The organism is Paludifilum halophilum, assembly GCF_002245355.1.
GTDB classification, from domain to species: domain Bacteria; phylum Bacillota; class Bacilli; order Thermoactinomycetales; family DSM-45169; genus Paludifilum; species Paludifilum halophilum.
Genome location: NZ_NOWF01000001.1, coordinates 518558 through 576228 on the forward strand (window position 1 = coordinate 518558; position 57671 = coordinate 576228).

General features: G+C 53.6%; 48 protein-coding genes, 2 pseudogenes and 1 riboswitch (2 of these 51 running past the window's edge). Of the genes and pseudogenes, 10 read left to right on the forward strand and 40 right to left on the reverse strand.

Annotation, left to right across the window (positions count from 1 at the left end):
* From proB to CHM34_RS02470, 8 genes are all read right to left on the reverse strand, one after another.
* Window positions 1-1078: the 5' portion of a glutamate 5-kinase gene (gene proB / locus CHM34_RS02435; RefSeq protein WP_094262964.1), read on the reverse strand. Its footprint begins 44 nt before the window's first position; the window shows 1078 of its 1122 coding nt (coding positions 1-1078); it begins with the start codon at window positions 1076-1078; its stop codon lies off the left edge, out of view.
* Window positions 1079-1405: 327 nt separating this feature from the next.
* Window positions 1406-2575: a mannitol-1-phosphate 5-dehydrogenase gene (locus CHM34_RS02440; protein ID WP_094262965.1), complete on the reverse strand. Its 1170-nt coding sequence runs from the start codon at window positions 2573-2575 to the stop codon at window positions 1406-1408.
* A complete protein-coding gene (locus CHM34_RS02445) occupies window positions 2575-3012 on the reverse strand; it encodes a PTS mannitol transporter subunit IIA (protein ID WP_094262966.1) in 438 nt (145 codons plus the stop codon). The genes CHM34_RS02440 and CHM34_RS02445 overlap by 1 nt, the downstream gene beginning before the upstream one ends.
* Window positions 3013-3015: 3 nt before the next feature.
* Window positions 3016-5100 carry a BglG family transcription antiterminator gene (locus CHM34_RS02450; RefSeq protein ID WP_094262967.1) on the reverse strand — a complete coding sequence of 695 codons (2085 nt, stop codon included), beginning with the start codon at window positions 5098-5100 and terminating at the stop codon, window positions 3016-3018.
* A gap of 14 nt (window positions 5101-5114) precedes the next feature.
* A complete protein-coding gene (locus CHM34_RS02455) occupies window positions 5115-6530 on the reverse strand; it encodes a PTS mannitol transporter subunit IIBC (RefSeq protein ID WP_094263094.1) in 1416 nt (471 codons plus the stop codon).
* 287 nt (window positions 6531-6817) lie between these two features.
* Window positions 6818-7654 carry a lipoate--protein ligase family protein gene (locus CHM34_RS02460; protein WP_439116304.1) on the reverse strand — a complete coding sequence of 279 codons (837 nt, stop codon included), beginning with the start codon at window positions 7652-7654 and terminating at the stop codon, window positions 6818-6820.
* 96 nt (window positions 7655-7750) lie between these two features.
* Window positions 7751-8701: an NAD-dependent epimerase/dehydratase family protein gene (locus CHM34_RS02465; RefSeq protein WP_169713547.1), complete on the reverse strand. Its 951-nt coding sequence runs from the start codon at window positions 8699-8701 to the stop codon at window positions 7751-7753.
* A 145-nt stretch (window positions 8702-8846) separates the two neighbouring features.
* On the reverse strand, window positions 8847-10610 hold the full coding sequence (locus tag CHM34_RS02470; protein ID WP_240511822.1) for a glycoside hydrolase family 3 protein: 1764 nt from the start codon (window positions 10608-10610) through the stop codon (window positions 8847-8849).
* A 216-nt stretch (window positions 10611-10826) separates the two neighbouring features.
* On the opposite strand from CHM34_RS02470, the gene CHM34_RS02475 reads away from it, so the two are divergent.
* Both CHM34_RS02475 and CHM34_RS02480 read left to right on the forward strand, forming a co-directional pair.
* Window positions 10827-12020 (forward strand): amino acid deaminase/aldolase, encoded by a 1194-nt coding sequence (locus CHM34_RS02475; protein ID WP_240511823.1) that lies wholly within the window; start codon window positions 10827-10829, stop codon window positions 12018-12020.
* Window positions 12008-13317 (forward strand): annotated as a pseudogene (locus CHM34_RS02480) (D-arabinono-1,4-lactone oxidase). The gene CHM34_RS02475 and the pseudogene CHM34_RS02480 overlap by 13 nt, the downstream one beginning before the upstream one ends.
* Window positions 13318-13390: 73 nt before the next feature.
* On the opposite strand, the gene CHM34_RS02485 reads toward CHM34_RS02480, so the two are convergent.
* From CHM34_RS02485 to CHM34_RS02495, 3 genes are all read right to left on the reverse strand, one after another.
* Window positions 13391-13768 carry a DUF779 domain-containing protein gene (locus tag CHM34_RS02485; RefSeq protein ID WP_206093733.1) on the reverse strand — a complete coding sequence of 126 codons (378 nt, stop codon included), beginning with the start codon at window positions 13766-13768 and terminating at the stop codon, window positions 13391-13393.
* A gap of 28 nt (window positions 13769-13796) precedes the next feature.
* Window positions 13797-15329 (reverse strand): aldehyde dehydrogenase family protein, encoded by a 1533-nt coding sequence (locus CHM34_RS02490; protein WP_094262970.1) that lies wholly within the window; start codon window positions 15327-15329, stop codon window positions 13797-13799.
* A 196-nt stretch (window positions 15330-15525) separates the two neighbouring features.
* A complete protein-coding gene (locus CHM34_RS02495; RefSeq protein WP_094262971.1) occupies window positions 15526-15879 on the reverse strand; it encodes a DUF4870 domain-containing protein in 354 nt (117 codons plus the stop codon).
* A gap of 310 nt (window positions 15880-16189) precedes the next feature.
* On the opposite strand from CHM34_RS02495, the gene CHM34_RS02500 reads away from it, so the two are divergent.
* On the forward strand, window positions 16190-17092 hold the full coding sequence (locus CHM34_RS02500; protein ID WP_094262972.1) for a sporulation protein: 903 nt from the start codon (window positions 16190-16192) through the stop codon (window positions 17090-17092).
* A 70-nt stretch (window positions 17093-17162) separates the two neighbouring features.
* On the opposite strand, the gene CHM34_RS02505 is transcribed toward CHM34_RS02500, so the two are convergent.
* The 5 genes from CHM34_RS02505 to gcvT form a co-directional block, all read right to left on the reverse strand.
* Window positions 17163-18383, reverse strand: coding sequence for a CynX/NimT family MFS transporter (locus CHM34_RS02505; protein ID WP_094262973.1), 1221 nt, complete (start codon window positions 18381-18383; stop codon window positions 17163-17165).
* A gap of 183 nt (window positions 18384-18566) precedes the next feature.
* Complete coding sequence (locus CHM34_RS02510; protein WP_094262974.1) at window positions 18567-19865, reverse strand: PA0049 family protein; 1299 nt, start codon at window positions 19863-19865, stop codon at window positions 18567-18569.
* Between the two features lie 184 nt (window positions 19866-20049).
* On the reverse strand, window positions 20050-21507 hold the full coding sequence (gene gcvPB, locus CHM34_RS02515) for an aminomethyl-transferring glycine dehydrogenase subunit GcvPB (protein ID WP_094262975.1): 1458 nt from the start codon (window positions 21505-21507) through the stop codon (window positions 20050-20052).
* On the reverse strand, window positions 21504-22850 hold the full coding sequence (gcvPA, locus tag CHM34_RS02520; RefSeq protein WP_094262976.1) for an aminomethyl-transferring glycine dehydrogenase subunit GcvPA: 1347 nt from the start codon (window positions 22848-22850) through the stop codon (window positions 21504-21506). Before gcvPA ends, gcvPB begins: the two co-directional genes overlap by 4 nt.
* A 36-nt stretch (window positions 22851-22886) precedes the next feature.
* Window positions 22887-23984, reverse strand: coding sequence for a glycine cleavage system aminomethyltransferase GcvT (gcvT, locus tag CHM34_RS02525; RefSeq protein ID WP_094262977.1), 1098 nt, complete (start codon window positions 23982-23984; stop codon window positions 22887-22889).
* A 130-nt stretch (window positions 23985-24114) separates the two neighbouring features.
* Window positions 24115-24203: riboswitch (glycine riboswitch) on the reverse strand.
* Window positions 24204-24374: 171 nt separating this feature from the next.
* On the opposite strand from gcvT, the gene CHM34_RS02530 reads away from it, so the two are divergent.
* Together CHM34_RS02530 and CHM34_RS02535 are read left to right on the forward strand one after the other, a co-directional pair.
* Complete coding sequence (locus CHM34_RS02530) at window positions 24375-26096, forward strand: DEAD/DEAH box helicase (RefSeq protein WP_094262978.1); 1722 nt, start codon at window positions 24375-24377, stop codon at window positions 26094-26096.
* On the forward strand, window positions 26077-26925 hold the full coding sequence (locus tag CHM34_RS02535; RefSeq protein WP_169713548.1) for a YqhG family protein: 849 nt from the start codon (window positions 26077-26079) through the stop codon (window positions 26923-26925). Before CHM34_RS02530 ends, CHM34_RS02535 begins: the two co-directional genes overlap by 20 nt.
* Before the next feature lie 417 nt (window positions 26926-27342).
* On the opposite strand, the gene CHM34_RS02540 is transcribed toward CHM34_RS02535, so the two are convergent.
* From CHM34_RS02540 to betB, 3 genes are all read right to left on the reverse strand, one after another.
* Window positions 27343-28131: an N-acetylmuramoyl-L-alanine amidase gene (locus CHM34_RS02540; protein ID WP_094263098.1), complete on the reverse strand. Its 789-nt coding sequence runs from the start codon at window positions 28129-28131 to the stop codon at window positions 27343-27345.
* A 179-nt stretch (window positions 28132-28310) separates the two neighbouring features.
* Entirely contained in the window at window positions 28311-29510 is a 1200-nt protein-coding gene (gene gbsB, locus CHM34_RS02545; RefSeq protein WP_094263099.1) for a choline dehydrogenase, read from the reverse strand.
* A 23-nt stretch (window positions 29511-29533) separates the two neighbouring features.
* Window positions 29534-30988, reverse strand: a complete 1455-nt coding sequence (betB, locus tag CHM34_RS02550) for a betaine-aldehyde dehydrogenase (RefSeq protein ID WP_094263100.1) — start codon at window positions 30986-30988, stop codon at window positions 29534-29536.
* 273 nt (window positions 30989-31261) lie between these two features.
* On the opposite strand from betB, the gene cudC reads away from it, so the two are divergent.
* On the forward strand, window positions 31262-31819 hold the full coding sequence (gene cudC, locus CHM34_RS02555) for a choline uptake/conversion transcriptional regulator CudC (RefSeq protein ID WP_240511824.1): 558 nt from the start codon (window positions 31262-31264) through the stop codon (window positions 31817-31819).
* Window positions 31820-31904: 85 nt separating this feature from the next.
* Window positions 31905-33488: a high affinity choline transporter 1 gene (locus tag CHM34_RS02560; protein ID WP_439116305.1), complete on the forward strand. Its 1584-nt coding sequence runs from the start codon at window positions 31905-31907 to the stop codon at window positions 33486-33488.
* A gap of 84 nt (window positions 33489-33572) precedes the next feature.
* Here the strand turns inward: CHM34_RS02560 and CHM34_RS02565 are convergent, their stop codons facing one another.
* The gene (locus CHM34_RS02565; protein WP_094262980.1) at window positions 33573-34322 is read right to left on the reverse strand and encodes an amino acid ABC transporter ATP-binding protein; all 750 of its coding nucleotides are present in this window, start codon (window positions 34320-34322) and stop codon (window positions 33573-33575) included.
* A gap of 14 nt (window positions 34323-34336) precedes the next feature.
* Window positions 34337-35017, reverse strand: coding sequence for an amino acid ABC transporter permease (locus CHM34_RS02570; RefSeq protein ID WP_094262981.1), 681 nt, complete (start codon window positions 35015-35017; stop codon window positions 34337-34339).
* Between the two features lie 172 nt (window positions 35018-35189).
* Here CHM34_RS02570 and CHM34_RS02575 point away from each other — a divergent pair, with 172 nt between their 5' ends.
* Complete coding sequence (locus CHM34_RS02575) at window positions 35190-35492, forward strand: hypothetical protein (protein WP_094262982.1); 303 nt, start codon at window positions 35190-35192, stop codon at window positions 35490-35492.
* A 51-nt stretch (window positions 35493-35543) separates the two neighbouring features.
* Here the strand turns inward: CHM34_RS02575 and CHM34_RS02580 are convergent, their stop codons facing one another.
* From CHM34_RS02580 to CHM34_RS02620, 9 genes are all read right to left on the reverse strand, one after another.
* Window positions 35544-36338, reverse strand: a complete 795-nt coding sequence (locus CHM34_RS02580; RefSeq protein WP_439116299.1) for a transporter substrate-binding domain-containing protein — start codon at window positions 36336-36338, stop codon at window positions 35544-35546.
* A gap of 146 nt (window positions 36339-36484) precedes the next feature.
* Window positions 36485-37267, reverse strand: a complete 783-nt coding sequence (locus CHM34_RS02585) for a carbon-nitrogen family hydrolase (protein ID WP_094262984.1) — start codon at window positions 37265-37267, stop codon at window positions 36485-36487.
* Between the two features lie 59 nt (window positions 37268-37326).
* The gene (locus CHM34_RS02590) at window positions 37327-37689 is read right to left on the reverse strand and encodes a hypothetical protein (RefSeq protein WP_094262985.1); all 363 of its coding nucleotides are present in this window, start codon (window positions 37687-37689) and stop codon (window positions 37327-37329) included.
* Between the two features lie 386 nt (window positions 37690-38075).
* Window positions 38076-38549, reverse strand: coding sequence for a hypothetical protein (locus CHM34_RS02595; RefSeq protein ID WP_094262986.1), 474 nt, complete (start codon window positions 38547-38549; stop codon window positions 38076-38078).
* 68 nt (window positions 38550-38617) lie between these two features.
* A complete protein-coding gene (locus tag CHM34_RS02600; RefSeq protein ID WP_094262987.1) occupies window positions 38618-39922 on the reverse strand; it encodes an anti-phage deoxyguanosine triphosphatase in 1305 nt (434 codons plus the stop codon).
* Window positions 39923-40098: 176 nt separating this feature from the next.
* Window positions 40099-41370 carry a glycoside hydrolase family 18 protein gene (locus CHM34_RS02605; protein ID WP_094263103.1) on the reverse strand — a complete coding sequence of 424 codons (1272 nt, stop codon included), beginning with the start codon at window positions 41368-41370 and terminating at the stop codon, window positions 40099-40101.
* Window positions 41371-41685: 315 nt separating this feature from the next.
* Window positions 41686-43194 (reverse strand): family 10 glycosylhydrolase, encoded by a 1509-nt coding sequence (locus CHM34_RS02610; RefSeq protein ID WP_094262988.1) that lies wholly within the window; start codon window positions 43192-43194, stop codon window positions 41686-41688.
* Between the two features lie 20 nt (window positions 43195-43214).
* The gene (dacB, locus tag CHM34_RS02615) at window positions 43215-46091 is read right to left on the reverse strand and encodes a D-alanyl-D-alanine carboxypeptidase/D-alanyl-D-alanine endopeptidase (RefSeq protein ID WP_094262989.1); all 2877 of its coding nucleotides are present in this window, start codon (window positions 46089-46091) and stop codon (window positions 43215-43217) included.
* Between the two features lie 149 nt (window positions 46092-46240).
* Window positions 46241-47152: a hypothetical protein gene (locus CHM34_RS02620; RefSeq protein ID WP_094262990.1), complete on the reverse strand. Its 912-nt coding sequence runs from the start codon at window positions 47150-47152 to the stop codon at window positions 46241-46243.
* A 267-nt stretch (window positions 47153-47419) separates the two neighbouring features.
* Here CHM34_RS02620 and crcB point away from each other — a divergent pair, with 267 nt between their 5' ends.
* Together crcB and CHM34_RS02630 are read left to right on the forward strand one after the other, a co-directional pair.
* Complete coding sequence (gene crcB / locus CHM34_RS02625) at window positions 47420-47809, forward strand: fluoride efflux transporter CrcB (protein WP_094262991.1); 390 nt, start codon at window positions 47420-47422, stop codon at window positions 47807-47809.
* Between the two features lie 7 nt (window positions 47810-47816).
* The gene (locus tag CHM34_RS02630) at window positions 47817-48176 is read left to right on the forward strand and encodes a fluoride efflux transporter FluC (RefSeq protein ID WP_094262992.1); all 360 of its coding nucleotides are present in this window, start codon (window positions 47817-47819) and stop codon (window positions 48174-48176) included.
* A gap of 312 nt (window positions 48177-48488) precedes the next feature.
* Here CHM34_RS02630 and CHM34_RS02635 read toward each other — a convergent pair whose 3' ends face one another.
* The 10 genes and pseudogenes from CHM34_RS02635 to secD form a co-directional block, all read right to left on the reverse strand.
* Window positions 48489-48908: a DoxX family protein gene (locus CHM34_RS02635; protein ID WP_094262993.1), complete on the reverse strand. Its 420-nt coding sequence runs from the start codon at window positions 48906-48908 to the stop codon at window positions 48489-48491.
* Between the two features lie 147 nt (window positions 48909-49055).
* Complete coding sequence (locus CHM34_RS02640) at window positions 49056-49241, reverse strand: hypothetical protein (protein WP_206093734.1); 186 nt, start codon at window positions 49239-49241, stop codon at window positions 49056-49058.
* 150 nt (window positions 49242-49391) lie between these two features.
* Entirely contained in the window at window positions 49392-50042 is a 651-nt protein-coding gene (locus CHM34_RS02645) for a flavin reductase family protein (RefSeq protein ID WP_240511826.1), read from the reverse strand.
* 179 nt (window positions 50043-50221) lie between these two features.
* Window positions 50222-51385: a homogentisate 1,2-dioxygenase gene (locus CHM34_RS02650; protein WP_094262995.1), complete on the reverse strand. Its 1164-nt coding sequence runs from the start codon at window positions 51383-51385 to the stop codon at window positions 50222-50224.
* A gap of 148 nt (window positions 51386-51533) precedes the next feature.
* Window positions 51534-52043, reverse strand: a complete 510-nt coding sequence (mobB, locus tag CHM34_RS02655) for a molybdopterin-guanine dinucleotide biosynthesis protein B (RefSeq protein ID WP_094262996.1) — start codon at window positions 52041-52043, stop codon at window positions 51534-51536.
* A gap of 109 nt (window positions 52044-52152) precedes the next feature.
* On the reverse strand, window positions 52153-52317 hold the full coding sequence (locus tag CHM34_RS19170; protein ID WP_169713549.1) for a hypothetical protein: 165 nt from the start codon (window positions 52315-52317) through the stop codon (window positions 52153-52155).
* Between the two features lie 235 nt (window positions 52318-52552).
* Window positions 52553-53068: an adenine phosphoribosyltransferase gene (locus CHM34_RS02665; RefSeq protein WP_094262998.1), complete on the reverse strand. Its 516-nt coding sequence runs from the start codon at window positions 53066-53068 to the stop codon at window positions 52553-52555.
* Entirely contained in the window at window positions 53041-55419 is a 2379-nt protein-coding gene (gene recJ, locus CHM34_RS02670; RefSeq protein WP_094262999.1) for a single-stranded-DNA-specific exonuclease RecJ, read from the reverse strand. Before recJ ends, CHM34_RS02665 begins: the two co-directional genes overlap by 28 nt.
* A gap of 74 nt (window positions 55420-55493) precedes the next feature.
* On the reverse strand, window positions 55494-56420 hold the full coding sequence (locus CHM34_RS02675) for a cation diffusion facilitator family transporter (protein WP_094263000.1): 927 nt from the start codon (window positions 56418-56420) through the stop codon (window positions 55494-55496).
* 75 nt (window positions 56421-56495) lie between these two features.
* A pseudogene (gene secD / locus CHM34_RS02680) lies at window positions 56496-57671 on the reverse strand (protein translocase subunit SecD); it runs 970 nt beyond the window's last position.

Consider the following 57671-nt stretch of genomic DNA (forward strand, 5'->3'; position numbering starts at 1 on the left):
GGATCACTTCCTCCGGAGATCCGGGCTGAACCGCCTGTACCTCTGATGATTTCCACCCTTTTACCCGATCCAGAAAATCGGCGGAATACCGAACGACCCCCCTGCCGATGGACCGCCCCAGAGAATCCGTCACACTGACGATTTCCCCTTCCTCAAACCGGCCTTTCACCTTCACCACTCCACAGGGCAATAGACTCCCTCCTTTCCGAAGCAGTGCACAAACCGCTCCCTCGTCCACCTCCACTTGGCCCCCGGGGGCGGAGTGGACCGTGATCCACTGCACTTTTCGACTGACGTGCCCGGAGCTTCTGTCGATATAGGTCCCGCTTCCTTTCCCTTCAATGGAACCTCGCATCCAATCCGACTTCCTTTTCGGGGTGCCGATATAGACCTGAACCCCCGTTTCCGCCGCCCGCTTGGCGGCCAACAGTTTCGAGCGCATCCCCCCGCTGCCAAGAGGATGTTTGCTATCGTTCAAATCGGCGATCAATCGGTCTTCCACCCGGGTGAGATGGGGAATAGAGCGGGCGGAAGGATTCCGGCGGGGGTCCTCGTTAAACAAGCCGTCCGTATTCGTCACCAAGAGCAGCCAGTCGGCTTGCAACAGCCCTGCCACCAGGGCGGCCAGGGTATCGTTGTCCCCCCAGCGGATCTCCTCCACGGAGACCGAATCATTCTCGTTGATGACAGGGACCCCTCCCTTATCCAGCAGGAAATTGAGGGTGTTCAACGCGTTTAGATACCGTCTCCGATGGTCAAAATCGCTCCTGGTGAGCAACACTTGGGCACAGATTTCGCCGGCAGCCGCAAACTGCTCCCGATAGTACTGCACTAAAGCCCCCTGGCCTGCCGCCGCAGCCGCCTGTTTCCCGGCCAGCGTCCGGGGGCGCTCGGACAGCCCCAATTCGTGAAACCCGGCGGCGATCGCTCCTGACGATACCAGCACGACACGGGCCCCTCTGCGCTTAAGTTCAATGAGGGACCGAACGTGGTGCCGCAACCATCCTTGATCCAATCGCCCCCGACCATCCGTCAACGAAGAGGTTCCGATTTTCACGACGATGGTTTGTCGATCCACGCTTCTCTCCTCCTGTCTGCCTACAATAAAAAACCCTCCTCCGCCTTCAAGGACGAAAGAGGGTTTCTTCCGCGGTACCACCTTTGTTGACACACTTGTGCCCGCCTCATCGCAGCCGATCGCTGCTTTCCTTCCGATAACGGGAAGTCCGTTCCGGTTTTCGCCGGCCGCCTCGGGAGATGGGTTCAGACGTACATCCCGGCAAAACCTCTCAGCCTTCGGGTTTTGCTCTCTGCCCGGTAAGTAACGCCTTACTGGTCTCCGTCATCGCGTTTGACGCAATCTCACTGTTGGTTCGTATAATTATGCAACGATCCTTCTAATCTGTCAACCCTTTAACCGGGCGACCATCTCCAACAGTTTGGCGTGTTGGTCGAGTACCAGCTCGACCAGCGGATGGTCGGAAGACAGTTGCGAGTAGGATCGCAACGCTCCCGATAAACCATCTTTCCGGATCGTTGCCTGCATCGCCGCCGTTTCTGGGTCTTCCCTCCAGTCATAGAGAAGGGCCGCCGCAACGGCGGAAGCCAGATGAACGGGTTGGACACCGCGGGATACCAGTTGGCGTGCAGGTCCTACCAGACGCTCTTCCGGACCCAGCTTCCGGATCGGAGTGCGGGCCACCCGGGTTACCCGGTCCGTGATATGGGGATTTTCAAACCGCCGGATCATCTTCCGTGTGTAACGACGGTGCTCCTCGGTTTCAAATCCGTGCTTTTCCGTCAACAGGCGTCCCGTTTCCTCCAGCACATACTCAACCTTGTTTCGGATCCAACCGTTTCCCATCGATTCCAGAACCGTTTTCATCCCGAGAGCATAACCGAAGTAGGCGGCGGCTGCATGGCCGGTGTTGACGGTATACAGCTTTCGCTCGATAAAAGCGTCCAGCTGATCAGTATAAAGGATTTCCTGTACGGGAGGAAGCTCTCCTTTGACAGCGGGCCGGTTCACCACCCACTCGAAGTACGGCTCCACTTCCACCCGCAAGGAAACCGCCGCTTTCTGATCCGGCACAATCCGGTCCACAGCAGCATCGGGAAAACCGATCCACTCCCGCAGGTGACGCTGTTCCCCACTGTCGCAATGGCTTTCCACATACTCCTTCAGCGCGGAGGAAGCGCCGATCATGTTCTCGCAGGCGATGACATTGAGGGGGGTTGTCCCTTCCAAAGCCCGTTTCTTCAGCCCTTGGGACAACAGGGGAGTGATCGCCTTCAAGACGTCAGGGCCCACCGCCGTCGTTACCAGATCCGCTCGGGAGACCGCTTCGACCACCCGGTCCGGTTGGGTGCGGCTGTTAAGGGCTGTCACATCCCCAACTTCCACCGTCTCCGGCTGTTCCTCCAGGGAGACAACCTCGTAGGATTGCCAGGTGCGGATCCGCTCCACCAGGGTATCGTCGATATCGACGAAACAAACCCGGTACCCGGCTCGGCTCAACAGGGCACCGATAAAGCCCCTTCCGATGTTCCCCGCTCCAAAATGTACAGCCAGCATCATTCCACCCCGTCAAAACAAGCCATCAGCTGGTCTTTGGTGTTTGCGGTAACCATCTTTTGCACCTTTTCTTCTTCCGCACAGATCAACGCGATTTTAGATAGAATGTCGAGATGTTCGCCATCCTTTCCGGCGATTGCGATGACCATCCTGGCTGTTTGACCGTCTCCGAAGTCGACTCCCTCAGGAACCTGGATGACGGAGATGCCGGAAGTTTTGACGTACCGCTTCCCTTCCTCCGTCCCATGGGGGATCGCCACCTGATTGCCGATATACGTGGTTAATGTGCTTTCACGTTCCAACATTGCATCGATATACTCTTTCTCGATATAGCCGTTTTCCACGAGTAACCCGCCTGCGATCCGGATCGCCTCCTCTTTGTCAGCGGGACGAACGTCCATTTGGATGTTGTTTGGATTAAAGATGTCGCTGTTCAACCTTTATCGCTCCTTGTCTGTTGTCATTTCTTGCAGGTAACGAAGCAAATGCTCAGTCAGGAATTCCCGCACCCTTAACGGAGACCCGGATTCAAAAATCCGGATGTGGTACCGGCTTTCCACAATGAAGGAACTGATCCAGCTGAGCAGGTCCAATCCCGCCCGGGAAATCTTGTCCGGAGCCAGCAGTAAGAGTAGCGTTGTCACTTCCATCTCGGATTGATCCATTCCCCGTATGCACACAGGCCGGGACAAGGAGTGGACCGTAAACGAGGATCTCTCAACTCCTCCGCCTCGGGTATGAAACAGAGCCAACCGCGTTCCGGGGATCCCCATCCCGCCCAGTTTCTCCCGCTCCATCAGCCGCGTTAGAACCTGTCCCGCCTCCGTGATCACCCCCGCCTTTTCTAATCGGGTAAGAATCGGATACAACAAGGCTTCCGGGGTTTCGCCGGGATCTTCCACCTTTTCATGGCGAAACCCCTTTAATAAAGCTAAAGCGTGGCCCGTCCACTCGTGGACGTTCTTCAGAGTCGAGACCCCGTCCTCCGGCAAGAGGGCTTTCGCATCACCGGCCTGCTCCTGACACCGGGGGAGCTGATCCTTTATATTTTGGATGTCTTTTTTCGTCGGAAAAGGATGAACCCTGATATATCCCTCATACTCCGGAGGGAGAGGAACTGTGGAAATCAACAGATGATAACGGTCGGTATCCAGCTCTTTCAGTTCCAATAGAGAAGCTCTCGTCAACTGCTTGATTTCCGGAATCTCTTTCCGGATGCGGCTGGACAGCAGTTTGGAGGAACCGACGCCGCTGGAACAGACCACCAGGGCCCGGATCGAACCCGCCGTTTCTCTTCTTTCCAGGAAGGATCCGAAATGCATCACAAGATATCCGATCTCTTCCGGGGGAACGGAAAGGTGAGGCAACACCTGCTCCACCCCTTCCCGAATGACCCCGAAAAGCCGGGGATAGCCCCGCCGGATTTCCTCGAGCAGAGGATTGTGAATCCGCAGGTTTTGGTTTAGGCGATACACGGCCCTCTCCAGATGAACGATAAGGCCCTGCTTCAGAGAAAAGTGATCCGTCAACTTCACTCCTGTCTCCGCCTCTACGAACCGGATCAACTCCGCCGCCTTCATGGCGATTTCCACATCTGCCTCTTCCGGCCAATCTCTCTTTTCGTCCCGCAGCTTCGCCCCCCGCAGGTACATGGCGATGGATCCGACTTCGGCTTCCGGAATATCCAGATGCAGACCATCTTCCAACTCCTTTGCCATCCGGGCGGCGACTTCGAATTCCCGGGTGTCTTTCCCGGTTTCCGGTGAAGTCCGTGCCAGTGTCTCCCCTCTTCCGATCCGCTCCACTGCCAGAGCGATGTGGACCACCAAACCGATATAGGCGCTGTCCGCCAAAGCGTAGGGCAATGCGGAAACCTCACGGCGGACGATCTCCTCGACCACCGCCAGATGTTCCTTCTCCAACAGACCCAGCAAGCGCTGCGAAATCCGTTCCACCCGGCCGAGCGATGGGGTCTGCGCCGGTTCCTTCAAGAGATGCAGAAGCTCCTCTTCCGGAAAAGAGTCGGCGATCAAAGCCCTCATCGCTTTTCTTCTGGCATCTTCCGCTCCCTGGATCATCACCCCCCAGCCCCGTCTGCGGATCATCCGGAGATCGAATGAGTCCAACCACCCCTCCAATAGAGACAGGTCCTGACTGACCGTCGCCGGGGTGACCTTCAACTCCCGGGCCAGGGAGGTCAGCTTCAACGGTTCCGACGACTCCAGCAAAGAGCTCAACAGATAGGCCTTCCGCTCCTCCGGCGTGTACTCGGAAAAGGAAAGACGGCTCACAGCCGACCAGAGCGCCTGTTTATCAGCCATTTCCCCCTCAATGGAAACCCCGATCCCGGCTTGTCTGTTCAGCTTCAGTCCAAAGCGGGCCAGTACTTGATCCAGCCCTTTCAAGTCCCGGTGAACGGTGCGGGGGCTGACCCGCAGATGATCCGCAATCTGTTGAACGGTCAGGGCTTCTTCCTCTTTGATCAGCAACCGGATGATATTCCGTTCCCGTGATGAAACATACATGGGAAATCACAATCCTATCGTTTCAGTTCCTCGATCAGTTCATCATATAGGGGAGCGGACAAGAAATTGTCGACGGACAGGTGACGCGCCTTCGGCTGTTTCGCCTTGGCCCGATCCGTCAAGTTTTTGTGCGTAATCACGATGTCCGCGTCTTCAGGCAGCTGATTGATGGAGGTGTTGGTCACCTCGATGGGGAGACCGGCCTTCTCCACCTTGTTCTTAAGGACGGACGCTCCCATCGCGCTGGAACCCATACCGGCGTCACAGGCGAACACAATCTTGTTCACCTCGGGGTTTTCCTCTTCAAAGTCCAGGGGCTGATCCGCGGTATCAGCCGGTTTCCCCTTCAGATCTTGCACTCTCCGGGAAGCCTCCTCAAAATCTTCCTTCGTCCCCTCCCGGTTCTTTCGCAGAAAGAGGGCGCTCACCAGGAAGGAGACGATGGTGGAGACAATCACTCCGGTCAGGACACCGTCATAGTTCCCGCGGGGAGTCATCGCCAGCAGGGCAAAGATGCTGCCCGGTGAGGGGACAGCCACCAGTCCTGCTTCAAAGAGAGCGAAAACAAACACGCCGCTGATCCCGCCGGCGATGGCGGCCAGAATCAGGACGGGCCGCATCAGGATATACGGGAAATAAATCTCATGAATCCCGCCGAGAAAGTGAATGACGGCGGCTCCCGGAGCCGATTGTTTGGCCGTTTTCCTGCCAAAGGCCCAGTAAGCCAACAGGATTCCCAACCCCGGTCCCGGATTCGGCTCCAGCAGAAAAAGGATCGACTTACCTGTCTCCGCCGCTTCGTTGACGCCGATCGGGCTGAGGATACCGTGGTTGATGGCGTTGTTTAGAAACAGAACTTTGGCCGGTTCTATAAAGACGTTGGCCAGAGGCAGCAGCCCTGTAGCGATGATCCATTCCACACCGGCGGCCAGTATTTTGTTGAGCGCCAGGACGACCGGACCGACAGCTTTATAGGCGGCCAATGTCAACAGAGCCCCGACAATACCCACCGAGAAATTGTTCACCAGCATTTCGAAGCCGGACCGAACCTTCCCTTCAAACAAGCGATCCACATATTTGATGACGACACCGCCGAGGGGCCCCATCACCATGGCCCCGAGAAACATCGGGATGTCCGCTCCGACGATCACGCCGATCGTCGCCGTTGCACCAACCACCCCGCCCCTGGAACCGAAGACCATTTTCCCCCCTGTATAACCGATGAGAAGCGGCAACAGGAACTGGATCATGGGCTCCACCAGTCGGGCCAGATCTTCATTGGGGAACCATCCGCTGGGGATAAACAGCGCCGTAATCAGCCCCCAGGCGATAAACGCGCCGATGTTGGGCATGATCAAACCGCTCAAGTAGCTGCCAAACCGTTGGATCTTAACGCGAATATCCCCTTTATCATCAGAATCTGCCCCCATCGGGATGGATGAATCCGTATCGGGCATGGTCCATACCTCCTTACATGTTCATAGTAAAAGAAATCAATCGATTTCCGTTTTATCGTAAGCGGTTTCAGGCATGGCTTCAATAAAATCTAATTCCGATTTCGGCACTGGTATTGTTGCCAAATCTGAATTAAAGATGAATCACCGTCCCCCTTCAGGGTTTCTGATATCCTGGACACACCAAAAAACCACCTCGACAATCGAGGTGGCTGTGTTAACGGGGTCCTATCTGTCACATCCTTCTTAAAACCTTACCTGAATTATTTCTTCAAGTTCCACGCCTCAGTGCCGTAACGCTCTTGCACCAGCCGCTCCGCCAGTTCTTCTTCATATGAAGTTAGTTCTCCCGACACGAGGCGGATTCCCATCCCCTTGGCAAAGCCGTGGGTAAAGGCATCCACTGCCTCCTCCACTGCAACCGGCGTTTCCCGCAACTGGTTGATCGCAACCGCTTTTTGCAGAAACCCCCGTTTCATCCGTTCCTTCACTCGTTCCGACGGAAACCGGAGCACATCGAACAACAGTTCGACATCCAAATCCAGCAAAATCGAACCGTGCTGAAGGATCACGCCTTTTTGGCGAGTTTGGGCGCTCCCCGCCACTTTCCTCCCCTCGACGACCAGTTCATAATTGGAAGGTGAGTCGAAACAAGCAGCGGAACCCATGGAAGCGTACCGGGCTTTTTCCTCTTCACTCTCCATCGGAACCATCTCCGCCTTCAGGTTCAGCCGGCGGAATCCCTCCAGCAGACCGGTGCTGATCACCCGGTAGGACTGGGTGACGGAGGTGGGCATATCGGGATAATCTTCTGCAACGATCACACTGTAGGTGACCTCCTGATCGTGCAAAACCGCCCTTCCCCCGGTGGGGCGGCGGACGAAGCCCAACCCTCTCTCCTGCAACCGGTCCATATCCACTTCCTTGCGGACTTTTTGGAAATAGCCGATGGATAAAGTGGAAGGGTCCCAGCCGTAGAAACGGATCGTGGGGGGAACTTTTCCCTCACTGTGAGCAACCAGGATCGCCTCATCGATAGCCATGTTTTCCGCGCTGTTCTTCAAGCCGGTATGTAGAAGACGCCATTGATTCGTCATCATCATGTTGCGTAGACACCACCTATTATTTCGGTACCCGACTATTTTAACGCTTCCCACAGCATGGCACAAATCGGAAAAGAAATCCTCTGTCGCCGCTTACTCCCGGATCCGTCCGACCACCCGGGAAATCGTTTCTTCCAGCGGTGTACGGGAATATCCCAGCTCCCGTTCCGCTTTGGCCGAGGAATAATAGGCACAACAGCCCGCCAATCGGGCCAAATCCCAAGCCAAGGCGGGCTCACGCTTAGTCAGCCATCCCGCTGTTTCCGCCGCTAGGGAGAGCCCCTGAGCCATTTTTCGCTTCAAGACGATGACGGATTCCTTTTTTCCCGCTTTTCGCTGGATCAGGCGGAAGGCGTCAGCCAACGGCAGATCCATCCCTCCCAGGATGTACCGTTCACCGACAGCACCCTTCTCCGCCGCCGATAAATGACCCCGAACCACATCCCGGACATCGCAAAGGTTTACCCCTCCCTCCGGTGCCACCCGTAACAGACCCCGGGCTACAGCAGAGGTAAAGGAGGGGGTTCCATCTCCCAGAATGACTCCCGGGTTGACCACCACCGCAGGCAACCCCGCCTTGGCCAGCCGGAGTACCTCCTCTTCAGCCTTCCGTTTGGCGACGGCATACCCGATGTCCAGTTCCTCCCCGTTAAAGGGAAAGGACTCGTCCACCGGGTTTCCATCCGTCGAAAACCCAACAGCCGCGGCAGAGCTGGTGTAGACGAACCGCTTCACCCCCGCTCGAAGAGCTTCTTGCGCCACCTGTTTTGTCCCGTCCACGTTGGTCCGGAACATGGATCGGCGCTTTCCTCGCCCCCAGGCTACTTCCCCCGCCGCGTGAAACACCCAATCCACTCCTGTACAACATCCGGCGAGGGAATCGGGGTCCAATACATCTCCTCGAACGGCCCGTACCTCTTTCGGCAATCGGAGTCTCTTTTTTTCGGAACGAACCAGTACGGATACCTGATATTCTTCCCGGAGTAACCGGTGAACCAAAGACCGGCCAAGAAACCCGGTCCCTCCGGTTACCAATACGTGCATGGCCATTCTCCTTTCCCGGTTCCAATCAACTTCTCATGCTCGATCATTGTTTTTAATCCATGATCAGCATACCAACCCTTCACCCTTCACGACAGTCCCTTTAAAAAAAGCCTCCTTTCGGAGGCTCAGGAGATAACAATCCCGGTCAAGGATCTATCCTATCGGTTGGTTCGGATCCGCTATAACTCAACCCGTGGCCGTAGGGGTACAAATCCGGAATGGTGACCGGAAGGCGCCCCTGGGGTTGATTGGAACCAAACAGCGTATCCGCCACCGCCTCCAGGGAGACCGGGCGATAACCGTAGGTGTTCACATAGGCGTCCACCCCGGGAAAATCTTGGATGTCGTAAGGGTTGCGGAAAGCGACGACGGCCATCGGTTTATCCAGTTCCTGCAGCGCTTGCACCAGTTTGATCTGCTGCGGATAGAGACTGGCCGAATAGGTGCCGACGATCAGCACATCCTGTTTCCGCGCCATCTCTACCGCCTGGTCGATTTCCTCATCGGTGGGGTTCACTCCTTTCATATGGATCTCCGTCGAGTGGGAGTGATACCGGTCCACCTGCTCTTTCAAAGGGTACTGGCTGATGATCCCCAGCTTTTGATCCTCGGACAGCTTCAGGGGAAGCAGACCGCGCTCATTTTTGACCAGGGTGATCGAGCGACGGGCGATCTCATCCGCCTTTTCCCGGTGTTCCCGGGTGCCGACACGCTCCGCCACTTCGTCCTCGTCTACTTGGTGATTCATAAACAGACCGTACTTCAACTTCACCTTCAAAATCCGCCTGACGGACTGATCGATCCGCTTCTCGGAAATATCCCCGGACCGGACCGCCTCGAGGATCTCCTGGTACACTTCGATCTGCTCATCCGCGGTCAGAGCGGGAGTCAGGAGCACGATATCCACCCCGGCGTCTACCGCTTTCACCGCCGCCTGAGACACACCGCCGAAGTAATCCGCCACTCCGGCCATGGTCATGGAGTCGGTGACGATCAGACCATCGTATCCCATCTCCTGCCGCAGAAGCCCGGTCATGATTGGCTTGGATAGTGTCGCTGGCAAATTGGGGGTATCGTCCAGGGCGGGTACGTGAATGTGAGCGGTCATGATGGCATCGATCCCGCTTTCGATCGCCCGTCGAAAGGGAACCAGCTCCACCCTCTCCAGCTCCTCCCGACTCTTGTCGATGACCGGCAGACCGAGGTGAGAATCGGTATCCGTATCGCCGTGGCCGGGGAAATGCTTGGCTGTGGCCACCACCCGGTTCTCCATCGAATGGCGTTGATAGCCCCTGATCGCAGCCGCCCCCATATTGGCCACCAGATGCGGATCCTCAGCGTAAGAACGAACTCCGATCACCGGGTTGTCCGGGTTGACGTTGACATCCAGCACCGGTGCCAAGTTCATGTTGATTCCGACGGCGCGAAGCTCCTCACCGGTGATTCGGGCCGCTTCATGAGAATCCTTGAGCTTCCGTCCGGCACCGAGGGCCATGTTTCCCGGCAATTGCGTCGCCCCTGTGGTCATCCGGGCAACCACGCCCCCCTCTTGGTCCGTCGAGATCAGAAGGGGAATTTTCAGCCGAGTCTCTTCGGCGATCCGCTGCAGCCCATTGGTCAGCTTCGCCGTCTGCACCGGTGTCTGCACGTTATCCGAGTAAGAAAAGAGTATCACATTTCCAGCATGGACATCCCGGATCAAGCGCCGGATATCTTCCGTCGGCTCGGAACCGTAAAAACCGACCATCATCATCTGGCCCACTTTTTCTTCCAGAGTCATCCCTCTTAACAACTGTTGGGGAGTTTCCCCCTTTCGCCTCTTCCCTTCCGCCCCGGCGGCGGGGGTTACCAACAGCGGAACCACCAGCAACAAGGAAATAAAAACGGCCCCCATCCTGACAGACTTCACAGCGATTCCTCCTCTCCCGTGATTCAAGGGTGTGACGTGACGATGTTCATTCTGGCAAGTAAGAGATCGATGAGTGGATAGAAGACATCTCCATTTGTAACTAATTACCTTTTGCCAATTTTCATTATATACTTTTTATTGTATACTCACCACTACAGACTCCGCCATCCCCTTTCTGTGACAAAAAGCCGCTTCCCGGTCCCGGAGGTGAAAAACGTGATTCGAAGAGATTACGACTACTATCGCAACTCTTTTAAAAACATTCCCAAACCCTTTGCTTACCTCGATCTCGATCTGCTGCAGGAGAACATCCGGAAAATCCGCAAAAGGAACAACGGCAAGAAAATACGTATCGCCACCAAATCCCTGCGCTGTGTTCAGTCGATCCGCTACATCTTGAAACAGGGTGATCCCTTTCAAGGAGTCATGTGCTTTACCATTCCGGAAGCGCTGTTCTTGGCGGAACGGGGACTCGCGGATCTGCTCGTCGCATATCCCGCCTGGGACAAAAACCAGATCCGAGCGACAGCCCGGGCGGTGCGCAAAGGAAACTCGGTCACCCTAATGGTAGACAACCCACAACACGTAGATCATATCGAATCTATCGCCCGGCGAGAGGAAAGCCACATCCCCCTCTGCGTCGACCTGGACCTGTCTGTCCGATATCCCGGTCTCGTCTTCGGTGTCCGGCGCTCCCCGATCCGCGGTGAGAAGGAAATGCTTCACCTCGTACAACGCATCGCGGCCTCCCATCATGTTCACCTGGACGGACTGATGGGGTACGAAGCGCAAATCGCCGGAGTCGGCGACCACTATCCCCGTCAGTGGTTGAAAAACACCCTTCTCCGGTTTCTGAAGGGAAGATCCGTCCGGGAAATCGCCGAACGGAGGGCAAAAACAGTCCAAGCGATCCGGAGACTGGGAATCCCCCTTCGCTTCATCAACGGTGGGGGAACGGGCAGTTTGCACACGACGAGCCTGGAGGATACGGTGACCGAAGTGACTGTCGGCTCCGGGTTTTATGCCCCGGGTTTGTTCGATTATTATCGGGATGTCCGCTACCGGCCCGCCGCCGGTTTTGCCATCGAAATCACCCGCCGGCCCCAACCGGGGATTTTCACCTGTACCGGCGGCGGTTATACCGCTTCCGGAAGAGCCGGTCCGGATAGGTTGCCCCTGCCTTACTTGCCGGATGGCGCCTCTCTCTTCCCTTCGGAAGGGGCTGGAGAAGTGCAGACGCCCATCCGCTACCGAGGGGCTGTGGAATTAAACCTGGGAGACCCTGTCTTTATGCGCCACAGCAAAGCCGGAGAACTGTGCGAACACTTTAACCACTTGTACTGGCTTTCGGAAGGACGGATCGTCGATCGAGTGAAAACCTACCGCGGGCACGGGAGGTGTTTTCTTTGAAAACGATCGGCAAACCATGGCGTAATTGGTCCGGTTCCGTTGAGTGCTTTCCGGAACAGATCGCGTTTCCGGAGACGGTTGATGAAGTGGTGGACCTTGTCAAAAAGGGACAAGCCGAGGGAGGCGGATTCGCGTGGTCGGCTCCGGCCATTCCTTTACGCCCCTCTTCCGAACCGACAGCGTGCTTCTCTCCCTGGACCGGCTGCGAGGCTTAATCGGGGTGGAAAACGGAGTCGCCCACCTGTGGGCGGGTACCAAACTAAAAGAGTTGGGAAAAACACTCCTGGAGAAGGGATGGGCCCAGGAAAGCCTGGGGGACATCAACGCCCAATCCATTGCCGGAGCAATCAGCACGGGAACCCACGGCACCGGAATCCAATTCGGCAACTTGTCCAGCCAGGTGAAAGGACTCACTCTCGTCACCGCCGCCGGAAACATCATCGACTGCTCCGTGGCGGAACACCCGGAACTGTTTAAAGCGGCGCAAGTCTCCCTCGGCAGCCTGGGTATCATCGTTCAAGTCCGACTCCGGGTCGTGCCTGCATTTCAGCTTCACTACCGAAGCTGCCGACTCCCGCTGGATGAAACCTTGAAACGGCTAAACGAGTTGAAACGCGATCACCGTCATTTTGAATTCTTCTGGTTCCCCCATACCAACAAGGTTCAGGCCAAGTTTTTGAACAAGACGGACCCGATCCCTGCAAAAAACCGCCGCTGGATCCCATTCTACAAACTGGCCGTCGAAAACGGGGTCTTCCGGTGTCTATCCGAAGGAGCCCGACTGTTCCCCCGTCTCAGCGCGACGGTAAGCAAGCTGTCGGCCCAAAGAGTCCCCGTTAACGAGGAAACGGGTTACAGCCATTGCCTCTTCACAACCCCCCGCCTGGTCCGTTTCCACGAGATGGAATACAGCATCCCGGCGGAACAGTTGGCATCGGTCGTTGAAGAGATCCAGTCCTGCATTCACAAGCACCGCATCAACGTCCACTTTCCCGTGGAGTGCCGGTACGTCAAAGGGGACGACATCTGGCTGAGCCCGGCCTACGGGCGGGATTCCGCTTTCGTAGCCGTCCACATGTACAAGGGAATGCCCTACCGGGAGTATTTTGACGCAGTTGAGGAGATCTTTCTCCGCTATGGAGGACGCCCCCACTGGGGCAAAATGCACTCCCTCACCGCAGACCGACTAAGAGAGATATACCCGAAATGGAATGATTTCCTTAAGATCCGTTCCGGAATGGATCCGCAGGGTTTATTTTTAAATCCTTACCTGAACCAATTGTTTGGCATGAAATAAGGGCAAAAATCCTCCCTCATTAAAAAAGAAATCCCGCCGATTGATGGCGGGATTTCCAAGAAAACAACCATTTTTACGAAGTCGCTTCCACCGGTTCCAGATTCTCCGACTCCGCCTTTGTAAAGGGGCGGGACCGGATCAGGAAGCGAAGACCCAAGGGGATTTCCAAGGAGAAGGAAGCTCCCCTCCCCCGGATGATATCCACGGTCAGTTGGGTATGCTTCCAATACTCGAACTGGGTACGGGACATATAAAAAGGACACCCGTGGATCTGACCGAGAAGGACGTCGCTGGCTCCGACACGAAACTGTCCCTGCCGGAAGCACATGGGCGAAGAACCGTCGCAACAGCCTCCGCTTTGATGAAACATCAATTCACCGTGCTCCTTGCGCAGCTGGTCGATCACCTTTTTCGCCCCGTCGGTCACCAGCACTCTCGGAACACGATTCATACGCTTCACCCCCTCCCTCTCCATTCCGTTAAAACAGCCCGGCCGGGTTTTTATCGTAGGAGATAAGGAGGTTTTTCGTACGGCGGTAATGGTTCAGCATCATTTTGTGGGTTTCCCGTCCGATCCCCGACTGTTTGTATCCGCCGAAGGCGGCGTGAGCCGGATATTGATGATAGCAGTTGACCCAGACGCGACCCGCCTCGATTTTCCGCGCCACCTGGTAGGCTTGATGCGCATCCCGGCTCCACAGACCGGCCCCCAGGCCGTACAAAGTATCGTTGGCAATTTCCAAAAGCTCTTCCTCATCCTTAAAGGTCGTGACGGAGACAACCGGCCCGAAAATCTCCTCCTGAAAGATGCGCATCCGGTTGTTTCCCTCAAAAACGGTCGGCTTTATATAAAACCCGTCGGGATACATCTTGTTTTGAAAGGGTTCCCCACCGGTCAACAGTTTGGCCCCTTCCTGCTTGCCGACATCGATATAACTCATGATCTTCTCATACTGATCCTCCGAGGCCTGGGCTCCCAACATCGTTTGAGGGTTAAGAGGGTCCCCCGTCTTGATCTGACTGACCCGTTCCAATGCCCGTTCCATAAATTCGTCATAGATGGACTCCTGAATCAAAGCGCGGGAAGGACAGGTACACACTTCCCCCTGATTGAGTGCAAACATGGTGAATCCTTCGATCGCTTTTTCCAAAAAAGCGTCGTCCCGATGCATCACACTCTCCGTGAAGACATTGGGGGATTTTCCGCCCAACTCCAGTGTGACAGGGATGATATTCTCTGAAGCATACTGCATAATCAGCCGGCCCGTTGTCGTCTCGCCGGTGAAAGCCACTTTTCCGATACCGGGGGAGGTGGCCAGGGCTTGACCCGCCTCCGGGCCGAAACCGTTTACGATATTGAGTACTCCGGGAGGCAAGAGATCGGCGATCAGCTCAGCGAACAGCAGAATCGTCACCGGTGTCTGCTCCGCCGGTTTCAGTACGGCGCAATTGCCCGCAGCCAGTGCGGGAGCCAGCTTCCACGCCCCCATCAAAAGAGGAAAATTCCAGGGAATGATCTGACCCACGACACCGATCGGCTCGTGGATATGCATTGACACCGTGTTGGCATCGATTTCCGAAATTCCGCCTTCCTCTCCGCGAATCACTCCGGCAAAATAACGGAAATGGTCAATGGCCAGGGGCAGATCGGCAGCCAGCGCTTCACGGATCGGCTTTCCATTATCCCAGGATTCGGAAACGGCCAACATTTCCTTGTTTTCCTCCAGCCGATCGGCGATTTTCAGCAAAATCCGGCTCCTCTTCGCCGCCGGCATACTCCCCCATTTTTCCTTCACCTCATGAGCCTTTTGGATTGCCAGCTCCACATCCTCTTTTTTGGAACGGGGGATGCGAGTAAATGTTTTCCCGTCCACCGGAGAAGGGTTATCGAAATATTCTCCGCCCTTGGGAGCCACCCACTCTCCTCCGATAAAGTTTTCGTAACGGGGTTTGTAGTGCACCAAGCTTCCTTCCAGATTCGGTTGTTTGTAACCTTCCAAGGTGACACTCATCGCACTGTTCCTCCCTTTCCATCCCGAAATTTCACCTGTCACAGTCCCGGCTGGCAGCAGCTCCATGCGGTGTTACTCTCTGCGATGTAGAAACTTACGCCCTTACATTATCAAAACCAACTGATCATTTCAATAAATACTTTGAAAAGAATGAAAAAATAAAAACAGCCCTTGACAAAGGCTGTTTTTTTCTATCTCACAAGAAACGAAACGTCATCGGATACCGGTATGGAATTCCGTCTTTGGCTTTGACAGAAGCGATAACGGTCAAAATCAACCCGCTGACATGGACGACGGCGATCAATACAAAGCCGATCAATATCACCATCAGAACCGTGGAAATCAGAGCATAGATGGTCCAGGTAATCTGGAAATTAAGAGCTTCCCTGCCTTGGAGGTCCACTTCGACGAACTCATCTTTCTTTAACAACCAAATCAAAAGAGGGCCGATCAAATGCCCCAAAGGTATGAGGACATAGCCGATGATGGCGCTTAAATGGCACAGCATCCCCCAGGTTCGGGAGGGATGATCCGGAACATTTTGGTTCATGGTGAACTCCTTTCTTTGAACAGCATCGTTTCCCTTTATGGTATTCCCCGTCGATACGGCTGAGACTCGGGATGGTTGTAATGGTCACGAAAAGTCATTCGACATCACATACCCACTCCTCCCGTTTCACGGTGCCGCTAAAAGTTCCCGGGTAAGACTATCGTATCATCGAAATGCAGCCGCAGCATAACTTTTATATAATCCTTTCGTTTTATTGAAGTGTCATTAAATCCCTGGTTCAATAGAGACAGAATAAGAAAGCGATATCAGTCCCCCCGGGATTTCGGATCACCGAAGGAGTGTAAATTCGATGATGGTGAAAAAAATGATGAAGCAACCGTCAGAGGAAGCGACCGAAGTCAATTTGTGGCTGAACCGATCCGCCTGGGAGGCGGGAGAAACCGTGGAGGGCCGCGTGGCGGTCGCGGGGGGATCCTCTGAACAAAGGATCGAAGAACTGGAGATCTCCTTGGTGATCACCGCATGGGTCAAAGAACGGGAGTACAGCGAACCGATCAAATCCGCCCGCTTAATCAGCGCACCTGTTACCATTTCCCCGTCGGAAACACAAACTTGGGATTTCAGTATGCCACTGCCCAAAACATTACCCATCTCCGGCTCCCCCATCTGTTACCACGCCAAGGTTCGGTTAGCGGAAACCGGACGAAAGCCGGTGACGGTCACGACACCGGTCCAAGTCAATCCTTCGGATCCATTGCGCCGATTGTTCCGTACTTGGGAAGCCCTTGAATTTGAGGAAACATCGGCTTCCCGCGTTTTCAGCGGAGACGCCCAGGAATTCATTTTCTCACCTGTTGGAGGGTGGAAAAACCGATTGTACCACGTGATGTTCCTGACGGCTCTGGAACCGGAGGGCATTCGTTTGCGGTTATCTGCGAACCCTTGCGCTTCGGGTAAAAAACAACAGGTTTCACGGGAACTCTTCCTGCCGAATTCGTTGCTGGATCGTCCGGAGGATGCCATCCGACCTTTGGATGCCGCACTGAGGGACCTTGCGAATCAACTCGAACCGTCGTCACCGGCCGCTTCCGAAAAGGATCCATCCTCTCGCTTGACGGGTGCCGTCGGAAGCTTCGCCACAGGAACCATCGGGGGTTTGATTCTTTCCGATCTAATGGACGACGCCGCCAAAAACCGACAAAACGGAGATAAACTGTTCAACAAGATCTTCGGCAAAGGAAACAGTCGGTAGCATGATCCCTTAAAGCAACCCTGCTGATGCGCTCAGCAGGGTCTATCTCGTACTCAACCCGGGGAATCCGTTACCGATCATCCATTTGGATGCTCACTTGTCCAGATCGGCCTGCACCCCACCCCGTCAAAAGCATGAAGAGACAACTGACCGACAGCGTGATTAAGGGGAGAGTCCACGAATGCATCCCATCAAAGAGCCACCCGATCAGGAAAGGGCCTACTGCCGCCAACAGATATCCCGCAGACTGGGCCATTCCGGATAACTCCGCCGCTTGACGGGCAGTCGTCGTTCTCAATCCGAAAAAGGCGAAGGAAAGACTGACACAGGCCCCTTGTGCCAGACCGATTAACACCGTACTCACAACAAACATTCCATAACTCCCGCCGATCAGCAACCCAACAAACCCGAAAAAGTAGATCAAACTGATCCCCGCGGCAAGGCCCCGCTGATTTGGAAGACGGTCGGCAAGCACCGGTGCGAGGAACGTACCCGGGACACCGACCAACAAGGTCAAGGAGAGCAACCAGCCCGCATCCGCAACGCTCACTCCCCTGTCATGGAGAATGGACGGCAACCAGGCCACTGTGGTATAAAAAGCGAAAGATTGCAGTCCCATAAACCACGTCACTTGCCAAGCCAGAGATGAATGCCAAATCCCTCGACCCGGCGACACCGCTTCTCGAAGGGGGAGACGCCGGGAGCGGCCGGGAACACGCAATTGGGGCAACCACAGGATGGCGGCGATCCCCGCGAGAATACCCCAAATTCCCAAAGATCCTTGCCACCCGAGCTTCAACCCCTCGGCGACCGGAATGCTGAGACCCGATCCCAATGCAGCACAAAGTGTCATCGCTGTGGAATACACACTGGTCATCAGGCCCACCCTTTCGGGGAACCTCTGCTTGATCACCCCCGGCAACAACACATTGCAGATCGCGATCCCCGCTCCTACCCAAACCGTCCCCACAAATAACGCAGAAGCTTGAGGTAACGAACGGATCGCGATTCCGACGCCCAATGCGATCAGACCGGCAAAAATCATTCGCTCGTTTCCAAAACGGTTGCCGACTTTGGGAGCCAAAGGTGAAAGGAGACCGAAGACGATCAATGGAAGAGTAGTCAACAAGCCGACGGCAATATGGGACAACCCCAGATCCCTGCGAATGGATCCCGCCAAGGGCCCGACGGCAGTAAGCGCGGGACGCAGGTTGAATGCGACAAACACGATGCCTAAAATAAAAAAAGTTTTTCCGGCATATGAGAGGCCCTCACCTTTTTTCACTGTCATCTCGTCTCCCTTCTCAATAAAAGCGATGTAAACTCCATATACGATGAAAAGCCCAAGTAGGGTGGGTTCGTCCCAACATGGAACGGAACCAGTAGAAGCCCCTCTTTTCCAATGTAACACATTTAAAACACGTTCAAAAAAACCCCGCCGACAAGCGGGGAAGCAATTGCTCTTTGGAGCGATTTACTTTTCATATAGCGATCGAGCAGCCGCTTGGACCAGAGCCACCGTCTGATCAACCGTCGCTCTCCGTTCCTCACGGAATTTTGCATCGATATAAACGTTCTTGTCCTCCGGGTAGTTCTGCAAAGCGGCATTATGGAGATGACCTCCAGGGATATCGTCCGCCCCGAGTGCAATCCGGAGTCGGTTGGAGCGATATTGACTTTCGTTAGAGAGGTAACTTCCCCCGCCCCCGGAACGGGCTTTCGAACCCGGTGTCGGTCCCCCTTCATGGCAGACATAAGGATCCACATAGTCCGGCGGCAACCATTCACACACTTCATCATTGTACAATACCGGCCAGGGACCCGTTTCCGCTTCGACCATTGCCTGATAGGGGAGGGTCGTTTCAATAAATTCAAGGGGTGAATCAGGCATCGGCCAGTGGGAGACCGGGGGAATTTCAGTGGATCGCTCGGCCAATTCATTATCCGTTCCCGTATGCCACCGTCCGGCAAACCCTTCGATGTCCATCTGTTGGGGCCTTCCCTGACTGATCGTCATCATCAAATCAATCCGGTTCGGTCCTTTTTTCAGATAAGGACCGAAGGCGTCTTCCACAATTCCATCTTCAAAATCCCGCCACCGAACGGGGAACATGACCGATTGAATAATGGCCGGTCCTTCTTTGGTCTCAATCCGTTGCCCGTCCATTTGAAGGACGGATGCACCGGAAGGATTACTTCGGCGGAATTCCTGTTCCAAACGATAAGGATCGAACCCGCTAACCATGACCCGTTTGATCTGTTTTCCTTTCGGGAATCGCACCGTTGTCAGACCGCGAGAGGTATACTCCAATCGCATCAGCAGTTTTGACCGCTGTTTCTCTGTCACCGTGAAGTTCGGGTCCCATTGGCGTAAGGCACGGGTCATATGCAACCGAGCCCAGTAAAGGGGCCGGTCGTCATAACGGTCCAGATTCCCCAAATCGGGACGTTTCCCCTGAGCACGATCGACAGCGGTCTTCCACAGTTGAACGCCGGTTTTTTCAACCAGTCTCTTTGCCGCTTCCGGGCCCGATGAGCGACAAAGGTCCTGTTGAAACTCTTCCACAAAGCGGTCAAATCGGCTATCCTCCAATATTTGTCGGGGAATCGGTTTCCCATCGTCGATCCGCTGTTCCTCTGGAGTGACGGGTCGGTTGACATCGTAGCATTCAGCACCCCTTTCTGCAGATACGCCGGGCGGAAACGATACAACAACCATGGAAACCGTCACAAGTCCAATCAGTAGGCTCTTCCATGTTTTTTTGTGAAACACGTAATCACTCCTTTTTATAAACATCTCATGTTTTTATTTTCTAAGAAAATAAAAAAACCTCCTCCTTTCAAAAAATATTGGTCATATTGCGTTATCAAGCTCGACGTATGAGGACAAAAAAGTCCTTTTAAAAATAAACCCCGCTGCCTAACACAGCGGGGTCCTGCTAATCGATTCGATTTTCTTACTCCTTGGTCCAGCGTAAAACGGGTTTACGGGCGGCGGTCACTTCGTCCAGTCGTTTGATCATGGTATGGTGAGGCGCTTCCTGGACGTCTTCGGGACAGTCTTCCGCTTCCCGGGCGATTTGAATCATCCCTTCGACGAAGCGATCCAGCGTCTCCTTGCTTTCCGTCTCTGTCGGCTCGATCATCATACACTCGTCGACGATGAGCGGGAAGTAGATCGTCGGCGGATGAACACCGAAATCCAGTAGACGTTTGGCCATGTCCAGGGTACGAACTCCCAGCTTTTTTTGCCGGTTTCCGGAAAGGACGAATTCATGTTTGCAGAATTGTTGATAGGGAACATCGAAATAAGGCTGAAGCTTTTTCATCAAGTAGTTGGCATTTAAGACCGCATCCTCGGAAACCCGGCGCAGCCCATCCGGACCCATCGTCCGAATGTAGGTATAGGCCCGCACCAACATCCCGAAGTTCCCGTGATAAGCCTTGATCCGCCCGATGGATTGCGGAATGTCGTCGTCCAAATAGTATCCTCGAGAACCTTTGCCCACCACTGGTTTCGGCAGGAAGGGAGCCAGAATGTCCTTGACACCGACTGGACCGGAACCCGGTCCGCCTCCGCCGTGGGGAGTGGTAAATGTCTTGTGCAGGTTGAGATGAACGACGTCAAACCCCATATCCCCGGGTCGAGCTTGCCCCAGGATGGCGTTGGCATTCGCCCCGTCATAGTAGATGAGACCTCCGGCTTCGTGGACGATATCGGCGATCTCTTTGATCTCCCGTTCAAAAAGGCCCAAGGTGTTCGGATTGGTTAGCATCAGGGCCGCCGTATCATCACCGACGGCTTCCTTGAGGGAGGCTACACTGACCAGCCCTTCTTCATTGGACTTGACAGTAACCGCCTGAAATCCGGCGACAGTGGCACTGGCGGGGTTGGTTCCGTGAGCGGAATCCGGGACGATCACCTTATCCCGTTTCGTGTCTCCTCGGCTTTCGTGGTAGGCCTTGATCATCATCAGGCCGGTCCATTCCCCCTGGGCTCCGGCGGCAGACTGCAGGGTAACCCGATCCATCCCAGTGATTTCCGCGAGATCCCGCTGTAGTTCATACATCAATTGCAGCGCTCCCTGAACCGACTCCTCCGGCTGATAGGGATGGATGTTGGAAAATCCCAGGTACCGAGCCACATCCTCATGAATCTTCGGGTTATATTTCATAGTACAGGAGCCCAACGGATAAAACCCGTTATCGATCCCGTGGTTGCGGCGGGAAAGCTCTGTATAGTGGCGGATGAGATCCAATTCCGACACTTCCGGCAGATCCGCCGGGGTCTGTCGGAGCATGTCCTCAGGCAGGTATTCAGACGCCTCTTTATCGGGCACGTCGGATTCCGGCAGACTGTACGCCCTCCGGCCCGGGTTGCTCATCTCGAAGATCAGGGCTTTAGCTTCGGTCATAATACTCCCTCCAGTACACGGGCCAGTTCTTCGATTTCCTCTTTCGTACGCATCTCAGTGACGGCCAAAAGCATGGACCCCTCCAACTCCGGATAATCCCGGCCGAGGTCGTAACCGCCGATCATTCCTTCCCGAAGCAATTTTTTGTTGATCTCCGACGCTGGACGGGAGAGTTTAACAGCGAACTCGTTGAAGAACGGTTGTTCAAACACCGGCTCCACTCCGGGGATTTGAGTCAGACGTTTTTGAGCATAATGGGCTTTGTTCAGATTGAGCCGGGAAACCTCTTGCAACCCTTCTTTCCCCAGGGCCGTCATGTAAACAGCCGCCCCCAAGGCATTCAAAGCTTGATTGGAGCAGATGTTGGAGGTCGCTTTTTCTCTCCGGATATGCTGTTCCCGGGCCTGAAGGGTCAATACGAACCCCCGGACGCCATCCTCATCCACGGTTTGTCCGACAATCCGCCCCGGTACCTTGCGCATCAGCTTGCGAGTGACAGCGAAAAAGCCGCAATGAGGTCCGCCGAACTGGACGGGGATTCCCATTGGTTGCGCGTCTCCGACAACAATATCCGCTCCGTATTCCCCCGGCGGCTTGATTAGACCCAAGGCGATCGGATGGCTGCTGACGACCAACAGACCCTTGTGTCGATGGGCAATGGGTTCAATCCGGCTCAGATCCTCCAAGTTACCGAAAAAGTTGGGGGATTGAACAATAACCGCAGCGGTCCCCTCATCGGCGGCGGAAGCCAGTTCCTCCGGATCCGTAACTCCGGCGGAACAAGGGATTTCCACAACCCCCAGTCCCAATCCCCGGGCCTGAGTCGCAAGGATCGCCCGTGCCTCCGGGTGAACCGCCCGAGAAACCAGAATCTTTTTTCTTTTGGAAACCGCAGCCGCCACTCCGGCCGCCTCACTTAAAGCAGTCGGGCCGTCGTACATGGAGGAGTTGGCCACGTCCATCCCCGTCAATTCACAGATCATTGTCTGGAACTCGAAGATCGCCTGCAATTCCCCCTGGCTCACCTCCGGCTGATACGGAGTGTACGCGGTATAAAATTCGGAACGGGAAATTACATGGTTAACCACGCTGGGGATATGATGCTCATAAGCTCCGGCTCCCAAAAAACTCGTGTATCGATCAAAGGATGCATTTTTCCCGGCCAAACGCCCCATATGGCGCACCAAAGAGGGTTCGGCCAGAGGCTCCGACACCCGGAGCCGATCCTTGAATCGAACGCTCTCCGGTATATCGCTGAACAATTCCTCCACCGATTCAATCCCCAACTCTGACAGCATCTCCCGCCGGTCTTCCTCTGTCATGGGCAAATATCTGAAAGTCATCCGGACTCCTCCTTACCGATTAAACCGTTACCAGGGTTATTGATTCGGCCGCTTATAGAACGGGGTCTTGACGATTTTCGCCGCTACTCGCTTCCCGCGAATTTCAACATCCACCCGGTTATCCAGTTGAGCGTGCTCCCATTTGATCAGAGCCAAACCGACATTCTTTTTCAAAGTAGGGGATTGAGTACCGGAAGTGATTTCGCCCACTTCCTCCTCCCCCACGTAAACCGGGTAGTGGGAGCGGGGAATACCGCGTTCCACCATCTCCAGACCCACCAATTTGCGAGGAGCGCCCTCTTTCTTCTGGCGGACCAATACATCGCGACCGATAAAATCCCCTTTGTCCGGTTTTACGGCAAAACCGATACCCGCCTCGATCGGACTGATACTGGCGGAAAGCTCATTACCGTACAAGGCGAGCCTCGCCTCGAAACGAAGGGTATCGCGGGCTCCCAAGCCACAGGGAACGACTCCGTCGTCTTTGCCCGTCTCCAGAATTTTCTCCCACAGGAGCGGGGCTTTTTCCGCATCCAAATAGATTTCAAACCCGTCTTCCCCGGTATATCCCGTCCGGGAAACCAAGCCTGAAACACCGTCCAAATCCACATCCGCCTGAAAGCGGAAGGGCCGAATCCGGGAGAGGTCCGTTTCCGTCAACCGCTGTAACACCTTCTCTGCGCGCGGCCCTTGTAAAGCGATCTGGGCGATCCGATCGGACACGTTCTTCACGGTGACATCGCCGGATGCATGCTTTCCCATCCATTCCACATCCTTGTCGATGTTGGCGGCGTTGATCACCAGCAGGTAATCCCCTTCTCCGCGCATATACACCAACAAATCATCCACCGTACCTCCGTCCGGATAACACATGGCCGTATACTGCACTCGGCCCGGCTCCAGTTTGGACGCGTCGTTGGTCGTTAAGCGCTGTACCAACTGCAACGCGTCCGAGCCGGTAATTTCCGCCTCCCCCATATGGGACACATCGAATAACCCGGCCCGGGTCCGAACCGCTTCATGCTCGGCCTTAATCCCGGAAAACTGGACCGGCATCTCCCAGCCGCCGAAGGGAACCAGTTTGGCTTTATCCTTGTACACGGGATAAAGCGGTGTACGTTTGACATCCGCCACGATCTCCACCTCCGTCGATTTCGTATCCCCGATTCATAAAGCCCCTGTCCGGTGACCTGAGAGTTTAGCCCGATCGCACAAACCGGGATTGCCCCTTGGGTGGCTCTGAAAAGAGCGCTTTCCAGAGGAACGTCCGGCGGGCCTCCTTTTGCCTGAGAGATTCGCCAATCGGCTTGCTCCTTCGGCGCCACTAAAGGTGGACTCTCCTCCCGCCTTCAACCGCTGAAACCAGGGTTATTTCCCTTTCATTGTGCCACATTTTCCCCTTGATTTCGATACCTTGAGACAAGGAAAACCTCATAATCCGTGTTTCTTCATCCATACTAAGGAAATGACCGCTTGCATCAAAGCAAAAAAAGACGCCCAAAGGTTAAAAAGGAGGTGCGACGGATGAAGTCGGTACCGATTCGGATGGATCGCAGGTGGCTGAACACTTTTCAAAACCATATGGAAACGGACAGCGGATGGTCAACCTGGGAACGGTTTCAACTAGCGCTGGAGGCGGCCGAGTCCCAAATCATACCCGATTTTGATACGCTGCAATGTCTGCGGAGTTTACAAGGATTCGAACCGCTTCCTCACCAGATTAAAACGGCGCGCCGCGTCTTGGGGGACATGCGGGGCCGGGCGATCCTGGCCGATGAAGTGGGTCTTGGTAAAACGATTGAAGCGGGACTGATCCTCAAAGAATACATGATCCGGGGTTTGGTAAAAAATGCGTTGATCCTTGTTCCTTCTTCCCTTGTTCTTCAGTGGACCCGGGAATTAAACCAAAAGTTCCAGATTCCCGCCGTGGCTCATAAGAAGGAGTGGATGTGGGATCATTGCGATCTCCTGGTTGCATCCATCGACACAGCGAAGCGGAACCCTCACCGTTCCAAAGTCCTTAGCAAGCATTACGATCTCTTGATCGTGGATGAAGCCCATAAACTGAAAAACCGACGGACAAAAAACTGGCAGTTTATCAACGAACTGCAAAAAAAATACGCCCTTCTCCTCACTGCGACACCGGTGCAAAACGATCTTCATGAGCTGTACAATCTAGTCACTCTGCTCAAACCCGGTCAATTGGGACAACAGACCGCCTTTTCCACCAATTATGTCGCCGGAAAGAGGAAACCGAAAAACGAAGCGCAACTGCGGAAAGAAGTTCAACAAGTGATGATCCGCAATAAACGAAGCGACGGCCATATCTCTTTTACCGAGCGCAAGGTACAGACCATCCCTATTACTCTGTCCCCCCCGGAAAGAGAACTTTATGAGGGTATCACCCGATTTATCCGGGATCAGTACCGACAAGGGATGGGCTTAAAAAATCTCCTTTCCCTGATCACCCTGCAAAAAGAGGTTTGCAGCAGTCGGGACGCCGCTTTTTTAACCCTCTTTAAGCTGTTTCAAAAAGGAGAGCAGGGAAAAGAAGAACTCTCTCCGGAAGTTCACCATCTCGTCGACCTCCTTCGAAGGGTCAAACAGCAATCCAAAGTGGAAAAAGCGATTCAACTCATCCAATCCATCGACGAAAAAGTGATCCTGTTTACAGAATACCGGGCGACCCAGGACCTTCTCCTGCGCTCCCTCACTGCGAAAAAAATCCCTGCCGTCCCTTATCGAGGCGGGTTTCAACGAAATAAAAAGGATTGGATGATGGAACTCTTTCGAAACCGGGCTCAGGTCATGGTCGCCACAGAGGCTGGGGGTGAAGGAGTCAACCTCCAATTTTGCCACCACATCATCAATTACGATTTGCCCTGGAACCCGATGCGGGTGGAACAGCGAATCGGACGGGTTCACCGGCTGGGACAGACCAAGGATGTAACGATTTACAACTTCGCCACAGCCGACACCATCGAAGATCATATCCTCTGGCTCCTACACGAAAAAATCGACATGTTCCGAACGGTGATCGGTGACTTGGAAACCATCCTGGAACAGCTGGAATTAAAAGAGGGTGTGGAACAAAACCTGAAGAGAATCATGTTGGAATCCGGGGATGATGAGGAAATCCGGCATCGTCTAACCGGTTTGGGCGATCACATCCGCCGGGCCCGGGAAGAAGTGGAGACAGAAAATCATCGACGGGATGTGTTGTTGGATGGAACCCAATCAAGTTAAATCTTTTACCGAACGGTTTTTAAAAGCTTATGATTGTCGGATCATCGAACAAACACCCGATTATCTTCAGACACAACTCTCCGTAAAAACGGACAAGGATCTGGTTCACCGACCCTTCTATTGGATGTACGTGGAGAAGATGGGAATCAAGCCTCAGCCCGTCACGCTGACCTTTGCTTTTGAGCCGGACAAAGCTCCTCCAAAGATCCGGAGCGAACTTCTCTCCTTCGGTTCCCCCCGGTTCTCTCAGATCCTGAAATCGGCGCAAAAAAACGGACGCTTCGTCCGCCTGTATGAAAACGATTCCGGCCGACTCCGGCGCCGGGACGAATCCAAGCCCTATACGCCCTGGCTCGGTGTCAACTACAAACTCTCCTACATCTGTGACCAAAAGAAGGATGAAATCATTCAGCTAGGCATTCACCTGCGAACCGGCGATCTGTTGCAAGGATTTTTCGACCGGATCCGAAACCGGGAGTGGTCCTCCAAACTTCCCACCCACCGTCATATCATACCGGCTCTGATCTCAGTCCCGGAAGCGGTAGGGGAAATGGAATATTTTTTGCAGGGGATCATTGAACAGCAGGATTTATCCTGGGCCCGTTCCGCCGAAGAGAGAATGAAGCAGGAACTGGCGCGGTTAGACGCCTATTATCCCGAAGAGTGGCGCATGAGCGACGAACTGCACTCCGAAAAGAGACAGCGAATCCGCGAGACCATCCGCCAGTATCACCCCAAAGTGGAGGTGGAAGTGATCAACGCCGGTCTGTTTTACCTGGATGAGGACGTTTCCTTCCACTTGACACCGAAGAAACACCCGATATCCTAAAACAGCCGCCTCTGTCCTTCACGACAGCAGCGGCTGTTTTTCTATAGGAAGGGGGGACGAAATGCCGAATGGAGAGGTATATTCAGGAAAACAAGTCTCGCCTGGGATCGCTTCGCTCCCCGGTCTCGTTATGGCTGACAACCTAGAAGTCCAGTGAAAAAGTCTCCTGTTCGGGAGGGTAGGGTTCCACACGGAGTGCCTTTGGCTCGTCAGAACAACGAAACGGAGTGTGGAACCCCACTCCGACCCACCAAGGACGTGCTCAATCACAAAGCTTCTAGTGGAAATTTTCGGAGGACTGAACCGAACTCGCTTTTCCTTATGAATGCGGGTTCGGTTCGGAGAAAAGGTCGCGGATCGTTTCACATCTGCAGGAGGGCAACCCGGCGCGAAGTCGAAAATCGGGCTCCGTTCAAGTTACTCATAAAGGATATAAGCGTCGGAAATTCCCAGATCCTCGACTTCTTGCAAGCGAACTTCGGCATTCGCCCTTTCCCGAAAAGCTCCTGCCTGCACCCGATACCAGGTTTGACCGTCTATCTCGACGGAAACAATAAACGCTCCAATCCCGTTTTCCTCCAAAAATTGTTTTCTGTTTTCGGCATTTTGGCGTTCCTGAAACGATCCAGCGATGACTTTATACAGTTTATCCGGTGCTCCCGGTAAAGAAAGAGCTTTGGCAATCCCCTCACCGATCGCCCTGGACAAATCATTGATAAATGACGAATTCCGCAACAGGTTCAGATCCGAAGTGGTATCGATAAACAGGTTCTCCAACAGAATCGCCGGCATATGCGATTCCCGGAGCACATGAAAGTTGGCCCGTTTCTTGCCCCGATCCCGCACTCCGTATTGACCGCCGATTACGCCCATGACTGTGGAATGAATGGTATTCTGGGCTTGAACGGTTTTATCGGAAACACTTCCGTTGTAGATATAGCTTTCCCATCCGGTACCTCCGCCTGCATTGATGTGGATCGAGCAAAAATAGTCCGCATTGTTTCTGTTGGCCAATTGGGTTCTTTCACTCAGACTGACCGTCTGATCCGAGGTTCGGGTCATCAACAGATCAACATCATAGTTGTTCTGCAGATAGTCCCTCACCCTCAACCCGATTTGCAGAGTAAAGTCCTTTTCCCGGTAGCTGCCGTTAACGGCTCCGGGGTCGCTCCCCCCGTGTCCGGGATCGATTACGACTTTCGCCATCATCCATCACCTCTACTATCAATCTATGAAGGCGAAACCGGTCCGGTCAGAGGCAACGGTGGAAATCTACTAGAAAGGAAATAAAAAAGGCGACGCCAAGCTGCGGTCGGCAGCAGGCAGTCGCCTTTTTGAATAGCGGGGCAAAGCCCTGGTGTCCTATCGGTCGCAGAGATTGCTTTTTAGTAAATCGTGGATTCTTCCAGACCCAGACAGCGGCGGTAAATCCACTTGTAACCCTCCAGGTCGATAATCCGAGGGTTGCCGAAGGTTTGCGGATCATCATAGGCGGCTTGGGCGTAGCGGTCAATCTGTTCCGGATCGACTCCCTGTTCCGACAGGGTCGGGATATTCAGCTCCATCACCAGAGCTTCCACTTCCAGGATGGCGGATTTCGCCGCCTCTTCTGTGGTCATCCCTTCCGTATCCACTCCCAGCGCCTTAGCGATCCGGGCGAATTTATCCGGGCAGCCCATCCAGTTATACTCCATCACGGGAGGCAACATCGCGGAAACACACTGTCCGTGCATGACCGGCACCATTCCGCCCAGGGTTTGCGCCATGGCGTGAGCCGCGCCGGCGGAATCGCTTCCGTAGGACAGACCGGCCAGCATCGCAGCCTGGGCCATTCCGTAGCGAGCTTCGATATCCTGGCCATTGGCATAAGCCCGGCGGATGTATTTGGCCACATACTCCATCGCCAAGAGGGCGACAGCGTCAGTGATCGGTTGGGATTGGTGCATCGTATAGCATTCGATGGCGTGGGACAAAGCGTCCACTCCGGTAGCGGCGGTGATATGCGGCGGCATGGACAGATGCAACTCGGGATCGATGATCGCCATGTAAGCCGGGATCAGCGGACCACCGGTGTTAAACTTGATCTCCCGTACCGGGTCCTTAATCACCGCCCACTGAGTCACTTCACTGCCGGTACCGGCGGTGGTGGGAATGGTGATAAACGGCGGAATCCGATGCTCCAACGGTTTCCCGTTATCGGAAGCCTCATAATTGAGTACAGGCTCACCGTGGGCCACTTCAACACCGATCCCCTTGGCGGTATCCATGGAGCTGCCTCCGCCGATCGCGATCAGACCGTTGCATCCCTGCTCATTGAAAACTTTACTGCCCCGGCCGATCAGCTCCGTATCGGGTTCACCCTGAATCTCATTAAAAACGTAAACATCGACACCCGCTTCCCGCAGGTTTTTTTCGACGGGTTCCACAATACCGGCCTGATAAATCCCCTTATCGGTGACAATCATCGCCTTGCTGATTCCCAAATTCTTGGCTTCTTCACCGGTGGTTCGGGAGGCACCGATACCGGATTTCACCGTAGTCGGCATTACAAATTGTTTCATGTCCATCATCTGTTCAAAACGCATCATCGCCCATTCCTCCTTCGCGATTAAAACCAACCCATCGGTTGGGGATTCAGATTATGGTAGATATGTTTCTGTTCTGTGTACTCCTCCAAGCCGGTTTTACCCAGCTCCCGGCCGATTCCGGACTGTTTGTAACCGCCCCAAGGTGCTTGCGGGAAGTAGGGATGGAAATCGTTGATCCAGACTGTTCCCATCCGCAGAGCACGGCTGACGCGCTGAGCCCGGTACATATCCTGGGTCCAAACCCCGCCGGCCAAGCCATAAGCGGAATCGTTGGCCAATTGAATGGCTTCCCCTTCCGTACGGAAGGTTTCAATCGTAAGGATCGGTCCGAAGGTTTCCTCCTGAACGATCTTCATCTTTGTGTCACAACCGTCAAAAATGGTCGGTTCCACAAAGAATCCCTTTTCATATTCTTCCCCGTTCGGCCGCTTGCCGCCGATCAGGAGTTTCGCCCCTTCTTCTTGCCCGATTTGGATGTATTTTTCCACTTTGGCCCGGTGCTCTCCGGATGTCAACGGCCCCATCTGGGTAGCTTCATCCAACCCGTTGCCCAACCGGATGCGTTTAACCCGCTTAAGAAGCTCTTCGACCAGCCGGTCGTGAAGGCTTTCTTCCACGATCAAACGGGCTCCGGCGGAACAGACTTGTCCGGCATGGAAGTAGACAGCGTTCATCGCATAATCGACCGTCGTTTCAAAATCACTGTCGGCAAAGACGATATTGGGGTTCTTCCCGCCGAGTTCCAGGGCGATTTTCTTCATATTGCCGGAAGCGGCCTGCATAATTTTGCGGCCGGTCTCGACTCCACCGGTAAAGGAAATCAGATCCACCTCGGGAGATTCGGACAACTCGGCTCCCACGGAAGGTCCAGGACCGGTCACGACGTTGACAACCCCCTTGGGGAAACCGATCTCCTCCATCAATTCCACGATTTTCAGCGATGTCATGGGAGTAGTCTCACTCGTCTTCAATACCATCGTACACCCCGCCGCCAAAGCGGGAGCCAACTTCCAAGAAGCTTGCAACAGTGGATAGTTCCAAGGCGTAATCATCCCCGCCACACCGACAGGCTCCCGGATGACTTGGCTGACCGCATCAGGCATCGGCGGTTCGATGATTTCCCCGCCGTCCTTATCGGCCAAGCCTGCATAATAGCGGAACACACCGGCGATATCCTCCATATCCGCCCGACTTTCCACCAATGTCTTACCGGAGTCCAGTGTCTCCAGACGGGCCAGCTCTTCATTGTGGCGATCGATGGATTCCGCAATCTGGTACAGCTTCTTTCCCCGTTCAGCGGCGGGGAGATGGGGCCATTCTCCATGATCAAAGGCTTCCCGGGCAGCTTGGATCGCACGTTTTGCATCGGTGCGATCCCCTTCCGGGACGACAGCGATCACTTCCTGGTTATAAGGGTTGATGATCTCCCTTGTATCACCGGATTGGGCCGCCACCCATTCACCATTGATAAACATCTTTTTCGGTTCCAACTACCACTCACCTCAATTCACTTTAAAGTTTGTACAGTTTTTTCTGTACGAACTGATTCATCTGTAAGATTACCACTCGAATGTTCATTGTGCAACCCTGCTTTTATCATAACCTTCAATCGTCCCTTTCATTTGACATCCCGATTCACTATGTTAGTATGTGAAACGTCCGTACAAAGAAAACTGTACAAACGATTTGTTCGGGATTTTTTTGGGTACGATAAGAATGTATGAGGTTCTCATGAAGGAGTGTCTGCTTTGGCGTCCTCAGATATGAGCCATATTGAAAATGCACGCCGCGATTATATTGAATCCCTGGCGGAAACAATGGAAATGTACGGTCTCAGCCCTTCCATGGGAAGAGTGTTCGGAATCATGTTTTTCCATGAAAGTCCGATGACCCTTGACGAGATGCGCAACCTGACCGGGATGAGCAAAACGAGTATGAGTACCGGTGTTCGGGCCCTCTCGGAATTGAAATTGGTCCATAAAAAATGGCAAAAAGGGGTTCGCAAGGACTTGTATGAAGCGGAACACGATCAGTTTCGCTCCTTCGTGGAATTTTTCGCCCGGCTTTGGGAAAAAGAGATTGAACTGAATCAAAAAGCATTGGCGAAAACAGAGAAAAAACTCATCCGATTGATGGAAGAGGATCAAACTCCGGAGGAGGAAGCGCGGCAAGCCAAAGAGGACTTGAAAAAACTGGCCGAAGCCAAACGCTATTACGCTTGGCTCAGGAACTTGGTCAGTGTTTTTGAAAACGGAGACATCTTCCAATACGTACCCATTCCCGACGATCCAGACAGCAAGAGCTAAGGAGTGATGGCACACTGTGGGAGACAATAACAATCATGGTACGGATCAGAAGCGTTCTTTTTGGACTTCTCCGGGGACCCTCGGCATCCTGGGGATTCTCATCGTTTTCAGTTTAATCTTCATCTATGCCGTGGTCACTGAACGGGAAGTGTTCTGGGGCGGTCTGTTCTTCATGCTGATCTCTTACGCTCTCGTATACTACATCGGTGCAGTAACCGCCGGCAAAAAAAGCGACAACCTGAGCGATATGATGCTGGGAGGTCGCCAAGTCCCCATTTGGATATCCATGTTCACCATGGCTGCTACCTGGGTCGGGGGCGGTTATATCAACGGTACGGCTGAAAGTTCCTATGCCTCCGGCCTCGTATGGGTGCAGGCACCCTGGGGGTACGCCCTCAGTCTGATTATTGGCGGAATTTTCTACGCCCGAAAGATGCGCCGCTACCAATTCACCACCATGCTGGACCCCTTGGAGGCCCGTTTCGGTGACCGCGTCACCGGAGTCCTGTTCCTCCCGGCCCTCGCCGGTGAAATCTTCTGGAGCGGAGCGATTCTGACGGCTCTGGGAACCACTTTCGGAACCATTTTAGGATTGGATTTCACGACTTCCATCATCCTTTCCGCCGCCATCGCTGTCGCCTATACGGTTGTCGGCGGTCTGTGGTCCGTTGTATACACCGACGTGTTGCAATTCGGCATCATCATCGTCGGTCTGTACCTGGTCGTTCCCTTCGCCCTCGGAGAGACCGGCGGCTTCGCCCAAAACTGGTCCAACTATGTCACCGGGATGGAACAAATGGGAAGCAACTTTTCCAGCCTGATTCCTCCCCTGGATGGATGGAAAGATCCGGATTGGGGTCCGTATTATTGGAATTGGTGGGATTCCGCCCTTCTGCTCATCTTCGGCGGTATCCCATGGCAGGTATACTTCCAGCGGGTTCTTTCCGCGAAGAGCGAAAAAACAGCCATGTGGCTGTCCATCCTCGCCGGTTTCTGGGCGATCATCGCCGCTATCCCCGCGGCATTGATCGGAGTGATCGGTTTCAATACCGATTGGGCGGCACTCGGAGCCTCAGAACCCGAAACCTCCGCACTAATTCTGCCCTATGTTCTCCGCTATCTGACACCTGAGTTGATCGGCGCCCTCGGGCTGGGTGCTCTAGCGGCGGCTGTGATGAGCTCCGTGGACTCATCGATTCTGTCCGCTTCCTCCTTGGCCTCCTGGAACGTGTATCGCCCGCTGGTGAAGCCGAAAGCCTCCGGGGAACAACTGCAAAAAATCATCAAGCGGTCGATCGTCATCATCGGAGTGGCTGCCACGTTGATCGCCCTCAATGTGAAAAGTGTTTACGAACTGTGGTACCTGAGCAGCGATTTTGTTTACTGCATGCTGTTCCCGCAGTTGACCATGGCTCTCTTCTTTAAAGGAGCCAACCGGTATGGATCCATCGCCGGATTGGTCGTCGCCTTTATCCTTCGATTCGGCGGCGGTGAGCCGGTATTGGGGATTCCCCAGATTATCCCTTATCCGATGGTGGAAGACGGAGCTGTCCTCTTCCCCTTCCGAACGTTGGCCATGGTCTCCAGCCTGATCGCGATCTACGTGGTATCCAAACTGACGGCGAAGATCTGCCCCCCGCGTCCGCTGAAAAACTTGAGGAAAATTTGACCGTAAAACAGCTGTTACGAAAAAAAGCACTCTCCTGTGTCAGGAGAGTGCTTTTTTAGCGGAGAACCCGAAATCGTTCATGGATCATTTCTTTTCCACCGGCATTTTTGATAAAAACCGGCGCGTCCGTTCCCGGTTCGGGCTGGAGAAAATCTGCGACGGAGGACCCGCCTCTACAATCTTTCCCTCATCCATGAAAACCACTTGATCCGCCACATCCCGGGCGAACTCCATCTCGTGGGTCACGATGACCATCGTCTGTTTTTCCTTGGCCAACTCTTTCATCGTAAGAAGCACTTCACCGATCAATTCCGGATCCAGGGCGGATGTCGGCTCATCAAAAAGAAGCACCTCCGGCTCCATCGCCAGAGCCCGGGCGATCGCCACCCGTTGCTGCTGACCCCCGGAAAGCTGGGAGGGATACGCCTCTTCCTTATCCGCCAAACCCACTTTAGCCAAGAGCTCTCTCCCCCGGTGAACCACCCGGTCTCTGTCTGCCTTTTTTACGACCAGAGGACCTTCAATGACATTTTCCAAAGCCGTTTTGTGAGGAAACAGATTAAAATTTTGAAATACCATTCCCGTCTTCCCGCGGAGTTCTCGGATCTCCCGCTCTTTGGGAGAACGGTTCCCGAAAACGATCCGCTTCTCGTCGACAGCGATCTCCCCCCGCGTCGGTATTTCCAGCAGGTTGATACAGCGAAGCAGGGTGGATTTTCCGGAACCGCTGGGCCCGATGACGCACAAGACTTGTCCTTGCTCCACCCGCCAGTCAATCCCCTTTAACACCTCATGTTCATCAAATTGTTTATATAAATCCCGGATGTCGATCATCCTGTCACCCCCTTTTACGCCGCGAAGCGGCCGTATCGTTTTTCCAGGCGATCCTGAAACAGATTGAGCACGGTACAGATCACCCAATACATCATGGCCACCAGCAAATACATCGTCATATAATCAAAGGATTGCCCCCCGATGATTTTGGCTCGGTACAACATCTCCGGCACGGTGATGACGGAGAGCAGGGACGTATCCTTTACCAAACTGAGAAAGGTGTTGGCCAGAGGAGGTAAAGCGACACGGACCGACTGAGGAATCACAATCCGCCGCATAGTCTGCCAATAAGTCATATTGAGTGATTGAGCCGCCTCCCACTGGCCGTTGGGAATGGATAGAATCGCTCCCCGGATCGTCTCTGCCGCGTATCCCCCCACATTGAGAGAAAGGCCGATAATCGCCGCGGTAATCGGAGTCAACGTGAGCCCGATAACCTGAAGTCCGAAATACAGAATAAACAGCTGGACCAACAGCGGCGTTCCCCGGATCACGGAAATATAGGCCCGGGCCGGCCATCGAAGTCCGATTTTTCCGGACATCCGTCCGATTGCTGTGATTAAACCGAGAATCAATCCGATGAACATCGTCAAAAAGCTGAGGAAAATGGTATATCCGACCCCTTGCAGAACAAAGGGAAAGGATTCAAGTGCCAGTTGCGGGTCAAAAAGCTTCTCCCATTGAATCTCCATCATCGCCATCCTCTTTTCTCTATAAAGGTGCGCACCGCGGTATCCGATTTTTACGATGAAAGGCCCGCGGGTGAGTATTGTCCTCGAGGTTGGTTTATTTTAGTATGGAACATAAAGACGTGCCCGGATCCGGTTCCGCCGTCTTAAAAATCATCAACGAAAGGGGGTGCCATGCATGCTCAAGCTGGACATTCAGATCGATATTGCCTGCGAATACAAGGGAGTCGACAAAGAAGCGTTCCATCGGGACCTGCAGAGCACCCTGGAAAAGTACTTTGAACTCAATTCTATCCATATCCGAAAAGAGATTCATACTGTAGAAGTGGAAAAAATCAACCTAAAAGAACAGCAGGAAAAACCGGATTTTCACGACACCGTCGACATTGAACGAAAGCCTCTGGTAACCGTCTTCCACCCCGCCGACGAGCAGGAAGACTCCTTGGCCGGGAAGAAAAAACAACCGAACACTTTGTATTAAATAACCGAATGAAAGGGAAAATCCTCTGGCCCGCCCAGAGGATTTCTCGTACTACGGGTTTGAAACATCTTCCCCGAACCATTTTTTTGAGATCTCGGTCAAGGTACCGTCCTGACGCATCTCGTCGAGTGCTTGATTCATCGCTTTTACCAGATCCTCATTTCCCTTGGGGACAGGAAAAGCCATCTCTGATTTCTCCATCGGTTTTCCGACTGTCTTTAAAGGCAAATCGACGGATTTCATCATTTCCGCTACCGCCAAACGATCATTAAAGCTGACATCAGCCCGTTTGGCAGCCACATCTCTCATCGCCGTCATCATATCTTCATAGGCGACGATGTTGGCACCGGCCTCCTCAGCCATTTTTCCATAATTGCTGGTCGGAGTCTGGGCCGCTTTTTTCCCTTTGACGTCCTCGAGTTCTTTAATCTCATCGTTCTCCTTGTGAACGACCATCGTCGCATAAGACACGGTGTAAGGTTCGGTAAAGTCGTATTTTTCCTTTCGTTTCTCCTTAATCCCGACCTGATTGGCCACTGTATCGAAACGTCCCGTGTTCAAACTGGTTAACATGGAATCCCAGGGGCTTTCCACAAACTTGGCCTTCACCCCCATCCGTTCGGCCATTTCTTTGGCCACTTCCACGTCGTAACCGGTCAATTGATCGGTCTTTTCATCCCGAAAGCTGAACGGTTTATAGGTACCCTCTGTACCAATGCGGATTTCCCCCCGCTTTTTGATTCCCTCGAGAAGGTCTTTGTTCTGTCCGGCCTCCTGGTCCCCTCCTCCGCAAGCTGTCAATACGGCCAGAGAGATCAGAGCCAAACCGGTCCATAACTTCTTCAACAAATCCACCCCTTTATTTATTCCCACTTCATCCATCGGTATTATCGATTTAGTACGTGTTTCATATTAGCTGAGAGTTCCTCGACTGTCAATCAACCGAACGCCCGTCCTCAAAAGAAAAAGAAGCCTTTCGGCTTCTTCATCGGTCACAGGCGATAGCGGTCAGGAACCCGATCCTTGAAAACGGGAATTTTTCGCCGCACCCGATCCACTTCGTTCAGATCGATATCCACTGTTAGAATGGTTTCTTCTTCCTCCCCTTCGGCCAAGATCTCTCCCCAGGGATCGATGACCATGGAATGACCGCAAAAAGTGTTTTTGCCCCCTTGTCCCACCCGATTGACAGCCACGACAAAGAGCTGGTTTTCAACAGCCCGGGCTTGATTGAGCACTCGCCAATGGTTTAAGCGGGGATGAGGCCACTCCGCAGGAACGAACAAAATCTGCATCCCGTCCAGAGCCAAGGAACGAATCATTTCCGGAAACCGCAAATCGTAGCAAATAATGATCCCGGCCCGGTGGCCCCCGATTTCAAAAGCCACGCGTCCGTCTTCTCCCGGGATCAGATACTTTTCTTCCTCCATCAGACGAAACAAGTGCAACTTCCGATAACCAGCCAACTCCGTCCCATCCGGCGAAAAAACATAACCGGCATTGTAACAGCCCTTTTCGTCCTTTTCCGCAATCGAACCCGCGACAAGGGTCACCTTTTTCTCGCGGGCCAATCGGGACATCCACTCCCGCAATGCTCCCCGATCAGCGATATCATCCAGGCGGGTCAAATCGTATCCGGTATTCCACATTTCAGGCAGAACCACCACCTCCGCCTGTTCCTGCTCCACCGCCTGCTCCACTCTTTCCCGCACGCGCCGGCAGTTTTCATCAGGCTGTCCAAAGGCGATGTCCATCTGTATGCTTGAAATTTTCATTCCGGGTTTTCTCCCCCTTTCTCCTTTTATTCAAACAAAAACATGGCCTCCATGCCATGCTATAAATTGCTGATTCTTTTTGTTTCGGCGGCGAAATACTGGTTGGGAAAAAAATAAAGAGAGCGGAGCAATGTTTTGTACCGTTGCTTCATTTCATCCCGGTAAGTGAAAAAGGATTCACCCCGCAAGTGGAGCAGGCTGAAACAGCACAGATAAAGAAAGCTGACCACCTCGTGGACATGAGGATAACGCCTGGCCAGATCCCGACGATGCACCACATCCTGAAGATCCTGAACCCGAGAACAGACTTTCAGCACTTCACCTTTATCCTCGGCCTCGATCCGCAGTAAAGCTTGTACACTCCAATCGATGGAGGACAAAATTTCCTTCAGCTCACTGTACTGACGGTTTTCAACGATCACTTCCTACCACCTGCCACCCTTTTCGTTCTCTCACGAAACACGTTCCAAGACCAAACAACCCGACTATGCCGCGGAACCGCCTGACGCCCAACCTTCCGGATACAAAAACTTCAAAAAAATTTAACGGGATTTACGCTGGATTTCTCTTACGGCCAGGAAGGTAAAAGGATAGAGTGTTAGATCTTCGATGCCGTTAAAAGCAAAATTCCATCAAATTTTGCTATTTGAAAGCAAATCGGAAAAATATCCCTTCCGAAACAGTTGTAGATTTTGTCGATTAAAAACGAAGTGGATTTGTCAATGATCTTCTGTATATTATGTTAAATTTTTCCCGGATGGTTATAGATACAATATACCATCCCGGAAAACGGTCTTCAAGAAGATTTTCAAACAGAAAAGCATGCGGGAATCACCTGGGAAAAAGTCTGATAGAAATTGGTTTTATTTGCTGAAAAAGAAAAAGGAACCATAACAGAAGTGGTTGAGTCACTGGTGGGACGTGATCCCGGTTCGACAGAACGGGCTTGTTCGGTCTCGATAATGCGCTGAAGGTAAAGAATCGGTCCAATCATGCAACGGCTCACCCTGTCCGAAGCCCTCCGCACCACCACCCGAACCTTTAGTCCATCCACCTGCACCCGGGCCAACTGCTCCGCATCCCCCACTAACTCAAACCGTTCCCCCGATTCGTCCACCAGCACCCAACATCCTCCCTGGATGTCGAGATAACGCATGGTACCTTTCAAAATAAAATCGCCGGAAGGCTCCGCTTGGACCGGCAGCCCCGAAAGTGTCCATCCGCAGAGGGCGACCAGAAAACAGAGTCCTCCCCGACGGAGAAACAAAGTCAGTTTGTTCATCTTTTACGAACTCCTCGATCGATGTCTCCTGTGGGATATAGGGTGTGATAAAATCCGCCGGATTATCCCTAAACCCCTCTCCCGGAACCGTACAGGCGATCGTACATCTTAAGGGCGAAGGGATCCGTCATCCCCGCGATATAATCGCAAACCACCCGCAGCCGGCTGTCCGGGTTCCGTTCAATCTTTTTACGATCATTTTCCGGAAGGAGTTTCATTTCCTCTCGGTAAGCGTCGAACAACATGCGAACCACCCGTTCACCTCTCCACCCCATCGCCCGCACTTGGGGAGAGTGAATCACTCTTTTTTCCACCACTTCTTTTAAACGGGCATTCAGCTCTTTCAAATCATCAGGCAGAACCGCACGATATTTTAACCGGTCTCGGAAGGACGTCTCTCCGACTTGAATCATCTCAATGCGGTTGACGAAAGCAGAGATCAGAAAAGCAAAAAGTTGTTTCAGATCCGATTTGAAATCTTCCCTCCGGGGATTCAGAAAGCGTGTCACTTCCGCCGCCCGTTCGACTTCCTCATAACGCCCGTATCCTCCCCGGGTAAGGATCGCCTGCAGTTCCTCACATTCCACTAACTGGAGGTTGATCGCATCCTCCAGATCATGAGTGGCGTAAGCGATATCGTCAGCCAGCTCAACGATGGAACACTCGAAGGAAAGATTTAAGGTTCTCTGTGGGCAATCCAGTCGGGACGGTTCCTTCTGTTCCAGATAAAAGGCTCGTTCCTCCTCCGACAGCGGGGCTAAAACCCATTCAAAGGTTTCCCGATCACAGTTGAAAATACTGGCCTTCGGCGGCCAGCCCCGCCTACCGGCATCCCGAAGCAACTCCTCATCGTAGACAATGGGATACTTGAGGACCGCCATCAACAGGCCGCGGGTCAGATTCAACCCCTCCCCCTTCTTTCCCTCCAACCGGGTTAACAAGCGAAACGTATGAGCGTTTCCCTCAAATCCCCCTTCCTCCAACATACAGCCATTAAGCGCTCTTTCCCCTTCGTGCCCGAAGGGTGGATGACCCAGATCGTGAGCCAGCGAGGCGGCTTCCACCAACGAAATATCGATCTTTGCCCCTTCCTGCAACCTCTCTGACCGGTGGTTGAGAGAAAGGGCGATTCCCCTGGCAATTTGTGCCGTTTCTAATGAATGGGTCAGGCGAGTCCTGTGAAAATCCCCCACCTCTGTTCCAATCACTTGCTTTTTGGCCTGCAGCCTTCGAAAAGCGGCACTATGAATAATCCGGCCGTAATCCCGCTCAAAATCATCCCGGATCTCCCGGTTGGATCGGGAACGTTCGCCAAATCTCCGTTTCCGATCCTCTTTGGAATAAAAGGGATTCTCCCGATCGGTCAGCAGCATCGCTCGCTCCTCCCATCTTCGTCATTTTTGCTTTGAATCGTTTCTTCCAATATATCAGACTTTCGCTTTTTGGTCAGAAGGTTGAACCTGCACCAAAACGATCATGTGCGCCAGCGATTCTAAGCCCTTTGAACAAAAGAAGACGACCCCGAACGGGGCCGTCTTCCTATCGTCCCTTATCGAAGGTCGTTGTATACTTGATTTAAGAGGGTGCCGTTCCGATCGGAAGCCAACTCCCAGAACATCGCTCCAGCCAATCCCTTGGATTTTATATAGTCGGTCTTATACCCGATCGATTCCTCATCGTCGTAAGTAATGAAAGTTTGGGTGTCCGGATTGTACAGGTACGGGACTTTGGCGTCATCGTTCCAGTGGCGGGTATAACCGTTTTTGTTGATATAGTTTTCCTCAAGATCGGCGTAGTCGAACACTCCATCTTCCCAGGTTCCTTCTCGGGCGGGTCCGGAGCATGACTGATACAGACCGTTGTTGCTCGATGAACAGCCGTCCCAGCCCCGGCCGTAGAAAGGCATCCCAAGGACGAGCTTGTCTTTGGGTACTCCTGCATCCAGATGTCCTTGAACCGCGGCGTCCACATAGTAATTGTCCGCGTGGGAGGAAGGATCATCGGGATCTCGATAGAGGGGAGCGTTGTTGTTGCTTTCATCTTCCCAACCACCGTGGAAATCATAGGTCATAATGTTGATCCAATCGAGATCATCCTCCACCTTGTCCAATTCCGTATTTTCGACATAGTCGGGGCTGGCCCCGCTAGCGATCGTCAGCAGATAATCCTTGCCGTCCTCTGCACCCGCTTGATCCAGCGTCTCTCTCATCTTTTTCATCAGGAGAGTGAAGTTTTGCTTGTCTTCCGGCCGGCCCGGCTCCAAACCGCCGTCCACCGGATACTCCCAGTCCAGATCCACTCCGTCGAATCCCCACTCCCGGATGAAATCGACCGCACTCTCGGCAAACTTGGTCCGAGAAGCTTCCGTCATGGCCACATCGGAAAAGTTGCCGGACCAGGTCCAGCCTCCCACAGAGATCAACGTCTTCAAATGGGGGTGTTCCTGTTTCAGTTTGTTCAGCTGATTGAAGTTCCCCCGCTTACAGCCGGGTTCCCAGCAATCCCCGGGGAAGAACTTGTCTGTATCGGCATAGGGATCGCCCAATACGACCTCCCCGCCGGAAATATTGGCGAAAGCGTAATTAATATGGGTGACTTTACTCGCGTCGATATCAGCGACCTGATAGTCTCTGTCATAGGTTGCCCAACCCGGATAATAGGCAATGACTTTGTGTTCCGAATCCGTTTGCACTGTAAGGGATTCGCCGGCATCAGAAGTGTTTCCCGCCGCGTCTCCCGCTTTGACGGGAACGGGTTGAAAACCGGAAACCAACGTGAAAATCAGCAAGGCGGTCAAACACAGCGCAGCGCTTTTGGTCATCAAACGGGAATGGCTGAGGAAAGGAAACAATCGAATCACACCTTTCTCAATATTCGGTCATCCGATTAAAAACCACAGCGGCATGTACCGATCATGGATGGAACGGATCGTTTTCATCCCCCCTTTAACGTATAGTTGTATATACATATATACGCAGAATCTAGTATACCGGAATGAAACTTTCCTATCAAGATAGATTTTAGAATTTTTCCTTTATTTTAACCCTTAATTTTTTTGCAACAAAAAAAAGGCGGAGATCCGCCTTTCATGAAGAAGAAAAACGATCCTCAAATCGGTCTGCTTCCCCACCAACTATCAGGGACGGATCACATGCAGGTCGGCTTCAGTCACTTGTCCCGACTGGACTCGAATCGATCGGGCGGGCCCATGTCCCTGCCCCTTTTTCATTTTGACGGTATAATGACCCGCAGGCAGATCGGCGACTCCGAAAAAGCCGCTTCCATCTGTTTTCAGCGTATCGATACGGTTTCCTTTCCCCCTCAGCTCGACTGTCGCTCCATCCAAGGGTGTCCCTGCTGAATCCGTCACTCGTCCCATCAGATGCCCTTTGTCCGGATGTTTTTTCCATCCCATCGTTGGCGGTATCGCCGGCTCGGGAAACACCGGCTCCCCATATTCGCTGGATTCTGTCAGCGCCCGGATCAAAGAGTCCCTCGGTTCCCCGTCCTTGTTGGTCTGCGCATAGCTGAACAGGCTGACGCCGGACAGCCGGTTCCCTTCTTCTGACGGGGCTTGAGCCCGGGAGATTTGAGCCAGACTTCCGCTGACGGAATTAAGATAGACACCCGGACCCGCCGCCACGTGACGTTCATAGGAGTGATCCTTCTCCCACTCGATCCACTGGTCGTACCATTTTTTCTGCTCCGGGACATGTTCCCGATCATAATTCATCGGCACCGCCAAGTCGATGATTCCTTCCTTCAACCAACCGTTCCAGTCCTGCATCACTCGGGTATAGGGAGCGGATTGCCGGTATTCCTCTAAAGTGGAAGGCCCTTGTCCCCAGGCGATGACCGCCGCCGATACTTTGACCTCCGGCCGAACAGCAATCGATTCCAGATACACTTTACGCATGAGATAATCCACCTGTTCTCGGCGCCACGCCTTCCATTTTTCATCCTGGGGATCGGGAATGCCGGACTCCCCGGTCTGCATCCGATAACGTTCCAGACTGGTGGGGTTATAACCCCATTCGGGTCCCATATATCGAACGAGATCCAGATGAACCCCGTCAACAGGATATTGCCGGACCACGTTGACATATTGGTCCACTGTATAATCCACCACATCGGGGTGACCCGGATCCAATACGTAGTCCGCACCATGTCGGTCCACTCCGTCCGCCCGTTCCATCAACCAATAGTCTCTCCCCTTTGCGGAGGGACCATGTTGGTTGAATACGTGATTTTCGGCGGCGGGAGGTGTAGCCGAATTCCAGATCGGCAAGGTGGCCAACCAGGCATGAACCTCAATCCGGGGCGATTCTTCATGAGCCTTCTCCAACAAATAGGACAAGGCGTCAAATCCCGTCTGCAGATCCGGGTCCTCGGTCCGGGGTTCCAACGCTTTGTTGAAATATGCGTCCCCCCGTCGGCGTACCTGTACAAAGACCGCGTTGGCATTGGACCGTCGGACGTCTTCCATCAGCTGATCCACTTGCTCCGGGGTTTTAAATCCGTCATGAAACGCATCTACCCAATAGGCTCGGAATTCCTCCTTTGTTTCCCCGGCATGACCCTGGACGGGAACGGCGGAAACCGCCACTAAGACGCAAGCGGCGATCAGGATGACCAAACGCTTCATTTCCCTCTCCCCCTTGATTTTTATCGGGAAAACTCCGCCAGTGCGATACCGATTCGGTTTTGAAGGGCCCGTTCTGATTCCTTGGTGTAACCGTTCATGACGATGGAGTACACCAGTAATTCGCCGTCCCGGTTCCGTACATACCCGGACAAGGAGCTGACATGAGTCAGGGAGCCGGTCTTGCCCCGCAGGTTTCCCTCAGCGGCGCTGTCTTTCATCCGGTATCGCAGAGCGCCGTCCACACCGGCGATAGGCAGAGATTCATAAAAGGCTTTAAAGTGGGATTCATCCCTCTGTTCTGCCAACAAGAAAGCCAACTGATCCGGACTGAACTGATTATACCGAGTCAACCCGGAACCGTCCCTCATCCGATACGGACCCGGCAAACCGATCCGGCGCATATAGCGGTTGACTTCCGCCAATCCCCGTTCTGCGGTTCCCTTGTCTCCGATCTCCACTCCAACGGTTTTCAAGATCATTTCCGCATAAAAGTTGTCACTCACTTTGTTCAGGTACCGTACCGCTTCAGATAAAGGCTCCGACCGATACGTCCTGAATGCTTCCTTGCCCGGGGGAGCCCGACCCTCCCGGACCTCTCCGGAGATCCAGCGGACACCTTCTTTCTCCAACGCCTCTTTCAGGACCGTTCCAGTATACCGATGGGGATCCTCCACAGGTACCCGAGTGTAGTCTCCTTTGAAGTCCAGAGGAAGGCTCCCTGTCAGCCGGATTGTGTTGGTCCCGCGATCCCTTCGGATTTTCACGGTGTTTTTGGAGCCGGCGGGACCTGTCACCACCTCATCGATCACTTGGACATAATCCGTTTTCGGTGTCAGCGACAAACGGATCGGATCCCCCACTTTCTCGCCGGGAAGATAATCGAAGCGGACGGTTCCCCGGTTGACGGACAAGGCGGTAATCTGCGGCTGGTAATAGTCACTTTCGTTGTCCCAGGCCCACCCCTCACCGTAAACAGCATCGGAAAAATCGGAAGCATCCACGCGGATGTCCCCTCGGATCTTGCGGATACCGTGCTGTTTCAGATCCTTTGCTATCTTTTCAATCGTGGGACCCTCTTGGACCTGCAAAGAGCCTTCTGTGGCCAAAGTCGGGTCTCCGTGACCCTCGATGACCACATCCCCCATCAAGACACCCCCGTGAACCGGCCCGGTCAGGTAGATATCCGTTTCAAATCGATAATCCGGCCCCAGAGCGTTAAGAGCCGTACTGGAAGTGAACAGCTTCGTGTTGGAGGCCGGCGTCATCCGCGCATAGGGGTTTCTCTCATACAGCGCCTCACCGGTCTCCGCCGAACGAACCACCATTCCGTGTAAAATCCCCCGGAATGCGGGATCGTTCAGAATCGGATCCAGCTTGTCCGAAAGGGGGTACTTCTTTTTCTCCGGCGGACTGCCGGGATCCGGCAGTTCCGGATAGGAGGCCAACGCCGCTCCGATACGGTCTTCCAAAGCCTTTGCCTGTCTCTGTTCCTCCGCTCCGTTGACCATGACAGAGAAAGCGAGCCGTTCACCGGATCGGCTTTTCACCGTTCCCGTCAGACTACTCACTCCTTTGGCGGAGCCACTCACCCCCCGCAGGTTGTTTACGGCGGGAGTCCCTTTCATCCGTTCCTTAAGCGGACCCTCCTCTCCTGCGGTATGGAACAAGGAAAAGAAACGCTCCTTCTCACTGCTTTCATCCATCTCAGCCAACAGACCGACCAGTTGATGAGGGGACATGACGCTCATTCGGGAATAACCGGATCCATCCTTGGGACGAAATGTTTCGTCCACACCAACCCGTTCCCGGGCAAACGAACGCAGAACGTCAATTCCCTCATCATCGCTCCCTTCTCTGCCGATCCGGGCACCCAGCTGCTTGAGCAACATTTCGCCATATAGATGATCCTCCCGCTTCACCATGTGACGCAACAGCTTGTCCACTTTTGGTGAAGATGAGGAGGCGACGCGTTTCGCCTGTTCATCCACTTTTCCGGAAACCACCCGTGACCGGGGATGAAAGCAAACCCCCTCTTCCTCCAACAACACCTTCAGTACAACTCCCGTAAAACGCCCCGGATCATCAATCGTCCGTTGCCGACTGATACCCGGATGATCCGCACCGATCGTTCCCGTAACCCGGATTTTGTTTTCAGCCCGGGTTCGGGTCACCTCCATCGCTTCGGATTTCCCCGCCACTGTACGGGCCCGGTTTTCCACTTCTACATAATCCGGTGCCGGAAAAACAGTCACCCTGGGCTCTTCTTTCCGAGCACCGGGGGTCACTTTCACCGTCACCGTATTTCCGTTGACGGATAAAGCTCCATTTTGAGCGCTGGAAGGATAGGGTTCCTGATCCCACATCCAACTGATCCCCAGGCGGGAGCGATCAAAATAAGAGTCATCCACGATCAGATCGCCGGAAACGCGCCGAATTCCCCGATCGGCCACGGCTCGCGCCAGCCTTTTCAACCTTCGTACCGTCAACGCCGGATCCCCGTATCCTTTGACAGACACATCCCCTTCCAAAACACCTCCCGGAGTGACAGACCCATCGAGATAAAGCTCCGTCGACAACCGCAAATCGGCAGGAAGATACTCCATAGCCGCCGCACTCACCCACAGCCCGGAGACCGCATCCGGAACAAAGGTCTTCTGTCCGTGATAGGATGCCAAGACTCGATCATCTTCCAGAGAAGCGACTTCATATCCGACAGCCATTCCTTTTGTACCGGGATCTTCCTTCAAGTCCTCCACATAGTGACGCAGGGTTCGTTCCAGGAGCTCGTCCGGATCGGTATCGGCGGATGCTCCCGCCGGCATTTGAATTCCCGCCGCCGCCAAGGCAAGGATGATCAGAAAAACCGCCATCCGCCGAACCGACTCGATCACCTTCACACTCACCCCTCCTCAACCTTGATATGTTTATCGTATCAAGATCGGAACGAATTTTTTGCCGATTCTCGTCGATTATGTTAAAAAATTTTGAATCAACAAAAAACCGATCTGGAATCGTCTCCGGGGATCCCAGACCGGTTGAACCTATTTTATCCGATTCGCCGAAAACCACCTCGAGCGGATCCGTTCCCCCTTCCGACGATCGTCGCCTCCGGCATCTCGATCCTGCGCCGATCCAACCAAACATCAGGCGCGTAAAAACTGTATCGCCTTCCGCCCATATCCTCGCAATAAACCACTCGTCCGGTCTGCGGTCGTACCAGGGAAGCGCTCACCGCCAATGAATCGTGACCCGCCCGATCCAGCACCACATCAAATCTTCCGGCGTGAGAGTCTCCTACTCCCTCCAGAACACCGTGCAAAGCGGCAACAAAGGGTTGGACCGTCCTTTCCTGAAATAACCGAACCGCCTCCCGAAACTCTTCCTTCTTGACATCGGGATCCGGGAGATAAGGCATCGCCGGCGGCCAGTCAAACCGGTTCCCGTTCCGGTGGACCTCCTCCAAGCTGATGGCTCCTGTGATCGCTCCTCCCCACCGGGAATCGATGCAGTGTTTTTGTTTATCATTATAGGTGGCTACCACCAACCGCCCGCCGGATTGCAGTCCCGTCTCGATCATTTCCTCTCCGACCGGATCCTCCAAACCTTCTCGAACACCGTAAAAGATCAGAAGCGATTCTCCCCGGCTAAATCCCGCCCGATTCAACATCTCCCAGGGGGTTCGCTGCCCCTCTTTTCCGACAAACGTGAAATGCGCCCCGTTTAAATCTCCTTGCAGAGTGAGGGTTCCACCCTTTTGCAACATCTGAAAACAGCGGGGAAATTCCCGCTCCCCCTCACGACATACGATCTGATGCGGCAGTTCGCCTCCGTTTTTTCTCCTATAATCCTCCAACAAAACGCGGCCCATCTCTTCCCACCTTCTCCAACGGGACGGATCATTGGGAACCTTGGTATACACCCCGCGATAGCGCAGACTGTTTTGATTCGGCATCTCCATGGTTCTCATCTCCTGATCTCGGAAATTTCACCTGCCGCCTCTTGCAAGCGGAAGGACTGTTTTAATTTGTAATATAACAGTTTATTCATTTTTCTGTTGTGTTATATAATACACGCATACAGACCCGATGACAAGGCTTTTATCACGAAAAGATCGGAAAACTTTCTCCCTTGTTAGGAGCCGGTTGACTTCAAATGGAGGGTCGGCTAGACTGAAAGCCGTACAATCGCGATTCTTTCACTCTTTTCGACAAATGAGGGAGAGATCATGAACTACCTGGCTGTCGGTGTCGCCGGAATGGTCGGCGCTTTGCTCCGATATGCCATCGGCCTCCTGTTTCTCCCCGACCGTCCAGTGCACGAAGTTACCTTTCCCTTCGGCACTTGGATCGCCAACGGGATCGGCTGTTTCGCTCTCGGATGGTTTCAAACGCGGGTGTTTTCCGGTCTTTCATCGGTATGGCGCACCGCCATCGGTACGGGACTGATCGGGTCTTTCACGACATTCTCCACATTCAGTGTGGAAACGGTACAGCTCCTTCAAAGCGGAAACCCGGAGATGGCGGCGATTTATCTCCTGCTCAGCCTTTGGGGCGGACTATTTCTCGCCTGGGCCGGCGGACGAATCGGCCGTATCCAAGCGAAGAGAGCGGGGTGAATCGCCTATGACCCTTTCCATTCTGTGGGTCGCTATCGGTGGATTCCTGGGAGCTGTAGCCCGTTATGCGGTGAGCCGGCGGATACCATTCCGGAAAGGGAGGCTTCCCTGGGGAACGTTCACTGTAAATGGGATGGGTTCCCTTTGCCTCGGGTGGATCATCGGTTCAGCCGCTCCCCCGAACTTCCTGTTGTTTGCCGGAACCGGATTCATGGGATCTTTTACGACCTTTTCCACTCTCAACCGGGAAGCCATCCTCCTGAAACAGGAAAATGAATGGACGCCCATGCTTCTCTATCTGGGGATCACCTATGGAGCAGGAATTCCGCTGGCTTGGCTCGGATATTGGGCGGGGTCGACCGGGTAAGGACAGCCTGAACAAACGGTCTTCTTCACACGACGAAAACCGCTTTGTAGGAACCGTCTTGGCATATAAAAAATGGAGCGCCCGATCACCGGGTCGCTCCATTTTTTTATTCCCGCTTGATTCCTACTGCCCCTTCAGGCAACTTTGATCCCTTGCTGGGGGTGGTCGGGCTGGCAAGCCGTCTCCGATCTCTTGCAAAAAACGCATAGGGAGACCGGGGAGCGGAGCGACCTTAGCGAGACTTGTACTCCCCTGAGTGTAAAGGATCTACGCCGGTCTACCGCCCTCCCAACTTGGTTACCCGATGGGGCACTAGACATTTCCGTTCCCAGCTTTACGCTTGGAAATCCATTGATCGAGAGAATACAGTTTGTTTCCATTAAGAGCCAGGTATACAGTCATGGCTAACAAAGCCAGATCAAACTCATAGCCTGTTTGTTGACCATTGCCTAAAAAGCCGGCCGCCAGCTTTACCTTCAAAATCGCCCCAGCCATTAACAAAGCAAATAACACGGAAAAAATCCGTATTCCGAGGCCAACGATTAAAGCAACTCCGCCAATGGTTTCAAGTAAGGCGACTGCATACGCCATAAACCCCGGCAAACCGATGCTACTAAACCAACCTGCTGTATTCTCGATTCCATCCTGGAATTTAACGACACCATGTACTAGAAAGATAACCCCTAAAACCACACGTAAAATCAGTGCACCGATTTCATGTTTCATCTCCATGATACCAACCCTCCATTTTTTTGCTTTTTTGTTAACTTCATCGAATAGAAGGTATTCCTATCTAACCTTATGAGGAGGGTCAGTGTCAATATAAAAATCCGTTTAAAGTTGCTTGAAGGGGGATTCGTAACGTTTAACCGGGATCTTCTACATCAACCGAGGAGCTTTGTCTCCAAACCCGGGTTTCCGGGCGATCAGGACTCTGGCCGCGTGTCGGTGGGGAATGCCGCTGGAAGAACCATCGAAAATAAACTCGTAGCTGTCCAATGTTTCCCAATCTCCGTAATAACTCTGAAGTTCCTCCCGATCATAAAGATATTCATTCCCCCCCAATCCGGCGCCTGCTTCACCTCCGGGTGATCCACAAAGGCGAACAGAACATGCACCCCTCCGGAACGGGTTCGATCTTTGTGATCAAAAAGGACTCAGCCGATTTGATTCCACACAAATCCCCCCCTGACACCATTTCAGGGGGGCTGAGTTTCAAAACTTGCCTTTTTCCTTTTTCTCCTTCCACTCGTCCAAGCTCAACCGGGGCATGGAAAAGGTTTCTCCCAGTTTGCCGTAGGCCGTTCCCGCCAGGCGCCCCACAGGATTCAGGCCGACGGTATCGATCCGGCCGCTTTCGTATAATGCATCCTCGACATGAAACAGGACCACTTCCCCGATGATCACATCGGCATCCGGAGATTCCGGCGTACCGCCCATAGGCAGGATCTGCCGCAGCCGGCACTCCATCTGGACCTTCGATTGAACAATGCGCGGGGGGTGGACATGGACACTGTCCGCCAAATCGAAACCGACCGCCTCCGCCTCGCTTACATCAGGGGGGAACTCCGTAGACGTTTGGTTGACCATGGAGACATTATCCCCATCCACCACATGAACGACATATTCCTTCGTTTCCGCAATGTTGCGGGCGGTATCCTTCGGCACTCCGCCGGGCTTTCGCATACAACTGACACTAAGCATCGGCGGATCCACACTGACCACCGTAAAAAAACTGAAAGGGGCCGCATTGACAACCCCGTTTTTATCCATCGATGTTACGAATGCGATCGGTCGCGGGAGAACCCCGCCGATCAGCAACTTGTAGTTGGCTTTTTTCGCTTGATCCCTAGGGTCGATTTGCAAATGAATCATCCTTTGGCTAAGTTGTCTTTGATCCAGCTGATCTGCTAGAAGCCTTGTGATTGAGCACGTCCTTGGTGGGCCGGGGTGGGGGTCCACACTCCGTTTCGTTGTTCTGACGAGCCAAAGGCACTCCGTGTGGAACCCCACCCTCCCGAACAGGGGACTTTTTCACAACGCTTCTAGGATTTCGACGGTAACCAACTGTAGATATAGTCGGGGTCCTCCATTTCCAAAGCCGCCTGGGTGACATGAAGAGGACGGAAGGTATCCACCATCACCGCCAACTCCTCCGTCCCCTTCTTTCCGATGCTGGCCTCCGCCTTGCCCGGATGGGGCCCGTGGGGCAAACCGCTGGGATGGAGGGTGATGGAACCTTCCCGCACCCCTTTGCGGCTCATGAAATTCCCGTCGACATAATATAACACTTCGTCACTGTCAACATTGCTGTGATAGTAAGGGGCCGGAATCGACTCCGGATGGTAGTCATAGAGCCGAGGGACGAAAGAGCAAACGACGAAATTGGGTCCGGCAAAAGTCTGGTGAACCGGCGGCGGTTGATGGATCCTGCCTGTAATCGGTTCAAAATCATCCACATTAAAAATCCAAGGGTACAAATATCCGTCCCAACCAACCACATCAAAAGGGTGGAAGTCGTAGGTATAAGCGTTTAACTGATCGCGGGCCTTCACCCTGACTTCGAAAGCCCCTTCCTCCACCCGCGTGTCCAGACGTTCCGGTACTCGAATATCACGCTCGCAATAAGGACTGTGTTCCATCAATTGACCGAACTCATTCCGATACCGTTTCGGCGGAGTGATCTCTCCGTAGGATTCGATAATCAAAAATCGGGTTCGCTCGCTCTTCATTTCAATCCGGTAGGTCGTCCCTACCGGGATCACGATATAATCCCCGGGTCGGTAAGAAAGGGTCCCGAAGACGGTTTGCAGCTCCCCTTCCCCTTCATGGACGAATAAAATCTCATCCCCGTCACTGTTGCGGAAGAAATAATCCATCGGTTCCACAGGATTGGCGACACCGAGGGCGACATCCTCGTTCACCAACAGATGAACCCGACCATCGATGGGATCTTTCCCCGCCGGGGCCTGAAAAGTCTGCAAATGGCGATGACGATTGGGTCCCGGTTCTTCCAGAGAAGCCTTCCAATCCCGCACTTTTTCCACCCGGCTGACTTGCGTAGGAGGATAATGGTGATAAAGGATCGATTCAATTCCGGAAAAACCTTTCGTCCCCATTACCTCTTCCCGATACAGGGTGCCATCCTCTTTTTTAAACTGGATATGCCGTTTATGCGGAATCTTTCCCAATCGATGATAAAAAGGCATGAAACCTCCCCCTCAAGTGCTGTCTTTTCAAACGGAGTACAACACGTTTAAACACATTGTAGCAAAACTCCAAATCATCTTTCACTAACAGGCACTAAAGGGGTGAAACGTTACAGAACTTCTGAACAAACATCAAGAAGAAAGACTGTTACAAAGACGGAGAATCTGAGAAAAGGCGAAAAACTTCACACGCCACCCCTTTCACATCTTCATGATGGTAGCAGGTATAACCGATTCCCTCAATCCGATCCCGACTCACCACAGCCCGGATGTTGGAAAGCTCCCGAAGCAACGGCCATTCCGCAGACTCACGGATCAACACCAATTTCGGGTACGGCTTCTTTTTGTATCCTTCCACCAAAACTCCGTCCATTCCTTGGTAGTGGGTCAACAACTGCTCCAACGTCGCCGGTTCCCGATAAATCACCGCCGATTGATTCTCGGCGGTGATGGAAACGATTCGCGCTCCGCTTTCCCGATGCCGCCAGGTATCCTTCCCCGGTTGATCCATTTCCAACGATTTGGAATGATGTTTGATCGTTCCTACCTCCAATCCCCGGGTGGACAGCTGGGCAATCACCCCGGCGATCAATGTCGTTTTCCCGACGCCGGAAAATCCCACAAATTGAACAACGGGAGGCAACGTACCGTCGGCCATTTCAACCACCTCTCTTTTCAGGTTTCCCCTCACAAAAAGGATCCGGCACGCGGGACCGGACACTTTATCTTATCACCGATTCAATTGTTTACAGGTGATTCGGTCACTTTTACAATCCGCTGATCAGACCCAGCTTGAGCAATACAGCATAACTGATTACCAGCGCCATCCACAATCCCAAACCCGTCATAGCGAAACCCGGTTCAGGCTCTTCCAGATTTTCTACATCCTCCGGCAAAAAATCTTCGTAGTGTTGATTCTTCATCGACTCCACAACGGACCAACCTCCTTCCCTTTCCCGCAAGAGGATCCCTTTACAAGAGGGTTCATCCGACCGACATCTCGAGTCCTGAGACCATGGCATTCTCTTTATATGAAGTATTCTGTATAAACTTCCGCGATCCTCCCATTCATCCATTTCGATCAAGGTTTATTTTTCTGTCGAATTTCAAAGAGCCTCACCAAGAAAAAAAGCCGAAGCTTCAACGCCTCGGCTTTCCCGATTGCCCTCAGTATTGAACCAGTGTAAAGATATCATCCAAATCTTTCAGCTGATCTCTGCCGTTCAGGTAAGTCAATTCGATCACAAAAGCCGCTCCAACCACTTCCCCTTGGAGCTGTCGCACCAGATCCAACGTCGTCCGGATGGTTCCCCCGGTAGCGAGCAAATCATCCACTACCATCACCCTTTGACCCGGATGGATCGCATCCTTGTGGATCGCCAGACGATCCTTTCCATACTCCAGCGTATAACCCGCTTCCACGGTTTCAGCGGGTAACTTGCCTGCCTTGCGCACCGGGATAAAACCAATGCCGAGAGCATAGGCCAAGGGGGTTCCGACAACGAAGCCTCGCGCTTCGGGTCCGACGATCAAATCGATCTCTTTATCCTTGACCTGTTCCGCCATCGTGTCGATGGCGGCATGAAAGGCCCGGCCGTCCTTCAAGAGAGTGGTGACATCCTTAAATCGCACTCCCGGTTGAGGGAAGTCCTGAATTACCCTGATTTTTTCTTTAAAGTCCATTCTGCCGCTCCTCCTAAATTCAATTCGGATGAAATGACCGAAGAAACATAAGTGCACAAATCCCGGTATGAAGAGTACACAAACACCTGCTGCAATTGTTCCCGATCCCGTTGGGTACGGAGCAGACGGGATTCCGAAAGAGGACGTTTTTCCGCTTCGGCAACAATCTCCAGTCTGCCCCCGTTCGCGGTGACAAAACCCAGTTCCCTGAACACTTCGAGCATAAATTGAATCCATCGTTGGGACAGACCGGTCCAACGCGACACTTTTGCCAGATCCCTCTGCGGATCCATACCCTTGCAACCCAACAAACAGCTATAGAGCCGCTTAAACTGGTCCCGGTCGGGAGTCCGGGATAACCCTCCCTCCAATTCAGCATCTCCGAATGCGAAATAGATCCGTTCCACACAGGAACACCTTTGCAACCACCATCGGAAAAGCTCCTCGGAAGCGGGAAGATCAACCAGGACCATTCGACGGACGGATTCCGGATTCAGCGGGGACTCCACCTCCGGCCAGCGTCGAAACAAAGCTTTTTTTTCCGTCCAAAAACCGGCGGGATCCCGTTCCCCGGAAATGAGAAAGAGCGTTTCACCATCGGCTAAGCGCCGGAAGCGGCTGCTTTTATCCCGGTTGCTTCGCCAATCGAAAATCTGTACATGGGGCACACAAATGTCGCGGATCAGCAATTGCGGAGCCCGTCGGTTGTTCCATTCGTTGACGGCCAATTCACCCAGTAACTCCAAGCGGGCCGCCGGAGCGATTTCCTCGGCCAATTCTCCCTGTCGAAAACCGATTGCGTCCAAATAATGCCCGTCATCTTCCAGCTTTAGTTTCAGATGGTTTTTGTCCCGACCGATTCGTTGCAACTTGCTCAGTGCGGCCCCGCTCACCCGGAAGCGCGGTGTCGGGTTTCCCACACCGTAGGGAGCCAGCCGGTCCAATTCCTCGATCAGATCAAGCTGGACCTCATCCAAGGTCAACTCCGCATCGACCCGGGACAAAGGGATATAATCCTCTTCCCTCAACCACTCCTTCGCCAACTCATCCAGCCGACGATGCAGTTCCTGAAGATTTTCCTCAGGCAGACTCATTCCTGCCGCCATCCGGTGCCCGCCGAAATGAGGAAGCAGATCGGCACACCGGGTGAGAGCCTGATACATATCCAACCCGTCGATGCTCCGGGCGGATCCTTTGGCCATCCCCGTCTCCTCATCGATTCCCAGCACGATCGTGGGCCGGTAGTACTTCTCCACCAGGCGGGAGGCGACGATCCCGATAACACCCACGTTCCATCCGGGAGCCGCTACAACGATAAATCGGCGATGGGCTTCAGGATCGGCCTCCACCATCGCCGAGGCTTCTTCGGCAATGTTTTCCACCAATTTCTGCCGCTCCCGGTTCATCCGATCCAATTCTTCAGCGATCATCCGGGCTTCATCCTCATCCTCGGTTAAAAGGAGGTCCACGGCACGGACCGCCGAGTCCAACCGCCCGCTGGCATTGATCCGGGGGCCGAGGGAAAAGCCGACATGACCCGCACTCACTTCTCCGTCGACCCCTGACACTTCCATCAGTGCCGCCAGACCGGTCTGTTGTCTGCGGTTCATCCGTTCCAATCCCAGAGAAGCAATCACCCGGTTTTCATCCACCAGGGGAACCAGGTCAGCGATGGTACCTAAAGCCGCTATTTCCAACAGTTCCTCCGGCACTCTGCCCAGGAGCGCATGCGCCAGTTTCAGAGCGACACCGACTCCCGCCAACATATCGAAGGGATAGGAGCAACCCGGCTTTTTCGGATTGATTACAGCCAAGGCTTCAGGTAGGATCTCCGGGGGTTCATGGTGGTCGGTGATGATCAGATCCAGCCCCAGCTCCCGACAGTGCTCCGCTTCTTGGACAGCGCTGATCCCGGTATCGACGGAAATGACCAGGTCAACACCGGATTCCTTCGCCTGTGTAAGAGCCTCCCGGTTCAGTCCGTAACCTTCGGTGAACCGGTTCGGTATGTAATAGTCAACGTTCGCTTCCAGGAGGCGAAAAGTTTTTATGATCAGGCCGGTACTGCTTACTCCATCAGCGTCATAGTCTCCGTAGATCCGGATTTTTTCCCGACTTTCCAAAGCCCGCCGAATCCGCTGTACCGCTTGTTCCATACCATCCAGCAGAAACGGGTCGTACAGCTCTGAAACACGGACATGCAAAAAACGACGGGCTCTCTCCGGGTCGTCGATTCCCCGGTTGATCAACAGCTGGGCGATCAGAGGGGACACTCCCAACTGGTCCGCCAAATCCCGGTTTCGGGAGGGATCCGTATCGACGGCTCCCCACCGCATCTTCGATTGCAACATGCGGAAGATCACCTCGCTTTGCCGATTTTCATTATAGCATAATCAGCGTTCCCAACAGTAACAGGGAAGGGATATCATCCGTCCCTTCCCTGTTCGGCATCTTCATCCTTCTCTTCGTAGTCGGGATTGACATGGACCAGTACACCCAACACATGGTCATAAGTATGAATCAAAGTCTCTTTTACCCGCTTGCCGATCCGATGTCCCGCCGCTACAGAAATGTCCGGATCCACCGCCACCTTGACATCGACGATGACATAAAACCCATGCTCCCGAGCGTGCAGTTCGTCCACCCGCCGCACACCGGCCACCCCGGCAGCCGCCTTCACCAATTCCGCTGCGTCCTCCTCATGAAGCACATGGTCCAATGTCGAATGAATCGATTCCTTCGCCAGACTGTAAGCCATCTTCAAAACCAACAGAGAGACGAACACACCGGCGGCGGCATCCAAATAAACCAGAGCGGAAATACCGAAGAGGTCGCCGAGTACCGCTCCCCCGATCCCGATCAGGGCGGCCAGAGATGAGTAGACATCGGATCGATGTTCCCAGGCATTGGCGACCACTGCCTGACTGCCGATCCGTTTACCCAGCCGGTATTTGTACTGAAACATTCCTTCCTTGGCCAGCATCGACACAAAGGCGGCGAGTACAGCCATCCACCCGGGCACTTTCACCCCGGTAAAAAAGGCTTCCACTGAACTGTACCCGATTTCCAAGCCGACCACGCCCAGCAGTACCGATACGATAATAGCGGCGATGGACTCCGCCTTCCCATGTCCATAGGGATGATCCTCATCCGGCGGGGTTCGGGCGACCCGGATTCCGATGAGAACGGCCAAGGAACCGACCACATCGGAGGCGGAATGAACCGCATCCGCCACCAGAGCTCGGCTGTTGGCCATTAGACCGATAACTCCTTTCATAACCGCCAGCAACAAATTACCGGCAATTCCCACCCAAGCGGCGGTCTCTGCTTGGTGCAGTTGATCCGAATTCATAGCCTTCCTCCGAAAAGACGAGCCGCGGGAAACCCGCGGCCGATCTCATTTTAGACTGTACCTATCTATCATTCTCTATTCAGCGGGATTCGCCTTCAATCGCTCTCTTCTCCGTTCCATCGACCGCCATTTCCATACCACCCAAACCTGGCTCGCCAAGAAAATGGAAGAATAGGCTCCCGAAAACAGACCCAACAGCAGAGCGAGGGAGAAATTGCGAATGCTCTCGCCACCGAAAAAATACAGAGCCGCGGCGGCAAAGATCACCGTCAATGCGGTATTGATCGAACGAATAAGCGTCTGGTGAATACTTTCGTTCACCGTTCGAGACAATTCCTCAAAACTTTTGGGTCGATAAGCCTTCAGATTTTCCCGGATCCGGTCAAAAATCACGATGGTATCGTTAACCGAATAACCGACAATGGTCAGGATCGCCGCGATAAAGACCAGATCCACCTCCACCCGGAAAAGAGAGAAGATACAGATCACAAACAACGCATCGTATAACAGGGCCAGCACGGCGGCGACGGCAAAACGGTATTCAAACCGAATCGTTACGTACAGAATGATCCCAAGGGAAGCGATCGCAACGGAAATCATGGCATTTCTCGCCAACTCCCGCCCCACGATCGGGGAGACTTTCTGTTCGTTGACACCCACCTGCTTTCCATACTCCTTGCGGAATGTGTCCCGGATTTCGTTTACCTTGTCCGGTTGAAGGACCTGAGACGTACGGAAAATCAACATCTCATCCTCAGAACCGGCTTTCCGGGTATTGGGATCGGCATAACCCAACTTTTCCAGAAGAGCGTTGGCTTCTTGCCGATCATAAGCCTTTCCGATGTTGATATCCACCCGGGTTCCGCTGACGAAATCAATCCCCAGGTTGAGTCCCTGGATCAGCAGGGAAGCGGCGGAGAGCAACACGACGGCGGCGGAGATGAGAAACCAAATCTTGCGGTGTTTAACGAAATCCAATTTATAATTCACCGATCTCATCCTCCTTCACACCGAACCAGCCTGGACGCTTCAACAAGTTGGACCGGACCAACAGGTTCATCAGGAAGCGTGACAGGGCGACCGCTGTCAAAAAGCTGACCACGATTCCGACGATCAAGGAGACGGCAAATCCTCGAACCCCGGAGGTGCCGAAGTAAAACAGAACAGCCGCGCCGATCACCGTCGTGACATTGGCGTCGAAAATGGTCAAAAAAGACCGGCGGGAACCGGAACGGTTCGCCGAAGGCACGG

Excerpts from the sequence above, each read along its gene's own strand:
- crcB (WP_094262991.1), top strand. The coding sequence starts at position 47,420 with ATGAACTACCTGGCTGTCGGTGTCGCCGGAATGGTCGGCGCTTTGCTC.
- CHM34_RS02620 (WP_094262990.1), bottom strand. The coding sequence starts at position 47,152 with ATGGAGATGCCGAATCAAAACAGTCTGCGCTATCGCGGGGTGTATACC.
- CHM34_RS02530 (WP_094262978.1), top strand. The coding sequence starts at position 24,375 with ATGAAGTCGGTACCGATTCGGATGGATCGCAGGTGGCTGAACACTTTT.
- CHM34_RS02535 (WP_169713548.1), top strand. The coding sequence starts at position 26,077 with ATGGAACCCAATCAAGTTAAATCTTTTACCGAACGGTTTTTAAAAGCT.
- CHM34_RS02495 (WP_094262971.1), bottom strand. The coding sequence starts at position 15,879 with ATGAACCAAAATGTTCCGGATCATCCCTCCCGAACCTGGGGGATGCTG.
- CHM34_RS02465 (WP_169713547.1), bottom strand. The coding sequence starts at position 8,701 with ATGCACGTATTGGTAACCGGAGGGACCGGGTTTCTTGGCCGGTCTTTG.
- CHM34_RS02575 (WP_094262982.1), top strand. The coding sequence starts at position 35,190 with ATGCTCAAGCTGGACATTCAGATCGATATTGCCTGCGAATACAAGGGA.
- CHM34_RS02600 (WP_094262987.1), bottom strand. The coding sequence starts at position 39,922 with ATGCTGCTGACCGATCGGGAGAATCCCTTTTATTCCAAAGAGGATCGG.
- CHM34_RS02450 (WP_094262967.1), bottom strand. The coding sequence starts at position 5,100 with ATGTATGTTTCATCACGGGAACGGAATATCATCCGGTTGCTGATCAAA.
- CHM34_RS02665 (WP_094262998.1), bottom strand. The coding sequence starts at position 53,068 with ATGGACTTTAAAGAAAAAATCAGGGTAATTCAGGACTTCCCTCAACCG.
- gbsB (WP_094263099.1), bottom strand. The coding sequence starts at position 29,510 with ATGCGTTTTGAACAGATGATGGACATGAAACAATTTGTAATGCCGACT.
- betB (WP_094263100.1), bottom strand. The coding sequence starts at position 30,988 with ATGTTTATCAATGGTGAATGGGTGGCGGCCCAATCCGGTGATACAAGG.
- CHM34_RS02595 (WP_094262986.1), bottom strand. The coding sequence starts at position 38,549 with ATGAACAAACTGACTTTGTTTCTCCGTCGGGGAGGACTCTGTTTTCTG.
- mobB (WP_094262996.1), bottom strand. The coding sequence starts at position 52,043 with ATGGCCGACGGTACGTTGCCTCCCGTTGTTCAATTTGTGGGATTTTCC.
- CHM34_RS02570 (WP_094262981.1), bottom strand. The coding sequence starts at position 35,017 with ATGATGGAGATTCAATGGGAGAAGCTTTTTGACCCGCAACTGGCACTT.
- CHM34_RS02490 (WP_094262970.1), bottom strand. The coding sequence starts at position 15,329 with ATGAGTGTCACCTTGGAAGGTTACAAACAACCGAATCTGGAAGGAAGC.
- CHM34_RS02440 (WP_094262965.1), bottom strand. The coding sequence starts at position 2,575 with ATGCTGGCTGTACATTTTGGAGCGGGGAACATCGGAAGGGGCTTTATC.
- CHM34_RS02455 (WP_094263094.1), bottom strand. The coding sequence starts at position 6,530 with ATGGGGGCAGATTCTGATGATAAAGGGGATATTCGCGTTAAGATCCAA.
- CHM34_RS02485 (WP_206093733.1), bottom strand. The coding sequence starts at position 13,768 with ATGAATCGTGTTCCGAGAGTGCTGGTGACCGACGGGGCGAAAAAGGTG.
- CHM34_RS02650 (WP_094262995.1), bottom strand. The coding sequence starts at position 51,385 with ATGCCTTTTTATCATCGATTGGGAAAGATTCCGCATAAACGGCATATC.
- CHM34_RS02500 (WP_094262972.1), top strand. The coding sequence starts at position 16,190 with ATGATGGTGAAAAAAATGATGAAGCAACCGTCAGAGGAAGCGACCGAA.
- CHM34_RS02585 (WP_094262984.1), bottom strand. The coding sequence starts at position 37,267 with ATGAAAATTTCAAGCATACAGATGGACATCGCCTTTGGACAGCCTGAT.
- CHM34_RS02675 (WP_094263000.1), bottom strand. The coding sequence starts at position 56,420 with ATGAATTCGGATCAACTGCACCAAGCAGAGACCGCCGCTTGGGTGGGA.
- CHM34_RS02565 (WP_094262980.1), bottom strand. The coding sequence starts at position 34,322 with ATGATCGACATCCGGGATTTATATAAACAATTTGATGAACATGAGGTG.
- recJ (WP_094262999.1), bottom strand. The coding sequence starts at position 55,419 with ATGTTGCAATCGAAGATGCGGTGGGGAGCCGTCGATACGGATCCCTCC.
- CHM34_RS02460 (WP_439116304.1), bottom strand. The coding sequence starts at position 7,654 with ATGATGACGAATCAATGGCGTCTTCTACATACCGGCTTGAAGAACAGC.
- CHM34_RS02605 (WP_094263103.1), bottom strand. The coding sequence starts at position 41,370 with ATGACCAAAAGCGCTGCGCTGTGTTTGACCGCCTTGCTGATTTTCACG.
- CHM34_RS02630 (WP_094262992.1), top strand. The coding sequence starts at position 47,817 with ATGACCCTTTCCATTCTGTGGGTCGCTATCGGTGGATTCCTGGGAGCT.
- CHM34_RS02635 (WP_094262993.1), bottom strand. The coding sequence starts at position 48,908 with ATGGAGATGAAACATGAAATCGGTGCACTGATTTTACGTGTGGTTTTA.
- CHM34_RS02540 (WP_094263098.1), bottom strand. The coding sequence starts at position 28,131 with ATGGCGAAAGTCGTAATCGATCCCGGACACGGGGGGAGCGACCCCGGA.
- CHM34_RS02610 (WP_094262988.1), bottom strand. The coding sequence starts at position 43,194 with ATGAAGCGTTTGGTCATCCTGATCGCCGCTTGCGTCTTAGTGGCGGTT.
- CHM34_RS02505 (WP_094262973.1), bottom strand. The coding sequence starts at position 18,383 with ATGACAGTGAAAAAAGGTGAGGGCCTCTCATATGCCGGAAAAACTTTT.
- gcvPA (WP_094262976.1), bottom strand. The coding sequence starts at position 22,850 with ATGACTTTCAGATATTTGCCCATGACAGAGGAAGACCGGCGGGAGATG.
- gcvPB (WP_094262975.1), bottom strand. The coding sequence starts at position 21,507 with ATGACCGAAGCTAAAGCCCTGATCTTCGAGATGAGCAACCCGGGCCGG.